This is a genomic window from Mycolicibacterium stellerae (assembly GCF_003719305.1).
Taxonomy (GTDB): domain Bacteria; phylum Actinomycetota; class Actinomycetes; order Mycobacteriales; family Mycobacteriaceae; genus Mycobacterium; species Mycobacterium stellerae.
Genome location: NZ_RARC01000005.1, coordinates 1 through 56,965, shown reverse-complemented (window position 1 = coordinate 56,965; position 56,965 = coordinate 1). Strand labels below are relative to the sequence as shown.

Here is a 56,965-nt window from a genome sequence, read left to right as displayed (position 1 = left end):
ATCGCGCACCGCGCCGTTGATTATCAGCCCCACCCAACCGTTCTCGACGCCGAGACCCGCGATGATGTCGCCGACCAGGGCCGAGTGCAGCGACCCGTCGCCGTCGATCACCAGCACCCCGCCGTTACCGGGTTCGCAGAGAACCGATTTCAGCAGCGCGTTGTCCTCGAAGCACTTGACCGTGGTGATCGGCCCCGCGAACTCCGACCGGCCGCCGAACTGGCGCAGTTGCAGATCGCAGCTGCGGACGCCGGGTCCGATCTCGTCGACGAGGTCAGCGGTGGGGCGCGGTTGGATGCTCACGCCTCGATGCTAACGATGGGCCTAGGAATTGAGGCTTTCGACGACGACGTCGTGCACGAACTGCGCCAGGCCGGGCTCGACATCGTCGTAGTACCGGGTGAACCGCTCGTCGGCCAGATACATCTCGACCAGACACCGGTGCATCTCGTCGCCGCACTCGTAGAACTGCTCGATCGACGCCCGGTGCCGTGCCGCTAGCTCCTTGGCTCGCGGCGAACCGGGCGCGACACCCCCGCGCTTGGCCTCGGCCAGCGCGGCGAGCAGGGCATCACCGTCAGCCTTGACACGAAGCCAGTCGTCCTTGCCGAAGCGGGCCGTCCGCTGCTGCGACTGCTTCCATGCGTCGGTGTCGCCCCACCGCTGTTCGGCCTCGCGGGCGTACTCCTCGCTGAAAGCGGTGGTGCCGAAGATGTCGACCTGCTCCCTGGCCGACAGCTGGATGCCCCTGCGGTGCGCGTTCATCAGTTCCTCCACGGCTTTGATGGTGTCGTTGAGCCGGTCGGCCTGCCCGACCAGCAGCGCGTGCTGGTGCTGCAGATGGCCGACGACATCGGCGTCCGCGTTGTCGAGCAGCGTGCGGATCTCCTCGAGCGGCAGCCCGACGGACCGGTACACCAGTACCAGATGCAGCCGCTCGATGTCTGCGTCGGTGTAGGCGCGGTACCCGGCAGAGGTGCGGAGGCTCGGCACCACGAGACCGATGTGGTCGTAGTGGTGCAGGGTGCGGACGGAGACACCGGTAAGGGTGGCTACGGCACCGACTGTCTTGGCGTCCATGCCGCCATCATCGACCCTGACGTGGCGTGAGGGTCAACCGATTTGTCAGTCGTCGCCGTGTCGACGCGCCACGATCACCAGCAGGATGGCCAGGACGCCGGCCGCGATCGCCGCAGCGATCGGTATCCGTGATGGCTCGGGTCCCACCAGCGGCACCGTGCCCTGGCTCGAGACGGGGTTGACCGCCGCTGCCACGGTCGACTTCGCTTGTGCCGCTGTTTGTTTGGCTGCATCGGCGATGTTGCGGTCACCGTTGGTGTCGGCCAGCTTCGGTGCGACCGGTGGCGCAACCTTCGGCGGTGCCTTCTTTGCCGTGGCCTTCTTCGCCGGCTTCTTGGCGGGTGCGGCTTTCTTCGCGGCCTTCGCAGGGGTCTTCTTGGCCGCTTTCTTGCCCGGTGCCTTCTTCTGCGCAGGAGCAGGCGGTGGTGCTGCGGGCGGCGTCGCGTCCGGCGGGGGGCTCGCCGACTCGGGCGCGGGCGGTGGCGCGGGTGGCGGTGGCGCAGGCGGTGCGACGTCAGGCTTTTCGTCGGGTCGATCCTGCTGGTCGGCCATCAGGCTGCTCCTTTGCAGTGTCTCGTCCTCAATCATTCAACCCTAACCGGTAACCGACAGTGCAGCGGCCATGGTCAGCGTCACCGCCATGATTGCCAGCTCGGTCGCCGATCGCGATCGCGATACGTAAGCGGTAACGCGATGTGCCTTCGCCGCAGGCAACCAGCGGGCGCGATTGCGCCAGGCCAACGCCATCAACACAACGGTAAGGGCGATCTTGATCAGCAGAATTCGCCCGTAGCCGGTGGCGAACAACTGCGATACCGAATCAACCACCACGACAGCACCTATCACGCCGCCGGTCAGCAATGCGATCACGCACCAGAGCGACAGCTCGGAGAACCGCGGCAGCACCCGTGCCCACTGGCCACGGTGGTGGACGGTCAACACCAGCGCCGCCAAGGTCCCGCACCACGTCGCGGCGGCGAGTACATGAATCGCGATGGCGATGGCGCCGGGTGCGCTGGCGGACATGTGCCCGCCGATCGTGCGCGCGACCAACCCGACCGCGGTGATCCCCGCTGCGGCGACCGCCGCGGGCGGCGTCCTCGGCGCGCCGAGCGCGATCGCCAACACCAGCCCGGCCGCCGCGACACTGAGCAGGCCGGACCGCCCGGCCGACGTCACCGTCGCGAACTCCGCCGTCGTCGTAAGACCCACCCGGGCCAGCGGCACCGCCGCAGCCGCCGCTGCGCCCACCACGACGCGACAGAGCTCGGCGAACAGCCACGCGCCCGCGGCAAGGGCAAGTGGCCCGCCTGCCCGCAGGTTCAGCTCCTCCCGGTACCGCCCGGTGTCCAGCATCGGCACCACCGCCAGGCCGAGCGTGGTGACGCCCGCGCAGTCGGCGAGTGCGCGCACCGCGGTGGCGGCGATCATGTCTTTCGTCGTGTCGCCCAGAGGATTCCGCCGCCGATGATCAACGCGCCAACTGCCAGGAACGGCCACACCGGGATCGCGCCGTCGCCGCCGGAGCCGGCCGGTCTGGCTGCCGACGGGCCGGGCGTGCCTGCCGCGGCCACCGTCAGCCGGAACGACCACGAACCCGACACCGGATGGCCGTCGGCCGACGTCACCCGGTAATTCACGGTGTAGGTCCCCGCGGGGCCGAGTGGGCGCACCTCGACAGCGATCACCGCCCCCTGCACCTGTGGGTCGCCGGTGGACCACAGATTCCCGTCGGGTCCGACAACGGTCATCGCGGCGAACTCCGGCTGCAACTGCTCGTTGAACGTCGCGCTGACCCGCTGCGGACCCTGGCCCAGCGATGCACCGTCGGCGGGATCGGCGGCGATGCGGGCGGCGTGCGCGGCCGCGACGGGCGCCCCGGCCAGCGCCATCGCCGCCACCAGGGCGGCGATGAACGCGAGCCGGAACAACCGGATCAAGTGCGCCTCCGTGCGATCAGCGCCGCGGCAACGCCCACCGCGGCCAATGTGATGGCACCGCCTGCGAGCCAGCGCGCGGCATTGTCGGCGGTCGGCGCGGCCTGCGCCGTCATCTCATGGTGGTCCGTCCCGGCCGACGCGGCACCGGTCAAGCTCACTTCTGGCGCCGGGTACTCGGGTTCACCGCCACCGGCCAGTGGCGGCTGGTCCCAGCGCACCACCGTGCCGTCGGAATACGTCTGCGTGACGGGAAACGTCACGCTGTCGCCGTCTGGCAGCTTGACCGACACCCGGAACAGTGCGAATTGGTCGGACGAGATGCCCACCTTGGGGTCAGCGGTCCAGGTCACCGAGCGAACGGTACCCGCGGCCTTGTCCCTGTCGAGGGTGGCGGTCCAGCCCGGCATGACTTCCGTTCTTGCGGACGCGACGTCGGGCAGATCGACGCTCAATTTCGTTGTCAGGGAGCCATTTTCGGATTCTCCGGGAACCCGGAAGGTCACCACAGCGGTGGCGCCGGGCGCGGGATTGTCGGCGTCGGCATGGACATGGGCCAACGCGGGCCCCGCACCGGAAGCCAGTCCGATGCCAAGTGCGACTCCGGTGCCCGCCACGGTGATGAGGGCGCGCTTGGGCGCCCCGAATGGGGAATGCATTCGATTGTCACTTTCTGTGTTGATGGGGTTTCGGTCGGTCAGCGCACTTGGCGGACCGGCGGACCCCGATGTGACACAGACGCGGCGAGGAGCAGGGCCGAACGCAGCGGCTGATCGGCGCCGACGACGACGGCCTGCCTGCTCGGAATCGGCGTGACGACGGCACGCGCGGCCACCGTCGCGACCCGTGACACCGCACGGCAGAGGCGGTCACCCGCGGCAATCAACAGCGCACCGACGATTACCGCCAGTGCGTGCCCGGCGAGCATGGCCGGAGTAATCGACTCGGGCTCGCCATGGCTGTGGCCTGCGGTGGCGAGCAGCAGGTGCCCGATGAGCTGACCCGACGCGAGCAGGCCGAGGAGCACGCGCACATCGGCGGTGCGGGAGATGGTGGCGGCCAGCCCGCCCATCGTCGCGGCGAGCACCGCCAGCAGCACGACGGCCGTGCCGGACGGCGCGGCGCCGTCCCCGGCGCCGTGCGCGGCCACCGCGAGCGCTGCCGTCAGCAGCCCGGAGGCGATGCCCCGCAGACGGGCTGCTGTGGTCGCCGGCAAGGCAGGCACCGGCGCGTCAGACCACGCCGAGGCGAGCCATCAGATCGGCGTCGATGCCGTCGAGCTGCTGGCTGACCGAGTTGTGGGCGGTCCGGCGGTTCGCCGTCGGCATGTGCTCGGCGGCCGTGACCGCCGCCGACAGGTCGGTGAGCCGATCGGTCATGGCGGCCACGAACTGTTTGGTCTCGGCGTCCTTTGGCTTCTTCTCGGCAACCTGTCGCAATGTCTGCTCGGCACTCGCGATGCGTGCCGACAGCTGCGCGCCGTACCCGGAGAACTGGCCGAGCTGACTGAGCGGAACTCCCAGCCGGTCGGCTCGCCGCTGATCGAGGAATCCGCGCGCGGCCATCGCGGCCCGATAGGCGAGTGGCACCAAGATCGGAGCCAGCAGCCGGGCAACCGTGAGCGACCGGCGAATGCGAGCCGGAGACAACAGCTTGCCTTCGCGGACCGCCTTGAGCTCTGTCTCAGCAACCTTGAGCGCGGTCTTGTCGCTCTCCCGTTGCGCCCGGAGTTGCGCCTTCAGCGCCTTGGTCTCGGCCTTGTGCGCGGCCTTCATGCGACGGTTCTCGTTCTTCGCCGCGAGCTTGGCTTCCAGCTTCGCCTTTGCCTTGATGGCACGGGCCTCAGCTCGCCGAGTAGCGCGGCTTTTCCGCGGCGTGAACAGGCCCATCCCGGCCGCCTTCCGGTCATCTCGTCACATTCGAAGACATTCGTATCTGAGATCGCGCAGCACAACACTATCGCCCGGGGCAGCGACCGCCGGTGGCGTGCCCCGGTATGCGCGCAGATCAATCCACTAGCAAACGCGCACAACAGACTGTGCGACAATCGTCGCAACCGTAAAACGTGTTCTGACGACGTAATGACAGGTGGTGACCGTGTGGCTTTTCGTGTGCGCGCCGCCGCGTCGGCATGCGTCGTCGCGTCTGGCCTGTTCATGGCTGGTGCCGGAGGCGCGATAGCGCTTGCCGATCCCGGACATGGCTCCGGCGGTGCGGACCGCTCGGACGACGGCAAGGGTGACGGCTCGATCGGCGATATCGTCCGCGGCGCGTTCGGCCTTGGCGACGGCACCGATGAGAAGGCGTCCGGACCGGGACAGCAAGGGCCGCAGACCCGCTGGGGCAACGGCAGGCAGGGCCGGCATCCGGGCGGGACGCAACCGCCGAAGACCGAGACGCCGCCGACGAAGACGGAGACACCGCCGACGAAGACGGAGACGCCGCCGACGAAAACCCCGTGTCCCGAACCAACCGAGACCACCGAACCAACCGAACCAACCCCGCCACCCGGAAGCCCCCCACCGAATCCGCCGCAAAGCCCTGGATCTGGAGGTGGCGGCGCGATTCCCCCGCCACCGCCGCGTTACCGGCCGCCGTCGCCCCCTGGCATGCAGCTGCCCAACGAACAGCTGCCAGGCCAGCCCGGTGCGGCAGGCGGATCCGATGTCCTTGACGCAGGCGCGGGAATCGCGGCGGCCGCAGTACCTGCCGGTGTCGCGGCGCCCATCGCATTGCCGGTGATCGTCGTGCCGCCCATCGCTCTTCCTGGAGTCGCGGCAGGCGCGGGGCTGGGCGGCGGCGCGTCGGCGGGCGCTCCTCCCGCCGTTCCGCGTGCAGTCACCGCGCAACCCCCTGCGGGGCGCGTCCCACCACCTGCGAACGTGGGCAGCAACGTCGCCGCACCGAATTCGTCTTATCGGATCGGCTACACCGAGTATCTGCGGTCAGCTGGCCTGCCGCAGGTTGCGGCGTTGGCTGTGCCGGGGCTCGTCGGCATAATGGTGCTCACCGGTGCCGGGGGACTACTGGGGTATCGGCAGGCAAAAGCGGGCCACGCCGTGCATGTCAGTGGCTCAGCGCGTTACATCAGGTAGTACTACAAACTGCCCCCTCAACCGGAGCGGGCAGCGCATAGTGGATCTGTTCGAAGGGGGTCATATGCCAGCGAGTCGTCGCGTTACGCGCGCGGTCAGTGACGTGCTGGATCTTGCCCCGCGACGCGGTGAAATCTCGTTGCCCCGCCTGGTCGACGCCGTCAGCGAGGATCGTCAACGACCCATTGAGCTCAAGATGTCCGACCTGCCCCCTGGGGTGTGCGGACAGTGGCGCCAATACGCCGACCGAGACGTCTTCTTGATCCAGAAGGGTCTACCCGCGTGGGACCGGACGCTGGCCCACGAGCTCGGTCACCTGGTCCTCGGCCATGAGGGTATTCCCGTCGTCCAAGCCGCGCGGGCGGAGACGGAATTCGTCAGTTCTGACCTGATCGGATACATGCTCAACCAGCGCACCGGTTGCATGGGTCCCAGCGGTGAAGACGCCGAGCAGGAAGCCGAGGATTTCGCGGCGCTGCTCATCTACCGGCTTGGCCGGCTGCCCTCCGACCGCTCCTCGATCGTTCAGGTTCGGCTCGGAGAGGCGTTTGGTTGATCATCTGGGTGATCGCCGGTCTTCTCGGACTTGCGACCGGCCTGCGAATCGGCTGGGCCTTGGTCAACAAGCAGTCCCTGGTCAGTACCGCCATGATCCTGGCGCTCGGCAGTCTGGGCTTGGTCGCCGCGCTGAATTGGCAACCGCTTACCCTTCTGCTGGACACCCTGCTGCATTGGCCCAACATCTCGATGGGTCTGAGTCAGGTGGCGTTGGTCGCCTGTGCAGCGGGCAGCTGCGTGATGATCACGACGGTCTCGTCGCCGCGTAAGCCAGCCATCCTTCGACGAATCGCGATGTGGCAGTACGGCGTCGCGGTGGTGATCGCCGTCGCGACTATGGTGGCGTTCTTCGCGGCAGGCAGGCAGGAGGAGATGTCGCCAGGGGAGTACCTGAGGCGCAACCTCGGCTCAAACGGCATGGCGTTGTCGTGGCTGCTACCACTGCTGTACGTGCTGCTGGCGCTGACGCTGGTGTCATGGGCAGGTATGCGGCACTCGAATCGCACCAGGCGCGGCAGAGCCCTTTTCGTATTCACCATCGGCATCGTGCTGATCGTGCTCGCCAGCGCCTTCTTCTTCCTGCGTGCGGTCGGCACCACCCAGTTCGTCGGCGTCGGTGCGGCGGCGACGCTGCTGGGCTGCGCGATGCTGGTGGTGGCCGCCGGCTCGCTGCTCCCGAGCGTCGAGGACTGGTTCGGTGCGCGACGAGAGCTGCGGATCATCGCGCCGCTGCTCGACGAACTCGGCCACCGGCATCCCGACGTCGGCATCGGAGTGCGTCCGCGCGGCCCTCTGGTGTTCAGGGTGGCCGAGCGGATGTCGCTGATCTCCGACGCGTTGTTCATCGAGGCGACGACGGCAGACGCCGCGTTACGCCATCCGGTTGACGCCGCAGGCGCATCGGCGGATCAGGATCTGGAGCACGGGATAGGCGAGCTGTCGAACTTCGACACACCCAACGTGCCGCCCGAGGAACAGGCGCGTGCCGTTGCGGAGTGGATCTATTCAGGGCGTGGCGAAACAGACGTGGAAACCAAACGAGCCCTGTTTCCCGGTCTGGGGTGGCTGCGCCAACCGGCGACATACTCCGACCGGGAGTGGATTCTCGCCATCGCCAAGCAGTACCGGCAGCTCGACAGGGCGGGTGTCGCAGCCGCCTCCTGATGGAGGATGGCGATTACTTCGCCGGGTGCCGCGATGCGGCTGCCCGCGGGCTAATCGTCGAGATGTTCCTGGCGACGCAACTCGTCGACTTTTTGGACGATGTCCTGCTGTGCCTCTACAGACAGGCCGACCGTCCTCGCCGCAATACGGCGGACGCCCTCGTCACGCATATTGGCGAGCCAGGTCAATTCCTTGTCCAGCTTCTCGTAGTACTCGTCGTCGGTGAAGTAAGCCGGCTTGATACGGAAGAAGTTGGCAAGGGCCGCCATGGTCGCTGCCGAGGGATTCGTACGGTTGCCTGAACGCAGCTGAGACAGGTACGGAGCCGACATGGTGATGCCCTCAGCCTTGAGGGCGGCGATCACCTCGGCCGAGGTGTGCGGGCCACGCCCCGGCGGGTAGACCGTGTCGAACAGGCGGTTAAGGCGGGCGGAGAACGTCTTGCTCATCGATTTGACCTCCACATGGTGGCAGAGCGGTTTATTTAGGCGGCGTATTTGCTGATCATCGTAGCGAGAGTTGTGCCAACAACCAAGTGCAAACCGCGTAAAAGTTAACCTGGCTTTTTCTGCAGGGTGCCTGATACCGCAGTAAGCAGCACATTTAGACCATATCCCACGGATGTCTCATGATGTGGTCAGGCAAATTTTGACGGATACGTTGCTGGTCCTTAGCTCAGGGCCCTCCCGGCATTGCCTATTGGCAAGCCGGCGTGTCTGCGGGCAACTGGTTAGACGACCGCTGGAGCGGATCTCGGCGTTTGCTGAAAATGCGCTCTCGCGGATCCCCTCCCGACGAAGCGCGGGTCGGCCCCAAGACGCGGAATTGCCAGCCGACGGTCAGGTCTTCTGGGGCCACGATTCCCGCGGCGCGGCCGCCGAATCCGCCCTCGCTCAGGCGGCGAGGAGCATGGCAAGGATGGCCGTATCGGGGTCGCTGATCGGATCGATGCCGACGCGGCTGACCATCGAGGTGACCGTTCCGTCGGCCTCGGCCTCCACCCACGCGGCGCGGTGTTCGAGGCCAAGGTGGGGAAGACCGGGCAGCAACACACAGCCCGATGCGGCACCGGAGCACTCAGGCAGTGACGGGGTGGTCTCCGACGGGGGATGCAGCATGAGAAGCGCAGGAGGCTGATGGTCGGCGAAATGTCCTGGCGGCACGGCATTCTCACCGACGACGGTGCCCTCGGCGACGACCAATCCGACGGTACCGGGTTCGGGAGAATCCGGCAGCTCCTCACGGGCGCCGAAAATCGTTGTGGTGGAGAGTAATCCAGGGAAGGAAGCGACTCGAACGGCGACTCGCAAGACCTGCGCCCACTCCTTGGTGGAGTCCGGCCAGCGCCCGGACACCACAAATCCCCTCAGCGTTCCCCGTGAATGGAAGGGGGCGATTTCGATCGCCCGGCCGGACCCCGTCTCCATGCCGCCTCCGCAACTTCGTGTTCGGACGCACCGGTCGAGCCCGGCATCAAATCTTGCCCGACACGCCACTGGGTCGATCCGCTCAGCATGGGCCAGCAACGCCTGGCGCGCAAGGCGACACGGGTGCTAACGGCCGACTTTCGCCTTGGCCGTAAACACGACACGGTAGGAACCGGCCGCAGAGATCCACCCGAACTCGTGGGAGTCGGCCGCGCCAGCCGCCCTTGGGTTGTCCGAACGGGCTTCGAAAATCGTGTCGCGTCCCGAGCCGTACACGTCGCCGACGCGTTTGACGAGCCAGCGGGTCGACTTTCGCGGATCGGGGAACACCCGCAGCTGGCCGCGCCGTACGCGTCCGCCGCGCAACGCGACGAGCCCGTCACCCGGGCCGAGTGTTGGCCGCATGGAGTCCTCGGCGACCCGGAAGATTTTCAATGGCCACAAACGATGCGGATGGTTATCGCGCATCCGCTGAGGGTAGGTTAAAACCATGCTTGATCGACTTTTCTCCAACGCCACCGAAGCCCATGCCCACTGCGACCTGTACTGCGGTGTCTACGATCCGGCTCAGGCCAAGATCGAGGCGCTGTCGTGCCTGAAGACGCTCAAGAAGTTCCACGACTCCGACGACGACCATTTCCGCACCCGCGCCATCATCATCAAGGAGCAGCGCGCCGAGGAGGTCAAGCATCACCTGATGGTGCTGTGGGCCGACTTCTTCACCAAGGACCACTTCGAGCAGTTCCCCAACCTGCACCAGCTGTTCTGGGACGGCGTGCACGGCGCGGGCGACGTGAAGAAATCGACCGATGTCGCGGTAGCCGAGAAGCTTCTCAAGACGATCGACGAGATCTCTGACATCTTCTGGCAGACCGACAAGGCCAAGGACATGGGCGTTTACCCGCCCAAGTAAGCAGATCCGGAATCAAAAAGCCGCCGGTCTCCGGCGGCTTTTTCGTTCCGGTCAGAACAAAACGATGAGGGCGAGGATGCCAAGCAGGACGAGCGCGATCAGGCCGGCGCGCACACAGGCCATCAGCTGACCGCGCGTGTAGACGCGTGCCGACGACTGCCACTCCGGCGCAGCCGGGGATCCGGTTCCGTATGGATGTGACGTCATCTATCGCCCCTGACCTGCACGTTCAATTATCCACCCCAGTGAGATCTGTCACAGCTGCTGCTGTGACGCCGATCATAGCCCCTAGACCGGCGTTGCAAAAATCGGCCCAACCTCAGCAAAGGTTAGAGCGCCAATGGATTTCGCTCGGGACCGGTTGGCCTGTTGATCACTGTTCGATAACGGCGGCAGGTTATCCACAGGACCTCCAAGGAATCGCACAGGTTGCAGTGCTCAGGCGGGGTTTGTGCCGATGGCGGCCTGTGGATGAACCTGTGGAAACTGTGGATAGCTTCACATTGCTGCTTGACGTGTGTCGATAAAAGCCGCCTCGTAGCATGAGGGCATGGGCGTCCAGCAAGTAGCCGTGTCCGACGTTCCGACGATGTTCGACGAGTCGGTCGTGCTTCTCGACGTTCGGGAGGACGACGAGTGGCAGCGTGGCCACGCCGCCGGGGCGCAGCACATCCCGATGGGCGATGTGCCCGCGCGGATCGCGGAGATCGATCCCGGCGCGACGTTGTTCGTCGTCTGCCATCTCGGCGGTCGGTCCATGCGGGTGGCCCAGTATCTGGCGCAGAACGGCTATGAGCCGATCAACGTCAGCGGCGGCATGCAGGCATGGGCCGACTCGGGCAGGCCCGTTGTGACCGACTCCGGCGGTGTCGGCACCGTCTGATCAACCGTCGCTAGGCTGGTCGGATGATCCAGGTGTGTTCCCGCTGCGGCACGCGGTGGAACGTGCGCGACCGCCAGCGTGTCTGGTGCCCGCGGTGCAACGGCACCCTGCTTGCGCCGTCGGCCGCGCCGGCACCGCCCGCACCTCCCGCGCCGTCGCAATGGAGCGCACGTCCGACCGCACCCGCTGTGCGTCCGACCGGGCAAGGCGCACAGAACGGCCTACCGCGGCTGCCCGCGGGTTACCGCTGGATCGCGGTTCGGCCCGGTGCGGCCCCGCCCGCCCGTCGTCGCCAACGGAATCTCGGCCCGACCCCGCGCTACGTGGCGATACCGCGCTGGGGGCTGGTCGAGCGATTCGACGCCCCCGAGTTGGACCAGCAGGTACAGCCGCGCAGCGGTCCGTCGATCACCGCGCTGCGCGCCACCCTGATCGCGACGATCGCAGCGCTCGGCCTTGCCGCGCTCGTTCACATCGCCCGATACGCGCTGCTCATCATCAACCGCAGCGTGCTGCTGAATCCGGTGGTGGCGTGGTCGGCGACCTGGTTCGGAATCCTGGTCAGCGTCGCCGCCCTGTTCCTGCTGTTCGCCACCTTCGTCCTGCTGACGAACTGGCTCATCGCCCGGCGCTCGGTGGCGTTCAAACACGTTGGGCGCCAAGAACACCGACCGCTGTGGGCACTGCGTGCCGGATGCTTGGTGCCGATCGTGAACTTGGCGTGGGCACCGGTCTTCGTTTTGGAACTGGCCAGCGTCGAGGGGATTCTCGCCCGCCTTCGCAGGCCGATCGCGGTGTGGTGGACGGTGTGGGTGCTATCCACCGTGGTGTCGTTGTTCGCCATTGCGACCAGCTTCACCAGCGATGCCCAGGGCATCGCCGATAACACGGTGACGACGATCGTCGGCTATCTGATCGCGACCGCGACGATGGTCCTTGTGGGCAAGGTGCTGATGGGCTTCGAGCGCAGGCCGGTCGAGAAACCCGCCAAGCGTTGGGTGATCGTCGCCGATGAATCTTGCGCTGATTCCGGCATTCGGGTTGAGGCCGAAGGTCAGAACCCGGCAGCATAGCCCTATGAACTCGGGCGACGCCGGAGCCGGCGAAGGGTTCGGCCTCGGTCATCCGTTCGTGGTGGCCCACCGGGGCGCGTCGGCGGATCGCCCTGAGCACACGCTGGCCGCCTACGAGCTCGCACTGCAGGAGGGCGCCGACGGTGTGGAGTGCGACGTCCGGCTCACAAGGGACGGCCACCTGGTGTGTGTGCACGACCGTCGGGTGGACCGCACGTCCAACGGCACCGGGCTGGTCAGCGAGATGTCACTGGCAGAACTGAGAGCCTTGGATTACGGCTCCTGGCACTCCAGCCGGCGCGCCGACGGCACGCAGGGCGAGACCGGTCTGCTGACCCTCGACGACCTGGTGTCGCTGGTGCTGGACTGGCACCGGCCGGTGAAGATCTTCATCGAGACCAAGCATCCGGTGCGCTACGGGGCGCTGGTGGAAAGCAAGGTGTTGGCGCTGCTGCACCGCTACGGCATCGCATCACCCGCGTCGGCGGCGCTGTCGCGAGCCGTGGTGATGTCGTTCTCGGCGGCCGCGGTATGGCGGATCCGGCGCGCGGCGCCGATGCTGCCCACTGTCCTGCTCGGCGAGACGTCCCGGTTCCTCGGCGGCAGCGCCGCCACCACCGTCGGCGCCACCGCCGTCGGACCGTCGATCGCGACGCTGCGCGAGCATCCCGAACTCGTCGACCGCGCGGCCGCCCAGGGCCGTGCGCTGTATTGCTGGACCGTTGACCACTACGAAGACGTCCGGTACTGCCGCGAGCTCGAGGTGGCCTGGGTGGCCACCAATCATCCAGGGCGGACCAAGGATTGGCTGCAGAACGGACTGACCGGAGCGGGCCGCGACTAGCGGATGGCGTCCGCGTCGAGCACACCCTGGGGGACGGGCGTGTCCGATCGCAGCGCCGCGAACAACTGGTCGGCGATGTCGGAGTTCCAGACCACGACCGAACCCGAATCGCTTCCGGTGAATTCGCCGATCGGCACCGTGGTGGTGGTGATGTCACCGCGCAGCGCCCACGCCAACCGGGCCAGGTCCCATACGTGGGCGGCCGAGTCGACCGTCAGCGAGTCGGCCGCCGCGTTGGCCATCGGATACCAGCGAAGCGGGTTCAGCCAGACGGTCGGGCTGGCGGCACGGTGCATCAGGGTCGACATGAACTGACGCTGGTTGACCATCCGGTCGAGGTCGGCCCGCGGTGTGGCGCGGGTACGCACATAGCCCAGTGCGTTGCGGCCGTCCAGCTTCTGACAGCCCGCAGGAAGGTCGATACCCGCAAGCGGGTCGGAGATCGGCTCGGTCGGACACATCGTCACCCCGCCGACGGCGTCGACGAGCCTTGCGAATCCGTCGAACTCGACCTCTGCGTAGTGATCGAGGCGTACTCCCGTTGCCTGCTCGACGGTCTGGGCCAGCAGCGGGGCGCCGCCGAACGCGAACGATGCGTTGATCTTGTCGGTGCCGTAGTCGGGGATCTCCACATACGAGTCCCTGGGGATCGAGACCATCGTGGTCGGGGTGTCCGACCAGGGGGCAGGCAGGTGCACCAGCATGATCGTGTCGGTGTGGCCGTTGCCGATGTCGCCGCCGGTGCCGAGTTCGGCCTGCTGCTCCGGGGTGAGTCCCTGCCTGCTGTCGGAGCCGACGAGCAGCCAGGTGGTGCCCTTGCCCTCGGCGGGCCGGTCGGCGTAATCGGCCAGCGCAGGGATGCGGTGCAGCTTGGTGTCGATCCAGAACGCCGTGCCGACCACGCCGGCGAGGGCAAGCACCATCACCGCGAACAGAGTAAGGACGACGCGACGCAGGCGCCGCTTGGGTTTGCCCTGTGGTGGCGGCGGTGGTTGGCGCACAACAGGATTCGGCGGCCGGTACGACGCGGGCGGTGGTGGTGGCGGCCGCCTCGGCGGGGTCGGTGGATTGGGCGGCCATGGCGGCGGTGGTCGGTTCGGGTCGCGCCTGATCACCTGCGAGGGCTCGCGCCGCCGAGGGGGCGGAGGCCGCCGTTCGCCATTCACAAAAGAAATGTAGCTGGCTGGTTACTTGAGCCAGCCGAGATGGCTCGCCAACAGGATGTATCCGACGAACGCGACCGTGTCGATCACGCCGTGCGCGATGACCAGCGGCCACAATCGCCCGGTGCGCTGCCACGCGTAGCCGAACACGAGGCCCATCGCGGCGTTGCCGAGGCCCGCACCCCAGCCCTGGTAGAGGTGATACGCGCCGCGCAGCAGGCTGGCGGCGACCAGCGCGACGACCGGGTTCACCCGCAGCTGCTGCAACCGGGTGAGGAGAAACCCGACGACGATGACCTCTTCCGCCCAGCCGTTGGCGAAGGCGATCAGGATCAGCACCGGGATGTGCCACCACGAGTTGTCGTGCGCCGACGGCACCACCGACACGCTCATGCCCAGTGCGCGCGCCGCGACATACAGCCCGAGACCGGGCAGGCCGATCAGTGCGGCGAGGCCGAGCCCGCCGAGCACATCGGGACGAAGGCGGATCCGGCCGAGCCCGATCTTCGACAGTCCGATTCCGCTGCGCCACAGCAGGTATACGCCGAGTGCGCCCCACGCCACCAGCTGCGCGACCCGGGCCAGGTTCAGCCCGAGGTTGATCAGGTCGAACGGGGAGAGCCGTGGGTTGAGCGCAACGGTCTGCTTGGAGAGGTTGAGAAGGATGGCCTCGACGAGATCGAGTATCGACGTGTAGGCGCTGAGCCCGAAGGTCACCGCGAGCACGACGGCGATCTCGATTCGCAGTGCGCGTCGGTCGGCGTCGGGCAGCTCCTCGGGCGCGGTCACCGGAGCTAGGCTAGCGGGCGCCTCGCTCGAAGCCCGTTCAGGAACGGGCAGCCCATCAGGATTCGGATCGCTTGGCTTAGCCCGGTGACGTCGTCGACGGGTTTGGCGAACGCCAACCGGACGTCGTGATCGCCTTCGTCGTCCTCCACCCGCAGCCGCACGCCGTACCGGTCGAGCCCGAGAGGACGGACGCGTCCCCGCCGCAGCGTCTTCGGCAGTCGATCGGCCAGCCGCTCGATGACGTCGCGATGGGCGATCTCGAGGTGCTGCAGCCAGCAGGACTCCATCCCGCAGAACGGGTCGGGGCGCGCCTGTAGCAGCGCGCTGACACCGACTGCCTCCGCTCCTGTCGAGTCGGCGACGACGACGGACTCGACCTCGAGGCGCACCAGAGTGAGTTGGGCGTCGCCGTCGGATCCGTCGGCGCTATTGACCTGCAGCAGTGCGGGATTGGGGTCATCGGCGGCGATCAGATCGAGAAGTTCGGGGATCTCCGCTTCGGGCACGGCGTGCACCCGGCCCCGGATCCACACCAGCGATCGCACCGGCTCCCGCAGCGGGAGCGGGGAGTAGTCGGTCATCTCCAGCACGGCGGGCACGCCCGCGGCGATGACCACGGCTGACACCGGGCCGCCGACGGGGACGGTGACGGCGAACGAGCCGTCGTCGAGAAGGTGGTGCACCGCGCTGGCGGTCGGTTCGACGCCCTCGATTGCGAGCATCGCCCCGCCCGCCCGTACACAGGTGCTGCGGATCCGCTCGGCTGTCGTCGGTGCCGTCGTCGTCTCCGGTGCGGCCATCGCATCGCCTTTCGTAGATTAGGTCACCCTAACTTAGCGAAGCCTAACTTGGTGGACAAGACGCATCCAACAACGTCGGGAGGCAGCCCACGGCGAACCGATAGGGTTGGATCGTGCCGCGCATCGCCTACCTGGGACCCGAGGGGACTTTCACGGAGGCGGCGCTGCTGCGCATCACCGAAAGCGGCATGGTCCCTGGTGGCGGCCCGTCCGATGAGTTCACGCCGGTAGCCGAGGACAGCACCAGCGCGGCGCTGGCCGCCGTCCGGTCCGGCGATGCCCACTACGCATGTGTGCCGATCGAGAACTCGATCGAGGGATCTGTGCTGCCAACGCTGGACAGCCTTGCGACCGGTTCGGAGCTGCAGGTCTTTGCCGAGCTGACGCTGGACGTGGCGTTCACGATCGTGGTGCGCTCGGGCACGACCGCGGCAGACGTGGGTTCGGTCGCGGCGTTCCCCGTCGCCAGCGCGCAGGTGCGCAACTGGCTGGCCGCCAACGTGCCGAAGGCCCGGCTGGTGCCGGCCCATTCCAACGCCGCGGCGGCCAACGACGTCGCCGAGGGTCGCGCCGACGCGGGCGTGAGCACCGCGCTGGCGGCGCAGCGGTACGGATTGACCGCGCTGGCATCCGACGTCGTCGACGAACCCAATGCCAGGACCCGCTTCGTGCTGGTGGGTCCCCCTGGGCCGCCGCCGCCGAGAACCGGCGCCGACCGGACGTCGGTGGTGTTGAGACTCGAGAACGTGCCCGGCGCCCTGGTGTCGGCGATGACCGAGTTCGCGATCCGCGACATCGACCTGACCCGGATCGAATCGCGGCCCACCCGAAGAGAGTTGGGCACCTACATCTTCTTCCTCGACTGCGTCGGGCACATCGAGGATGACGCCGTCGCCGAGGCACTCAAGGCGCTGCACCGTCGTTGTACCGATGTGCGATATCTAGGATCATGGCCGACCGAATCGGCCGCGGGAGCGTCGCCTCCGCAACTCGACGAGGCGACAAGCTGGTTGAGCCGGCTACGGGACGGCAACCGATGAGCGGGCGGCTGGTGCTGGTCCGTCACGGCCAGTCAGTGAGCAACGTCGAAAGACGGCTCGATACCCGCCCGCCCGGTCGGGAGCTCACCGACCTCGGCCGGGAACAGGCGCGCACCTTCGCCAGGCAGTGGCCACACGAGATCGGGCTCGTCGCCCACTCGGTCGCGGTGCGGGCCTCGCAGACCGCCGCCGAGATCGGCGGCGAACTGAAGGTGGGCCTGCACGAACTCGACGGCATCCACGAGGTTCAGGTCGGCGAGTTGGAGGACCGCAACGACGACGCGGCGATCGAGGAGTTCAACACCATCTACCAGCGCTGGCACGAGGGTGAGCTGCACTTGCAGATGCCAGAAGGCGAATCAGCCACGCAGGTGCTCGACCGGTACGTGCCGGTGATCACGCAACTGCGGATGCGCTACCTCGACGACGACGCGTGGCATCGCGACATCGTCGTCGTCAGCCATGGCGCCGCGATCCGGCTGGTGGCCGCCACGCTGGCGGGTGTGGATGGAAGTTTCGCCCTTGACCATCACCTGCCCAACACCGAATCCGTTGTGCTGACGCCGATCACCGATGGGCGATGGAGCTGTCTGCATTGGGGCGCCAAGAGCCCGCCGTTCTATCCCGAGCCCGATGTTCACCCGGTCGAGGACGCCCTGTCGTCGGCCGATCCCATGGGCTGAGCGCAGGCGCAGCCGATCGCCTCGCAGTCGATGACGAACGCGTGCACGACCTCGGGCATGGCGCAGCCGTCTTCGGTGCATTCCACCCACTGCATCCCGTGATGGATGACGGTGCCGTGGCAGTGGTCGAGTTCGGCTCGACACCCCCGGCAGTCGCGGTCCATGGCCCGTTCATAGCACCATCGGCGGACAATCGACGGTTGGCGCGCTGACACTGCCTTGGGTTACGCCCAGCCGAGTTCGTGCAGGCGGTCGTCGTCGATGCCGAAATGGTGGGCGACCTCGTGGATGACGGTGATGGCGACCTCGTCGACGACCTCGTCCTCGGTGTCGCAGACATCAAGAAGGGCATCGCGATAGATCGTGATCGTGTCGGGTAGCGAACCGGCATACCAGGAGTCGCGGTCGGTCAGCGCGATTCCGTGATAGAGCCCCAACAAGTCGGGTTCCTCCTCGTTGCGGCCTTCGACCAGCACGACGACGTTGTCGATCGCCGCGGCCAGGTCGGGCGGGATCAGATCGAGTGCGTCCGATACCAGCTCCTCAAACCGTTGCGGGCTCATCCGCACGGTCACCGGGCTACGCCCCGGGCGGTGGCAGGATCACAGGCTCGGCTGGCGGCGGGCCCGGTGCAGGCCCCGGTGCGGGTCCCGGCGCGGGGGGCGGTGCCAGCGGATCCACGGGCGGAGCCGGTTCTCCCGGCGGCGGTGCAGGCGCCTCCGCGGGCGGCGGGGGCGGCGGGCCGTTGAGGAAGGTGTTGCCGTCGGCGGGGGGTGGCTGCGCGGCAGACGTCGAGGGCGTCTGGGTCGCGGTGCCCGCAGGCTGCTGGCCGTGCTGGTTGGACTGCGTCTGCTGGGTCGACTGGCTGGACTGGCTGGAGCCGCTCTGGTCGTAGCCGCTGCTGCTCTGGCTCGACGACGACGTGTCGGGCATCGGGATCGGCGGGAAGTTCAGCCGCTCCTCGGGGATGTCCGGCGGCGGGATCGGCGGCTGCCCGTTGATCTGCAGCGGACCCCTGGCGCTGTTGAGCAGGGTCGACCAGCCGCCGTTGCCGAGCGTGGCGCCGATGCTGCACGACACCTGGTGGCTGCCGGCCGACCAGCTGGGCAGCGAGATGGTGCTGTAGATCAGCGTGAGCGTCGTGCTTCGCAACTGGATGGGGGCGAGGTAGGCGTCGGTCATCCGGGTGCACGCGTCCTTGATGAACGCATCCTGTTCCGGTTCGGGCGGCAAACCGGCGGGGAACTTCTCGGCGACGTTGACCGCGCCGGTCACCTCCATGGCGTGCGGTCCCGCGCAGTCGACCGGGATGTCGGTGGGCTGGTTGGTGGACGGGTCGATGCCAAGACACGTGCCTGCGGGCCAGACCTTGGACTGGTCGATTTCAGCGACCTTGCCCTGGAACGCGAGTTGGGAGTTGTTGACGCCGGGCAGTTGCAGGCCGCACAGCATGCGGCGCTCACCGGACTGGCGCCAGGCCTTGTCGCCCGCCCACATCATGCTGACGGTGAAGCGGCTGTTGGGATCGAACCGCTCGCCGAGATAGCGGCGCACCGCCACCTGGCACTGCTCCTGGCTGATCTGCTGGATGCGCGACGGCGACGGCGGGGCGGCGTCCGGGCCGTACTCGCTGCCGGGGAAGGTCCGCATGTCGACCGACTCGGCGACCTCGAAACGGTGCTCGCCCTTGCAGTCGACCACCTCGGCGGCATCCGGGTTGCGTTCCGGCCAGTTAAGGCAGTCGCCGCCCTTGGACTTGCTGAACGTCTCCGCTCCGCGCATGCCAAGGGTGATCGCGCCTGGGGTAATCGGGCCATCGCCACGCGGCAGCGCGGTCAGCACGCCTGCGATCAGGAGCCCGCCGAGTGCGGTCAGCAACAACGCGCGACGGGTGGATGTGGCGTGCAGACTGCTCCACCAGGCCACCTTCGGAGTGGGGTGTTCTGCCTCGTCAGCGGTCAATCCGACCCGCTCGGGTGCATCCAACATCCGCTCCATTGTGACAGGCGTGGCGGGGGCTGTGACAAGTGAGGCAGATGTAACGTTATGGGGCTGTGCCCGCGGCGGTAGGGTTGCCGCCGTGATCGACCTCAAACTGCTGCGCGAAAACCCGGATGCGGTGCGTGCGTCACAGCGCGCCCGTGGTGAGGATCCCGGCCTCGTCGACGCCCTGTTGCAGGCCGACACCACCCGTCGAGCCGCGGTGTCGGCCGCCGACAATCTGCGTGCCGACCAGAAGGCGGCAAGTAGGAAGGTGGGCTCCGCTTCCAAGGAGGACCGGCCTGCGGTGCTGGCACAGGCGAAGGAACTCGCCGAGAAGGTCAAGGCCGCCGAAGCCGAGCAGTCGGACGCCGAGAAGGCATTGAGTGCGGCGCACATGGCGATATCGAATGTGATCATCGACGGCGTCCCGTCCGGTGGCGAAGACGACTTCGTCGTGCTCGACACCGTCGGCGAACCCCCTGCCATCGTCGATCCGAAAGACCATGTGGCACTGGGCGAATCGCTCGGACTGTTCGACCTGGAGCGCGGCGCGAAGGTTTCTGGGGCGCGGTTCTACTTCCTGACCGGCTACGGCGCGCTTCTGCAGCTCGGCCTCATGCAGCTCGCGGTTCGGCTTGCCGCCGACAACGGCTTCACCCTCGTCATCCCGCCGGTGCTGGTGCGGCCGGAGATCATGGAGGGCACCGGCTTCCTCGGCGCGCACAGCGAGGAGGTGTACCGGCTCGAGGCCGACGACCTCTACCTCGTCGGCACCTCTGAGGTACCGCTGGCCGGCTATCACTCCGACGAGATCCTGGACCTCTCGGCGGGCCCGCTGCGTTATGCCGGCTGGTCGTCGTGCTTCCGGCGCGAAGCAGGCAGCCACGGCAAGGACACCCGCGGGATCATCCGTGTGCACCAGTTCGACAAGGTCGAGGGCTTCGTCTACTGCAAGCCCGAGGATGCGGCGGCCGAACATGGCCGCCTGCTGGGCTGGGAACGCCAGATGCTCGCGAACATCGAAGTGCCCTACCGCGTGATCGACATCGCCGCAGGCGACTTGGGGGCATCCGCCGCGCGCAAATATGACTGCGAGGCGTGGATACCGACCCAGCAGACCTACCGTGAGCTGACGTCGACATCGAACTGCACGACGTTCCAGGCCCGTCGGCTCGCGACCCGCTACCGCGACGAGAACGGCAAGCCGCAGACCGCCGCGACGTTGAACGGAACGTTGGCGACCACCCGCTGGTTGGTGGCGATCCTGGAGAACCACCAGCTGCCCGACGGCAGTGTGCGGGTGCCCGCCGCGCTGGTGCCCTACGTCGGCGTCGAAGTGCTCGAGCCTCGTTAGCCGGATTCCAAGATCTGGTCGGAGCCCAGCAACAGCGACACGGCGTCGTGGAGCACCTCCTCGCGCCCACGGTCGCCGTGGGTGACCGCGAGGAACGGCTGCCCGACGAACAGCGCCATCGTCAGCAGGCAGCGAGCCTCTGCGTCCGCCACCGGGTCGGCGGCGTCCTTGCACACCTCCACGAACAGCACGCGTAGGAAGTCCATCCGCCGCTCGTCCACCCGGGCCAGCCGGGCCGCGACCTGCGGCTCGCGTCGCGCCCAGTCGCGGACCGCGAGCTCGACGGCGAGCAGGTGCGGCGAGGAGCCGGCGTACCCGAAGAGGGTTCGCAGCCGGTCGCGGGCGTCGCCGCCGCGGTCCTCGACGACCTCGATCGCGCGGTCCACCAGCTGCGACTCCCACCGCGCCAGCATCGCGGCCAGCAGCGCGCGGCGGTCGGCGAAGTGGTGGTAGAAGCCGCCCTTGGTGACGCCGAGCGCCGCTGCGACCGACTCGACCCGCACGTGTTCAGGACCGCCAACGGCCAGTGCGCTCAGGCCGGCGTCGACCCAGGCGTCGTGGGAGGTCTGCACTGGTGCTGGCACGAACCATACGCTACCGTATCCATACGCCACCGTATATATGGAGGATCGATGTCTCACCCGCTGCCTCCGGGCCAGGTCGAGGTCGCCAGGTTCCCACGTTTCGGCGCCCATCTGCGGCAACCACCGCCCCCGCTGCCCGCGAACCCCGTCGTACGCCTCGGCGGCCCGCTCGTCCCCGAACCGGCAGTACTCGGCCAGGCCGACCTCGCCGGCCTGCCCCGCCACCAGGTGTCGGCGGACTTTCACTGCGTCGCCGGCTGGTCGGCCACCGGCCTGCAGTGGGGCGGCTTCCGCTTCGCCGAGGCGTACAACGCGCTGATCGCGCCCCACTTGGCACCCGGGGCCACCCCGGCGTACGTCACGGCACTGGGCCTCGACGGGTGGCGGGCGACCATCTATCTGGAAGACCTACTGGCCGAGGACGTGCTGCTCGCCGACGAACTCGACGGCAGGCCGCTGCAGCCCGAGCACGGCGGCCCGCTGCGGCTGGTCAGCCCGGCGCAGTACGGGTTCATGAGCGTCAAGCACCTGTCCCGGCTAGACGTGCACGAGACGGACCCGGGATGGCCGCGGCGGGTGCGCGTGGTGAGCCCGCACCCGCGCGCGCGGGTGGCGCGGGAGGAGCGGCGGGCCGACCTGCCCGGCCTCGTCTCCCGGGCAATTTATCGGCCGCTGCTTGGGACCTTCTTACGCGTGGCCGGTGCGGGCGAAGACGGCCGACCGGTGGGCGCAGGACGCTAGCCGGATGCGAGTAGTTCGTCGAGCATGGCGAGGAACTCCTTGGGCCGCTGCGGGGTGAACGCCGGCTTCGGTCGCGCGCCTTCCACGTCGAGCGTCACCAACGTCGACTTGATTGGGCGCCACACGTCCAGCGGCAGCCAGCGGCGCAGATCCGAGCTGCCCCAGATGCGGAACCGCTGAGTGAGCATGCCGAGCGGTTCGGCCTTGTAGCCGCGGATCGCTCGCAGCGGAATGATCTTCGATGTACCCGACGGAAAGTGATACCGCCGCAGCGTGAGCGCCTGCCGGTCGAGTTGGACCAGACCGTCGTCGTAGTACTGCCGCGGCGCGGCGCTCACAGCCGCTCGCTGCGCAACTCGTGGCCCTTGGACGTCAGGCATCGGCCGGTGTCCAGATTCCATTGCCAGCCATGCAGATTGCACGTCAGCGCCGACCCTTCCACCACGCCGAACTTGGACAGGTCGGCCTTGAGGTGCGGGCAGCGGCGCTGTATCCGGTAACCGTCCAGCTCGATCGAGGACGAGTCGTCGTGCGCCTCGGCGAACCAGCCGTCCGCATAGGCGATGCGTTCGTCGGTCAGGCACTTGAAGAACGTGTACAGATACTCGTTGTAGCCGCCGACCCGCCACGCTGCGAAGCGGGTGGACAAGAAGATCGTGTTGACCCAGTCGGGTTCGTTGTCGCGCAGCACCGTTCGCACCAGCTCCGGTGCGATGGCGAAACCGTAGCGGAACTTCTCGTCCTGAATCGGTTCGCGCACAGCGCGTTTCGGGAAATCCAAGACTATGGTCTCTGCGCCGAGGCGTAGCTCGACCGGATAGCCGATGCCGTCGCAGATCTGGTCGCTCTGGCTCATGATCGGCTCGAACCTCGCACGCAACGGCTCGAGCAGAGACTCACCCTCTGCGGGTGCCCAGCGGGCCTTCTCGGCCGCCAGCACGGGCGCCATTCGGTCGGCGTAATCGGCGATGTAGTCCGCCTTGCCGGTGGTGAAGATCGCCTCGACCTCGTCATCGGGCAGCGGATGTGTCACCGAGTTGCACTGTGAGCCAGTGAAATCGGCGGTCGAGCCGGGAATCAGCAGCAGTCCACCGTCATGCCCGTGGCGTCGCATCTGGTCGAGGAACACGATCTGGTCGGGGAAGATGTTGGCCGGGTCGTCGTGGTCGTCGTTGAGGTCGCGCAGTTCCGGGTCCAGAAAGCACGGCGGGCCGGCCGACGGGATCACCCAGGTGGCGCCGACCTGAGCGATGTACTGGCGAGAGCGGTCCATCTGCCGCTGCCGCTTCTGCGTGCCGAACGCTTCCTTGGCTCGCCCAGGCATGTCGTAGACCATCGGATACCAGATCGCACCCGAGTACTGCAGCATGTGCACGTCCACCTGGCCGAAATCCGCATGCACCACGTCGAGGTCGACGGGCCGCGCGTCGTTCATGTTGAACGCCACCGTTTCTCCGTCGTCGACAACAAGACCGGAGTCGCCGATCGGCCCATCGGCGGGCGCGCGCAGCGCGATGATCATCACGTCGAGATCGCCCTTCGGCCCGCTGACCGTGTGCTTGATGGAATCGGTGGTCTCGAAGAAGCGGTGAAAGCCAAGCTTTTCCAGCTCGCGACGCAGATCGGGCACCGGGAAGTCGGGCAGCAGCACGACCGCGTCCTTGCTGACGTGCGCACGCAGGTTCTCCGGATCGAAATGGTCCTTGTGCAGGTGCGACACGTAGAGGTAGTCACAGTCGCCGAGGGCATCCCAGTCCAGCCCGCTGTTGTCGGGGAACGGGAACCACGACGCGAAGTACGCCGGGTTCACCCATGGATCGCACAGAATGCTCCCGGCCTGCGTGTCGATCCGGAAACCGGCGTGCCCGACGCTCGTGACCTGCACCAATGGCCTTTCTCTGGGATATGTCGTTCAGGCCGATTCTAGTGGGACGAGACGTCGCCGCGTTCCACGACAGCGCTAGCGTCGCAACGGCCAGGTCGGCACTGGTTCGCCGGGAACGTCACGACGCTAGGCTGCCAGGTGTGGAACCCGTCTACGGCACCGTCATCCAACTCGCCCGCCTGGCCTGGCGGCTGCAGGGGTTGACGTTCAAGATCACGGGGGTGGAGAACCTGCCGCTGACCGGCGGCGCCGTCGTGGCGATCAACCACACCAGCTACTTCGACTTCACCTTCGCCGGGCTGCCTGCCTACAAGCAGAAGCGCGGACGCAAGGTGCGGTTCATGGCCAAGAAAGAGGTCTTCGACCACAAGATCACCGGCCCGATCATGCGCAGCCTGCGGCACATCGAGGTGGATCGCGACAGCGGCGCGGAATCGTTCTCGCAGGCCTGCCTGAAGCTCAAGGAAGGCGAGCTGGTCGGCGTGTACCCGGAGGCCACCATCAGCCGCAGCTTCGAGATCAAGCAGTTCAAGTCCGGCGCGGCCAGGATGGCGATCGCCGCCGATGTGCCGATCGTGCCGCACATCGTCTGGGGCGCACAGCGGATCTGGACCAAGGGGCATCCGAAGAACATGTGGCGGCCCAAAGTTCCGATCTCGGTGGCCGTCGGGGAACCGATCCCGCCGACCCTGCCCGCGACCGAGCTGACCGCCCTTCTGCATACGCGCATGCAACACCTGCTGGAACAGGTGCAGGACGACTACGGGCCGTACCCGCCCGGCGCGTTCTGGGTGCCCCACCGGCTCGGTGGCGGAGCGCCGACGCTGGCCGAGGCGAACCAGATGGATGCCGACGAGGCCGCTGAAAAGACCGCGCGCCGCGAAGAGCGAGGGCAAGCGGGAAGCTCGGAGTAGTGCCGATGGAACCGGTTTTCCGCACGTTGGAGATCGCCTGCTCGACCGGTGTGGCCGTCTCCGGAAGTCGCATCACCTATCTCGGTCTGGAGAACATCCCGGACCGCGGCGGCGCCGTCATCGCGATCAACCACACCAGCTACATCGACTGGATGCCAGCCGCGCTGGCGGCATACAAGAGGGGTCGGCGGCTGCGATTCATGATCAAACAGGAGATGACGGAAGTGAAGATCGTCAACTTTCTGATCAAACACACGGGGACGATCCCGGTAGACAGGACGGCGGGTGCGGGCGCATACGGTGTGGCGGTGGAGCGGTTGCGTGCGGGCGAACTCGTCGCCGTGTATCCGGAGGCCACCATCAGCCGCAGCTTCGAGCTCAAGGAGTTCAAGTCGGGTGCGGCGCGCATGGCGGTCGAGGCGCAGGTGCCGATCATCCCGCTGATCGTCTGGGGTGCCCACCGGCGCTGGACCAAGGACCATCCACGCAAGCTCGGCCGCGCGAAGATCCCGATGATCGTCAAGGTCGGCGAACCCGTGCCGCCCGCAGAAACCGTCCAACAGACCGACGCGGCGATGCGGGACGCGATGACCACCGTTTTGCACGGCGTTCAGCAGACCTACGAGCATCCCGAAGGGGTGTACTGGGTACCTCGGCGGCTGGGTGGTTCGGCGCCGACGATGGCCGAGGCGAAATTGCTCGATGAGATCGAGCTGGCTGAGCGCGCCCGTAAACAAGCAGAGCGACAGAGTAAGTGACCCTGCCCGCGCTGATCGCCAGCGATGTGGACGGCACGCTGATCGGCGACGACGAGAAGATCAGCCCGCGTACCCGCAGCGCCGTGCGCGCCGCGGTGGATGCGGGCACGCAGTTCGTGTTGGCGACCGGCCGTCCGCCGCGGTGGGTGCATCCTGTGGTCGATGCGCTGGGTTTCGCACCGATGGCGGTGTGTGCGAACGGCGCGGTGATCTACGACCCGGCCACCGACCGGATCCTGTCCGCGCGAACTCTGTCGGCCGACCAGCTGGCTGAGCTCGCCGAGATCGCCACCCGCGTCATCCCCGGCGCGGGCCTCGCGGTGGAGCGGGTGGGCAGCAGCGCGCACGACGCGGCCACCCCGCAGTTCGTCAGCTCGCCCGGCTACGAACACGCCTGGCTCAACCCGGACAACACCGAGGTGTCTGTGGAAGACCTGCTCGCTGCGCCTGCGGTCAAGCTGCTGATCCGCAAGGCCGGCGCGCTTAGCTCCGACATGGCTGCCGAGCTCGTCAAACATGTTGGGCTGCAGGGGGATATCACCTACTCGACGAACAACGGCCTCATCGAGGTGGTGCCGCTTGGCATCAGCAAGGCCACCGGTGTCGAAGAGGTGGCCCGGCCATACGAGATCACCGCGCAGGACGTGGTGGCGTTCGGCGACATGCCCAACGACATCCCACTGCTGCGCTGGGCAGGTCTCGGTGTGGCGATGGGCAATGCCCACCCCGAGGCGGTTGACGCCGCCGACGAGGTCACGGCGTCCAACACCGACGACGGTATTGCCCGCGTGCTGGAACGCTGGTGGCTTTAGCCCTTAGCTCGGATCGATCGGTTTGATCCGCTCGAGCTGCACGGGCGGCCCGTCGACCGACGGCGGCGGCAGCTCTTCGGGCACACCGTCGATAACCCTTGTCACGGTGCCGTTTTCGCGATCGAAGTTCAAGGTGCCGTGCTGGAAGTTCTGCACGATCCACTGCGGTTCGGCAATTTCACCGCTGGTGGGCAGGCCGAGCGCGCCGCGTTCGTACCCGAGTGACGCCCACGCCTCGTAGATCGCTCCGGTGAGGGGTTCTGCTCCGCTCTGCGGCGACCAGTAGACCGCGCCCTTGTCGAACGTGACGTAGCGGGCGCTGCCCTCACCGGCCGCCTCTGGTGATCGGGGTGCGCCGAGCGGGCTGTTCTCCTTGCCCATCGACTCCCACTTGGCCAGGATCGCCCCACCGCGAAGCTGGTCGGTGAGGCTCGGGGGCGGCAGGGGTTCGTTGAAACGCGCCGCGATGTCGCGGATCTGGTCCATCACCGCGTATGCGGCGTTGCCTGGACAGTCGGTGTTGCCGACGTCGCGGTGGGTGAAGATCGACGGCAGGGTCGGGGTGGCACCGCGTGGGAAGTGGGTGAACGAGCCGCCCTCGGAGGTGAGTACGACCGTGCCCCTCGGATCGACGTGATCGATCCCCAACCGCCAGCCGAGCAGTCGTCCGACGGTGCGTATCTGGATCGGTGTCGGCGGCACGACGTCGAAATTGCCGAGCATCGCCACCGCCCAGGTGTTCTTGTTGAAGCCACCGGTGTGGGCGCCCTCTACCGGTTTGTCCATGCCGCCTGCGCGGCCCTCGAATACCTGTCCGTACTTGTCGACCAACGCGTTGTAGGCGATGTCGCACCAGCCCAATGTTCGGGTGTGGTACGCGTAGATGGACCGGACGATCGCCGCGGAGTCCTGCGGTCCGTAGTCGTTGCTTCCCGCGGTGTGATGGACGATGCCCGCGCGTACACCGTTGTCGTACACCGTGTTCGGGCACTTCATCGACTCGTCGGCACCCCACTGCGCGCGGGTGATGATGGTGGGCGGCTGGCCCGGCGGCGTCACCGCGTTGGGCAGCGGCAGGTCACCCATCGGGGTCTGCGGCGGGCTGATCAGTACGGCGTTCACGTTCTGCCCGAACGGCTGATTGGTGTTGGCGGGGATATAGCCCAGGTCCGGCTTGGCCGGTTCGGTCTCCACCTGCTTCTGCGGGGTCGACGCCGTCGCGCCGCCGGGTCGGGTGACCGAGATCTGCACCGTGGTGGTGAGCCCGACGAAGACGGGCTCTGTGCCGCGTGGCGCGGTGGACCCGTCGCCGACGCCGTCGAGGTTCTCCGCCTCGTACCACGGGCCCCATGAGCCGTCGGACTTCTTCGCCCGTATCCGTGCCGAGGTACCGCTGAGGTCGGCCGCGGTCAGTGCGACGAGGGAGAACGGCGTGTCCTGGTGGACTTCGCGGACGGTCTCGCCGCCGCCGAGGCCGGTCAACGGCTGCTGAGCCAGCTGGGTCTGCTCGGCCAGCGGCCGCCGGTCCTCATCGAACGGTGTGCTAGGAAGCGCCCACGGAAGGATCACCACTGTGCCCGCGATCGCGGTGAACAGCATCGGGTGGTGGCGACGGGACCGCACGGACCGATGTTACGTATGAGTCAGTTGTTACCAGTGTTTCGACACGGTCGAACTGCGTGCTTACTTAGTCGAACTGCGTGCTTACTTATTTGTGTCTAAGTCCTGCTGTGTGTGTACGTCCTGCAACGGCGCCGCAGAACCCGCCACTTGGCTCTGCGGCGCCGTTTGGGGACAGGACTATCCGGCGGGTGCCGGTGCGGGGACCGGGGCTGCCGCCGCGGCGGGCTTCATCGCCGAGGTGATCATCGGCATCACCACCCCCTTGAGAAGGTCGATCGCCTGGCCGGCACCCAATTGCTGTGCCGCGTTGCTGAGTTCGCCGAAGATGCCGCCGCCGCCGGTGCTCGCCGCGGGCATGGCGCCCAAGCCGAGCCCGGGGTCGCCGCCGAGGATCGGGTAGGTACCCGCAGCGGGATCGAGCCCGATCGGCGCGGAGATCGGCACCTCGCCCGGCGCGGGCAGGCCCGCGGCGTTGCTGATCGGCGTCGTGGCCAGCGCCGAGTCGAGACCGGTGACCGGAGGCGTCGTCAGACCGCCGGGCAGCGCCCCGGTCGGGCTGGTCAGCGCGGGATTGAGGGCCGGGTTGGCCGCTGTCGCCGCATCGGCCGCCAGCCCAGGCATGCCCGCGGGACCTCCCGGAGTCGGAAGCGCCGGGTTGGTCAACGCGGGGTTGGTCAATGCCGGGTCGGCCAGTGCCGCCGCCGGGTCGGTGCCGAGCGCAGGCGTGGTCAGCCCCGGGGTCAGCGCCGGGCTGGTGAGGCCGGGCGTGAGGGCAGGCGACGTCAGACCCGGCGACGCGAGGGAGCCGGGGGCGGTCAAGGTCGTCGGCATCGCCGCGTCTGCGCCTGCCAGACCGGTGGGCATGGAAGGCAAGTTGATACCGAACTGCGACAGACCTTGGGACAGCGCCGACATAAGCTCGTTGGGCAAGTCGGTGACCATGGCGGCAGAGCGGAACTCACGGGGTTGTGGCGCGGGCTCGGTCATCTCGGAAATGGCGGAAATGGCGAATGGACTCACGACGGCCAGGGCGGCGACCGCACTCGTGGCTGTCGAGAGCCTGCGTCGACGTCGGTTAGGCACGGGAAGTCTCCTCAATATGTGGACTACGTAGCACTGGGTGGTACGTGAACGATGGTACGGATGTGACTGCTGTGACTAAAGTGACGAGACGCAATTGTGAGCGAATGGAGACCTTGAGCCGCTGTTGGATTCGGGCTGGGGCAGCCCGGTCCGATACCCTGGCTGCCGATGACCGCTCGTTTTGACCTCTTTGTCGTCGGTTCCGGTTTCTTCGGTCTGACGATTGCCGAACGTGTGGCGACCCAGCTGGACAAGCGCGTCCTGGTGCTGGACCGGCGCCCACATATCGGCGGCAACGCCTATTCCGAACCGGAGCCGCAGACCGGTATCGAGGTGCACCGCTACGGTGCGCACCTATTTCACACCTCCAACAAAAAGGTGTGGGACTACGTGCGGCAGTTCACTGACTTCACCGACTACCAGCACCGGGTCTTCGCCATGCACAACGGGCAGGCCTACCAATTCCCGATGGGCCTTGGCCTGGTGGCGCAGTTCTTCGGCAAGTACTTCACGCCGGACGAGGCCAGGCAGCTGATCAAGGAGCAGTCCGCCGAGATCGACACCGCCGAAGCGCAGAACCTCGAGGAGAAGGCCATCTCGCTGATCGGCCGCCCACTGTATGAGGCGTTCGTCAAGGGTTATACGGCCAAGCAGTGGCAGACCGATCCCAAGGAGCTGCCCGCCGCCAATATCGCCCGGCTGCCGGTGCGCTACAACTTCAACAACCGCTACTTCAACGACACCTACGAGGGCCTGCCGGTCGACGGCTACACCGCGTGGCTGAAGAACATGGCCGCCGACGACCGCATCGAGGTGCGGCTGGACACCGACTGGTTCGACGTGCGTGACGCGCTGCGTGCTGAAAGCCCGGACGCCCCGGTCGTCTACACCGGTCCGCTGGACCGCTACTTCGACTATGCCGAGGGTCGACTCGGCTGGCGCACACTGGATTTCGAACTCGAAGTGCTGCCAACCGGCGACTTCCAGGGCACCCCGGTGATGAACTACAACGACCTGGACGTGGCCTACACCCGCATCCACGAGTTCCGGCATTTCCACCCGGAACGGGACTACCCGACCGACAAGACCGTGATCATGCGGGAGTACTCGAGATTCGCCGACGACGAAGACGAGCCCTACTACCCGATCAACACCGAAAGCGATCGCGCGCTGCTGACCGCCTACCGCGCCAGGGCCAAGGCCGAAACCACCGGTGCCGGAGTGTTGTTCGGCGGCCGGCTGGGCACCTACCAGTACCTCGACATGCACATGGCGATCGCCAGCGCGCTGAACATGTACGACAACGTCCTCGCTCCGCACCTGCGCGACGGTGCGCCCCTGCACGAAAGCGATCCGGAATGACAGGCACGAGCGCGGTCAGCCTGCTTTCCCGCATCATCCTGCCGCGCCCCGGCGAACCGCTCGACGTCCGCAAGCTCTACATCGAAGAGTCGAACACCAACGCCCGCCGCGCGCACTCCGCCACCAGGACAACGCTGCAGATCGGTGCCGAATCGGAGGTGTCGTTCTCCACCTACTTCAACGCGTTCCCGGCGAGCTACTGGCGGCGCTGGTCCATCCTGCAGTCGGTGGTGTTGCGCGCGGAGGTGACCGGGACTGGTCGCGTCGACGTGTACCGAAGCAAAGCCACCGGCGCTCGGATCTTCGTGGAGGGCAGACCGTTTCACCATGACGGGGGAGAGCCTGCGGGGGTCGAATTCGAAATCGGCCTCGAGCCGTTCGAAGACGGCGGCTGGATCTGGTTCGACATCACCAGCGACAGCCCGGTCACCCTGCATGACGCGGGCTGGTACGCACCGCAGCCCGCCCCGGGCACGGCGAACATCGCGGTCGGCATGCCGACGTTCAACCGGCCAGACGACTGTGTCAACACCCTGCGTGCGTTGACGTCAGACCCGTTGGTGGACAAGGTGATCGGCGCTGTCATCGTGCCTGACCAGGGTCGCGACAAGCTGCGCGACCACCCGGAGTTCACCGAGGCCGCCGCGCCGTTGGGAAATCGGCTGTCGATCCACAACCAACCCAATCTCGGTGGTTCGGGCGGCTACAGCCGGGTCATGTACGAGGCGCTGAAGAACACCGACTGTCAGCAGATCCTGTTCATGGACGACGACATCCGCGTCGAGCCGGATTCGATCCTGCGGGCGTTGGCGATGAACAGGTTCGCCAAGACGCCGATGCTCGTCGGCGGCCAGATGCTCAACCTTCAGGACCCGGCACATCTGCACGTGATGGGCGAGGTGGTCGGCCGCGGCGACTTCATGTGGACCAACGCGCCACATACCAAGTACGACCACGATTTCGCGCGATACCCGTTGAATGACCGGTACTCCGACTCCAAGCTGCTGCACCGCCGCATCGACGTCGACTACAACGGTTGGTGGATGTGCATGATCCCGCGTGCGGTCGCCGACGAGCTGGGTCAGCCATTGCCGCTTTTCATCAAGTGGGACGACGCCGATTACGGGCTGCGCGCCGCCGAGCACGGCTACCCCACCGTCACCATGCCTGGCACCGCGATCTGGCACATGGCCTGGAGTGACAAGGACGACGCCATCGACTGGCAGGCCTATTTTCACCTACGCAACCGGTTGGTGGTCGCGGCGCTGCACTGGGACGGCGACGTGCGGGGCCTGGTTCGCAGCCACCTGAAGGCCACGCTGAAACACCTCTTGTGCCTTGAGTATTCGACGGTGGCCATCCAGAACAAGGCGATGGACGACTTCCTCGCCGGACCTGAGCACATCTTCTCCATCCTGGAGTCGGCCCTTCCCGAGGTACACCGGCTTCGCCGGGAATACCCGGACGCGGTGATCCTGCCTTCGGCCACCCAGTTGGCACCTCCTTCGGGGTTGGTGGGCCGCGTCGGGGAGCCGAAAACCCCGCCAGGCAAAGCGATTCGGCTCATCCGCGGGATTCTGCACAACTTCACCAAGGCGGATTCCGCGCACCACGAGCGGCCGCAGTTGAACGTGCCGACCCAGGACTCGCGTTGGTTTCTGCTGTGCACCGTGGACGGGGTGACGGTCACCACCGCCGACAGCCGTGGCGTGGTGTACCGCCAGCGCGATCGAGCCAAAATGTTCGCGTTGCTGCGGGCGTCACTTCTGCGCCAGCGCAAGCTGCTTCGTCGGTTCGACGACATGCGCAAGGCGTATCGCGACGCGCTCCCGACGCTGTCCGGTGTCCAGCAGTGGGAGGCCGTCTTCCTGGAAGCACCCGCCGATGGCTGATAGCCCGCGCGGCGAGGACGCCGCGTTGGTGGCCGTTCAGTCGGCACTCGCAGATCGGCCGGGCGTGCTCGTGGGCGCGCGTGCCCTCTCGCACTTCGGCGAGCACAGCATCGGCTGGCTTGCCGTCTCGGCGCTCGGCGCGCTGCTTGCGCCACGGAAGCGACGGGAGTGGCTGGCCGTTGGGTTCGGGGCGTTCGCCGCGCACGCCACCGCTGTTGTCATCAAGCGAGTGGTGCGACGGGAGCGCCCGCATCATCCGAGCATCGTCGTCAACGTCGGCACCCCGAGCAGGCTCAGCTTTCCGTCCGCGCACGCCACCTCGACGGCCGCGGCCTCGATACTGATGGCCCGGGTAACGGGATTGCCGCTGCCCCTGTTGCTGGTACCGCCAATGGCGTTGTCCCGGCTGGTTCTCGGCGTGCACTACCCCAGTGATGTGATTACCGGCGTCGCGGTCGGCGCAGTCGTAGCGAAGACGGTAGCGGTTGCGGCGGACCGGGCCGAAGGAGACTGATGAGCATCTCACGTGAAAGCAGTGCAGGCAGCGCGGCGGAGCGCAGCGATGAACCGGCACCGGTGAAGGGTCCCCCGAGCAATGTCGTCACCGGCCTGATCAAGGCGGCCAGACCACGCCAGTGGGTGAAGAACCTACTTGTGCTCATCGCGCCCGTAGCCGCACTCGGAAGCGACGTGAACTACGACTGGCGCGAGGTCGCGGCCAAGGTATCCATCGCGTTCGTGGCGTTCTCGCTTGCCGCGTCGTCGATCTACCTGGTCAACGACGCCCGCGACGTCGAGGCGGACCGCGCCCATCCGACCAAACGGTTCCGGCCCATCGCGGCGGGCGTCGTCCCGGCGTGGCTGGCCTACTGCACGGCCGCGGTGCTTGCGACGGCCTCGCTGGCCGTTTCGTTTTTCCTCGCGACGCCGAACCTGGCAGGCGTGATCGGCGTCTACATCGCCATGCAGCTGGCCTACTGTTTCGGCCTCAAGCATCAAGCAGTGCTCGATATCTGCATCGTGTCCTCGGCCTATCTGATCAGGGCGATCGCAGGTGGTGTCGCAGCGAACATCCCGCTGTCGCAATGGTTCCTGTTGGTGATGACCTTCGGATCGCTGTTCATGGTGGCGGGTAAGCGCTACGCCGAACTGCAGCTCTCGGAGAAGACCGGGGCGAAGATCCGCAAGTCGCTGGAGAGCTATACGTCGACCTACCTTCGGTTCGTCTGGACGCTGTCGGCCACCGCGATGGTGGTCTGCTACGGCCTGTGGGCCTTCGAGCGTGACGGCGCCAACGCATCCTGGTATGCGGTCACCATGATCCCTTTCACGATCGCGATCCTTCGCTATGCCGTCGACGTCGACAGCGGGTTGGCCGGCGAACCGGAGGACATCGCGTTGAAGGACCGGGTACTTCAGCTTCTGGCGGTCGCGTGGATCGGAACCATCGGTGCCGCTGTTCTCTTGGGCTAAGCGCGGGCCTGCGTTTCCCTACGACATCACCACACGCGTCAGCCTGTGGCTGAGCGTGCTCGTCACCGCCGCGCTGTTCAGCTACGGGGCGTGGCAGCGGCGCTGGATCGCCGACGACGGCCTGATCGTATTGCGCACCGTGCGAAACCTGTTGGCGGGCAACGGGCCCGTTTTCAATCAGGGCGAGCGGGTCGAATCGAACACATCAACGTTGTGGACATACCTGAACTACCTGGGCGCTGTGATCGGCGGCCCGACACAGCTCGAATACGTGACGCTGTGGCTGGCGCTGGTGCTCAGCGTCGCAGGCGTCATCTTCCTCATGCTCGGCACCGGGCGGCTGTACGCGCCCAGCCTGCTGGGTCGTCGGGCGCTGCTGCTGCCCGCGGGCGTGCTGGTTTACATCGCGGTGCCGCCGGCCCGCGACTTCGCCACGTCGGGCCTCGAAAACGGTTTGGTGCTGGCCTATCTCGGCCTGCTGTGGTGGCTGATGGTCTGTTGGTCGCAAGCATTGCGCGGCCACCAGGACCCTTCGCAGCGCAATGCGGCCAGCTGGCTCTTCGACGCCGCGGTGGCATTCCTGGCCGGCCTGTCAGTCCTGGTTCGCCCCGAACTCGCCCTCATCGGCGGGCTGGCCCTTGTCATGATGCTGGTCGCCGCGCGCGGATGGCGTCGCCGGATGGTGATCGTCGCCGCGGGCGGACTGCTTCCGGTCGCCTATCAGATCTTCCGGATGGGGTACTACGGATTGCTCTTTCCCCAAACGGCTTTGGCGAAAGACGCCTCGGGCGACAAGTGGACGCAGGGCTGGGTGTACCTCACCAACTTCGACGAGCCCTACCTGCTGTGGGTGCCCGCGCTGCTACTCGCGCTGCTGGCGCTGATCCTGATGATCACCCGCAGTCGCGCATGGTGGATCCGGCGGGCGGCGCCGTACGGCTACAGCAGGCTGGCGCGCATGGTGCAGAGCCCGCCCGCCGTGGTGATGTTCATCGTCTTCAGCGGTCTGCTGCAGGCCGTCTACTGGATTCGGCAGGGCGGCGACTTCATGCACGGCAGGGTCCTGCTGACGCCGATGTTCTGCCTGCTCGCACCCGTAGCGGTGATTCCGGTGTTGCTACCGGACGGCGAGAAGTTCAGCCGGGGTGTCGGATACCAGCTCGCGGGCGTCACCTCGGTGTTGTGGCTCGCCGTGGTCGGCTGGTCGTTGTGGGCGGCCAATTCGCCGGGGATGGGTTCGGACGCCACCCGCGTGACGTATACCGGCATCGTCGACGAACGACGGTTCTACTCGCAGGCCACCGGCCACGCGCACCCACTGACCGCAGCGGACTATCTGGACTACCCGCGGATGCGCGCCGTGGTGGCCGCGCTCGAGAACACCCCCGATGGGGCGCTGCTGCTGCCGTCGGGCAACTACGACCAGTGGGATGTCGTGCCCGCGATACCCCCGCCGCCCGACATGCCCGCGGATCAGCGGAAGGCCTACGTCGGGCCGCACACCGTGTTCTTCACCAACCTCGGGATGCTCGGCATGAACGTCGGCCTCGACGTTCGGGTGATCGATCAGATCGGCCTCGCCAACCCGTTGGCCGCCCACACCGCGCGCCTGCAGGACGGCCGCATCGGCCACGACAAGAACCTCTTCCCCGATTGGGCTGTCGCGGAGGGGCCGTTCCTGAAGACCCCGCCCTACATTCCGCCGTATCTCGACCGCGATTGGATCGCCCAAGCCGAGGCGGCACTGGACTGCCCGGCCACCGAATCGATGCTGACGTCGATCCGTGCGCCGCTTGGTCCGCGGCGGTTCCTGTCGAACGTGCTGCACGCGTATGAGTTCACCTCCTACCGGATCGATCGGGTGCCGATGTACGACCTGATCCGGTGCGGGCTTGAAATACCGCCGCCGTCGGTCCCCGCCTACACCGGACTGCCTGCAACCGGTCCCTGACCTAGGCGATTTGTCACCCGGCTGCGTCTTCTGCTTTGGTAACGCGTCGCCTCGTCGGGGCGATATCCAGTCGACAACCGCCGAAACATGTCCGGCGATGAACCATGAACGGACGGTCAGACCACCAGATGCGCCGCATGCTTGTCGCGCTTGCCGCGATGCTGACGCTTTCGGGCCTGACCGCTGTGATCGGCCCACCCGCTGCCCAGGCGTTCTCCCGTGCCGGGCTGCCGGTGGAGTATCTCGACGTGTACTCATCGGCGATGGGCCGCAGCGTCCGCGTGGAGTTCCAGGCCGGCGGAGGCGCGACGGCGCCGACATCGGGCGGCGGGTCGAAATCGGTCTATCTTCTCGACGGTCTGCGTGCCCAGGACGACTACAGCGGCTGGGACATCAACACCGCGGCATTCGAGTGGTTCAACGGCTCGGGCATCTCGGTCGTGATGCCCGTCGGCGGGCAGTCCAGCTTCTATACGGACTGGTATTCGCCGTCGAGCTTCAACAACCAGACCTATACATATAAGTGGGAGACGTTCCTGACCCAGGAGCTGCCCGCGTGGCTGTCGACCAACAAGGCGGTCAGCCCGACGGGCAACGGCGTGGTCGGGTTGTCGATGTCGGGGGGCGCGGCGCTGATCCTGTCGGCCTACCACCCCGCACAGTTCAGCTACGCCGCCTCGCTTTCGGGTTTCCTGAACCCGTCGGCCGTCTTCATGCAGCAGGCGATTCGGGTCGCGATGCTCGACGCGGGCGGCTTCAACGTCGACAACATGTGGGGCCCGCCGTGGGATCCGTCATGGAAGCGTAATGACCCGCTGCGGCAGGTTTCCCGCATCGTGGCCAACGGCACCCGGCTGTGGATCTACTGCGCGCCCGGCGGCGGCACGGAACTCGATGCAGGCGCAGATCCCAGCCAGGCGCTCAATGCCGACGGCTTGGAGGGGATCGCCCTCAAGAGCAACAAGGACTTCCAATCCGCCTACATAAGGGCAGGTGGCAGCAACGCGACGTTCCAGTTCCCCGCGGCGGGCAACCACGCCTGGCCGTACTGGGCCGGGCAGTTGCAGGCCCTCAAACCAGACCTGATCACAACCCTCAACGGCTGAGGGCGGCGACCAGGGAGGACAGAAGCTGAAGAGAGATATCACATCAAGGTGTGGTTGACTACACGGGCACACGTCACGAGTGGGTCTCGGATTTCGGGTGCGGCATACGACAGATGGGATAGAAGAAGCATGAAGTTCGTTGGGAAGAAGCGCGGCGCCTGGGCGCGCCGGCTCACGGTCGCGGCTCTGGCAGCCGCCGTGCTGCCCGGCCTGGTCAGCGCCGTCGGAGGCTCGGCGACTGCGGGGGCTTTCTCTAGGGCGGGACTACCGGTCGAGTACCTGATGGTGCCGTCCGCGGGAATGGGACGCGACATCAAGGTTCAGTTCCAAAACGGTGGCCCCAATGCGCCGGGCGTCTACCTGCTTGACGGCCTGCGCGCACAGGACGACTTCAACGGCTGGGACATCAACACCCCGGCGTTCGAGTGGTACGTCGACTCCGGTCTCGCCACGATCATGCCGGTCGGCGGCCAGTCCAGCTTCTACAGCGACTGGTATGCGCCTGCCTGCGGCAAGGCGGGTTGCTCCACGTACAAGTGGGAGACCTTCATTACCCAGGAGCTGCCTGCCTACCTGGCGGCCAACAAGGGTGTGAACCCGAACCGCAACGCCGCGGTCGGCCTTTCGATGGCCGGTTCGGCCGCGCTGACGCTGTCGATCTATTACCCGCAGCAGTTCCAGTACGCGGCTTCGCTGTCCGGCTTCCTCAACCTCTCCGAAGGCTGGTGGCCGATGCTGGTCAACACGTCGATGGGTGACGCGGGCGGCTACAAGTCGAAGGACATGTGGGGTCCTTCGAGTGACCCGGCATGGAAGCGCAACGACCCGATGGTCAACATCGCCACGCTGGTGGCCAACGGCACCCGCGTCTGGGTGTACTGCGGTAACGGCAAGCCCGGCGACGTCAACGGCGAGATCGCAGGCGACAACTTCAACGCGAAGTTCCTCGAGGGCTTCACCCTGCGGACGAACAAGACGTTCCAGGAGCAGTACATCGCCGCGGGCGGTAAGAACGGTGTGTTCAACTTCCCGTCCGCCGGTACTCACAGCTGGGAGTACTGGGGCGCGCAGCTGCAGCAGATGAAGCCCGACATCCAGCGCGTGCTGGGTGCGACCCCGCAGCCGTCCAATCCGACACCTGAGCAGGCAGCGGCGACGGCGGCGACCACCGAAACGGCTTCGGCCAGCACAGGCGGCTAAGCGGCTCGGTGTAACAGATGTGTTCGTCTGGCGGCGGTGATCCTTCGGGGTTGCCGCCGTCAGTCGTTTCCGCACCGCGTGGTGATGTGGTTCACTGCATGCGCGGGGACAGCTGAAGGTGAGGGTTGGCAGATGCGCGGGATGATTCGAGCGGTTTTGTCGATGGCGCTGGCGGCGGGCCTGTGGTCCGCGGTGGCGCCGATCGCCAGGGCCGACGGTGTCGAGATGCTGATGGTGCCGTCGGCGGCCATGGGGCGCGACATTCCCGTCGCCTTCCAAGGCGGCGGCCCGCACACGGTCGTACTGCTCGACGCGTTCAACGCAGGCCCTGATGTCAGCAATTGGGTGGGTGCGGGCGCGTTCAACACGCTGGCAGGCAAGGGCATCTCGGTGGCCGCCCCGGCTGGCGGCGCCTGGAGCATGTACACCAACTGGGAGCAGGACGGCAGTAAGCAGTGGGAGACCTTCCTCGCCGACGAGCTGCCTGACTGGCTGGCCGCCAACAAGGGCCTTGCGCCGAACGGACACGGCGTCGTCGGAGCCGCGCAGGGCGGCACGGCTGCGATGACTTTGGCGGCGTTTCACCCCGACCGGTACCGCTACGCCGGCTCGCTGTCGGGTTTCCTGACGCCGTCGAACACGTTCATGAACGGCGCCATCACCGCGGGTCTGGCCCAGTACGGCGGCGTCGATATCCGCAACATGTGGGGTTTGCCACAATTGGGCCGATGGAAGTGGCACGACCCCGATGTGCACATCCAGCTGCTGGCCGACAACAACACCCGGTTATGGGTGTTCAGCCCGACGACCCTCGGATGCGCCGATCCAGCGGCCATGATCGGGTACTGCGATCAGGCCCAGGGCAGCAACCGGACGTTCTATCAGCACTACCGCAGCGTCGGTGGCCACAACGGGCATTTCGACTTCCCGCCGAGCGGCGAGCACGACTGGGGCACGTGGGGCCCGCAGCTGTCCGCGATGTCCGGCGAACTCGTCACGACGATCAAGTGACTCTGTAGCGCCGGTACGTTGGAAGGGTGCAGCACACGGTTCGGCGTTGGCCGAGGTGGTCAGTCGGCGTAGCCGTAGCTACGTCCCTGGTCGCCCCTGTCGTGGGCTGCACGTCGGGCGACGGCATGCTGCCGACGATGTCGGTGCAGCCGCCGTCGACCGTGCAGTCCCGCGCGGAAGCCAAGGGCACCGACCCGCAGATTCCCGATGAGGGTGCGGAGCCGGGCACGCTCACCGTGACCCCGCGGCAGCGGGCTTATCTGGACGCGCTCAAGGCCGCCGGCCTTCGGCCGTCGACGGATCTGCTTGCGCTGAGCATCGGGTCGTATGTTTGCCAGGCGCGCGCGGCCAAGCAATCCGAGGCGGCCGTCCGCGACTACGTGACCCCGTTGGTGCGCGGCGATGTGCACAGCACCCAACTCAATGCGGTTGCGCCGCCTGCGTCCGAGGTGGACGCGGCGACCGCCGACTACATTCGGATCGCTACCGAACGACTCTGCTAGATAAACGACTCTGCTAGATAAAAGGTGAACCCGCGCACGCGAGGAGCAGGAACAACTTTGGCCACCAATAGCCGGCGGAAACGCCACCGAATTCTCGCGCTCATCGCAGCGGCGGCAGTGGCGCTCGTCGTTGGGCTGACGGTCTTCGTGGTGTGGGTCATGATCCGTCAGCCGGACAAGTCGACCACGGCCGTCCCGCCGACGGCGGTGCCCCCGAGCGCTGTGCCGCCGACCGGAAAGCCCCGCCCCGATTTCCAGGACGCCAGCTGTCCGGACGTGCAGCTGATGTCGATTCCGGGAACATGGGAGTCGTCTCCGCAACTCGACCCGTTCAACCCGACGCAGTTCCCCATCGCGTTGCTGCTGAATGTGACAAACCCGATCCGGGAGCAGTTCGGCACCGACCGGATGGAGATCTACACCGTTCCCTACACGGCGCAGTTCCACAATCCGTTGTCGGCCGACCAGCAGATGTCCTACAACGACAGCCGCGCCGAGGGCACCCAGAACGCGCTGAAGGCGATCACCGACATGAACAACCGCTGCCCGCTGACCAGTTACGTGCTCGTGGGCTTCTCGCAGGGCGCGGTGATCGCAGGCGACATCGCCAGCGACATCGGGAACGGTCGCGGGCCGGTGGACGCGGACCTGGTGCTCGGCGTGACGTTGATCGCCGACGGCCGCAGGCAGCCCGGCGTCGGCCTGGACATCGGACCGAATCCGCCCGGTCAGGGTGCCGAGATCACCTTGCACGAGGTGCCGATGCTCGGTGAGATGGGCCTGACGATGACCGGCCCCCGCCCGGGTGGTTTCGGCGTGCTCAACGACCGCACCAATGAGATCTGCGCGACGGGTGACCTGATCTGCTCGGCGCCGGACGAGGCGTTCTCGATCAGCAACCTGCCAAGGACGATGGAGATTCTCGGCGGCGGCGCGGGCCAGCCGGTGCACGCCATGTACGCCACGACGCAGTTCTGGAATCTCGGCGGTCAACCGGCCACTGTGTGGACACTGGATTGGGCACAGAAGGTCGTCGATGCCGCTCCGCATCCAAAACATGGCTGATACGTGACCGTGGCAGATTTGGCCAGCGACAGGTGCCTCGCCTAACATTAAGAAATAACTAAGACCAATGATCGAAGTCTGGGCGGAAAGACCTGGTCACAGGGCGTGGCAGAGCGTGCTAGCCGACCGCATACTTGTGGCCCTACAGCGGGTGTCGACGCCCCGGTACCATCTTGCGGGGCTTCGGGTCCGCGTGGACAACGGAGTCCTGCAAGACACCCGCGGCGGCTCGGATGCTCGCGAGACTTGCGTCGCGGTGAATGTGTTTTGACAGGAGAGTGCGATGGGGTTCCACAACCCGTTCGTCAAGGACGGACAGATCAGGTTTCCGGACAGCGGCAGCCTGGTTCTTCACGTCGAACGATGGACCAAGGTGCGTGGAGACAAACTCGCATACCGGTTCCTGGACTTCTCCACCGAGCGCGACGGCGTCGCGCGGGATTTGAACTGGGCCGACTTCGGCAGGCGTAATCGTGCGATCGGTGCCCGGCTGCAGCAGGTGACCGAGCCCGGTGACCGTGTCGCGATCCTCTGCCCGCAGAACCTCGAGTACCTCATCGCGTTCTTCGGCACTCTCTACTCCGGCCGAATCGCGGTGCCGCTGTTCGACCCGAGCGAGCCGGGCCACGTAGGCCGGTTGCACGCCGTCATCGACGACTGCCACCCGTCAGCCATCCTCACCACGACCGAGTCGGCCGAGGGCGTCCGCAAGTTCTTCCGCAGCAGGCCCGCCAAGGAACGCCCCCGCGTGATCGCCGTCGACGCGGTGCCCGATGATGTCGGTGCCACGTGGCAGCCGGTCGAAGTCGAACACGACACCATCGCCTATCTGCAGTACACGTCCGGCTCGACGCGCATCCCCACCGGCGTGCAGATCACCCACCTGAACCTCGCCACCAACGTGGTGCAGGTGATCGAGGCGCTCGAGGGTGAGGAGGGCGACCGAGGGGTGTCCTGGCTGCCGTTCTTCCACGACATGGGTCTGATCACCGCGATGATCTCGCCGATGATCGGTCACTACGTGGAGTTCATGACACCGGCTGCGTTCGTCCGCCGACCGCACCGGTGGATCCGGGCAATGTCGCGTCAGCCCGATGACACCGGTGGCGTGATCTCCGTGGCGCCGAACTTCGCCTTCGACCACGCCGCGGCACGGGGACTGCCCAAGGAGGGCGACCCTGAGCTGGATCTCAGCGTGGTGAAGTGCATCCTCAACGGCAGCGAGCCGATTTCGGCGGCCACCGTGCGCCGGTTCAACGAGGCCTTCAGCCCGTACGGTTTCCAGCCGCAGGCCATCAAGCCCTCCTACGGCCTCGCCGAGGCGACGCTGTTCGTGTCGACGACGCCGATCGGCGAGCACCCCAAGATCGTCTACGTCGACCGCGAAGCGATGAACACGGGCACGTTCGTCGAGGTGCCAGAGGATTCGCCAAGCGCGGTGGCTCAGGCGGGCGCGGGCAAGGTCGGCATCGCGGAATGGGCCACCATTGTCGACGCCGAGACCGCTACCGAACTGCCCGACGGCCAGATCGGCGAGGTCTGGATCAGTGGCCAGAACATGGGCACCGGGTACTGGGGCAAGAAGGAAGAGACCGTCGCGACTTTCCAAAACATCCTGAAGTCGCGCACCAGCCCGTCGCACGCCGAGGGCGCGACCGACGACGCCACCTGGGTACGCACCGGCGACTACGGCGCCTACCACGACGGCGAGCTCTACATCACCGGCCGCGTCAAGGATCTCGTGATCATCGATGGCCGTAACCACTACCCGCAGGACATCGAGTACTCGGCGCAGGAGTCCACGAAGGCGTTGCGCACCGGATTCGTTGCGGCGTTCTCGGTGCCTGCCAACCAACTCCCCGACGAGGTGTTCGAGAACGCGCACGCCGGCCTGAAGCGCGACCCCGACGACACCTCCGAGCAGTTGGTCATCGTCGGCGAGCGCGCCCCAGGTGCGCACAAAATGGAGCTGACACCGATCATCGACGCCATCCGCGCCGCGATCGCCGTGCGTCACGGTGTCACGGTGCGCGACGTACTGCTCACCCCCGCCGGTGCGATCCCGCGCACCTCCAGTGGCAAGATCGGCCGCCGCGCCTGCCGCGCCGCCTACCTCGACGGCAGCTTGCGCAGCGGGAAGGTGGCCAACGCCTTCCCCGACGAAACTGACTGAATTGCAGGCTGATACTGAAAATGGCTGACATAGAACCGGATTCGCAGAACAGTTCGCCCGACGTCGGAGCCGCGACGGCGGCGACATCGGACGTCGGAGCCGCACCGGCGGCGACATCGGACGTCGGAGCCGCACCGGCGGCGGCGACATCGGACGCCGAAGCCGAGGGCTTCAGGCTGGCGCCCGAGCGCCCCGTCGCGCCCGCACGCACGGACATGACCGTCGCGGAGATGCGTGAGTGGCTCCGCAACTGGATCGCCAACGCCACCGGGCAGTCGGCTGACGTGATCGACGACTCCGCCGCGATGGTCGAGCTCGGTCTGTCCTCGCGCGACGCGGTGGCGATGGCCAGCGATATCGAAGACCTCACCGGCGTGACGTTGACGGCGACCGTCGCGTTCCGACATCCGACCATCGAGTCGCTGGCCACCGTGATCGTCGAGGGCGAGCCGGAACTCGACGAGGCCGTCGACGACATCGACTGGTCACGCGAACACGAGCTGGACGACATCGCGATCGTCGGGCTGGCCACCCGGTTCCCCGGTGATATGAACACGCCGGCGGAGACGTGGCAGGCGCTGCTGGAGGGACGCAGCGGCATCACCGATCTGCCAGAAGGCCGCTGGGAGGAGTTCCTCGACGAGCCGCGGATCGCCGAACGTGTCGCCAAGGCCCGCACCCGCGGTGGATACCTATCCGACATCAAAGGTTTCGACGCGGAGTTCTTCGCGCTGTCGAAGATGGAAGCCGACAACGTCGACCCGCAGCAGCGGATGGCGCTGGAGCTGACCTGGGAAGCGCTGGAGAATGCGCGCATTCCGGCGTCGTCGCTGCGTGGCCAGAGCGTCGGTGTGTATGTCGGCAGCTCCACCAACGACTACAGCATGCTGGCGATGTCCGATCCCTCGGTCGCGCACCCGTACGCGATCACCGGCACGGCCAGCTCGATCATCGCCAACCGGGTGTCGTACTTCTACGACTTCCGCGGACCGTCGATTGCGGTGGACACGGCGTGTTCGAGTTCTCTGGTCGCCGCACACCAGGGTGTGCAGTCGCTGCGGTCGGGCGAGTCCGACGTCGCGATCGTCGGCGGCGTCAACGCGTTGATCACCCCGCTGGTCACGGTCGGCTTCGACGAAGTCGGCGGCGTGCTTGCGCCCGACGGCCTTATCAAGTCGTTCTCCCAGGATGCGGACGGCTACGCGCGGTCCGAGGGCGGCGGCATGCTGGTGCTCAAACGGGTCGCCGACGCCCGTCGCGACGGCGACGAGATCCTCGCGGTCATCGCGGGCAGCGCGATCAACCACGACGGCCGGTCCAACGGGCTGCTTGCGCCCAATCCCGACGCGCAGGCCGAGGTGCTGCGCAAGGCATACAAGAACGCGGGCATCGATCCGCGCACGGTCGACTACATCGAGGCGCACGGCACCGGCACCATCCTCGGTGACCCGATCGAGGCCGACGCCCTTGGCCGCGTGGTCGGAAGAGGCCGTCCCGTCGAAAAGCCTGCCCTGCTCGGCGCGGTGAAATCCAATGTGGGCCATCTGGAGTCGGCAGCGGGGGCGGCCAGCCTGGCCAAGATGACGCTGGCGCTCAAGAACGACAAGCTGCCCCCGTCGATCAACTACACCGGGCCCAACCCCTACATCGACTTCGAGGGCGTGCGCCTCAAGGTCGCCGACACCGTGACCGACTGGCCCCGCTACAGCGGCCATGCCATCGCAGGCGTTTCGGGCTTCGGGTTCGGCGGCGCCAACGCGCACCTGGTGCTGCGGGAGGTGCTGCCGTCGGATCTGGTTGAGCCAGAACCGGAATCCGACGACGTCTCCGAGGGCAAGCACGCCGCTCCCGACGCCGACGCCGTGTTCGTCGGCGGGATCCGGATGGACGAGTACGGCGAGTTCATCCACGACGACGAGAACGAAGGCTCCGAGTTCTTCGGCCAACATGCCTACGACACCGACGATCGCGAACCCGAAATGCCGGGCCTCACCGACGAGGCAAAGCGGCTACTGGAGGTCGCGCGCGAGGAGATGGAGGCCGAGGAAGCCGCGAACCCCACGAAAAGGGTTGTGCCGCTGGCTGTTTCGGCATTCCTGACGTCGCGCAAGAGGTCGGCGGCCGCCGACCTCGCCGACTGGATGGACAGCCCGGAGGGCCGGGCCTCCTCGCTGGAGTCGATCGGCCGCTCGCTGTCGCGGCGCAACCACGGCCGGTCGCGAGCCGTGGTGATGGCGCACGACCACGACGAGGCGATCAAGGCGCTGCGCGCGCTCGCCGACGGCAAGCAGAGCCCGAACGTCTTTCACGCCGACGGCCCCGTCACCAACGGGCCGGTGTGGGTGCTGGCCGGTTTCGGTGCGCAGCACCGCAAGATGGCCAAGAGCCTGTACCTGCGCGACGAGGTCTTCGCGGAGTGGATCAACAACGTTGACGCGTTGGTCCAGGACGAGCTGGGGTACTCGGTCGTCGAGTTGATCCTCGACGACTCGCAGGACTACGGTATCGAGACCACCCAGGTCACCATCTTCGCAATCCAGATCGCGCTGGGCGAGCTGCTCAAGGCGCACGGCGCGAAACCCGGTGCGGTGGTTGGCCAGTCGCTCGGCGAGGCCGCTGCGGCCTACTTCGCGGGCGGCTTGTCGCTGGCCGACGCCACCCGCACCATCTGTTCGCGCTCACACCTGATGGGTGAGGGCGAGGCGATGCTGTTCGGCGAGTACATCCGGCTGATGGCGCTCGTCGAGTACTCCGCAGAAGAGATCAAGACGGTGTTCTCCGACTACCCCGATCTCGAGGTGTGCGTGTACGCCGCGCCGACGCAGACGGTGATCGGCGGACCGCCCGACCAGGTTGACGCGATCATCGAGCGAGCCGAGAAAGAGGGCAAGTTCGCCCGCAAGTTCCAGACCAAGGGCGCCAGCCACACCCAGCAGATGGACCCCCTGCTCGGTGAGCTGGCGGCCGAGTTGCAGGGCATCGAGCCGCATCCACTCACCACGGGCTACTTCTCGACCGTTCACGAGGGCAGCTTCATCCGGCCCGGCGGCGAGCCGATCCACGACGTGGACTACTGGAAGAAGGGCCTGCGGCACAGCGTGTACTTCACGCACGGCATTCGCAACGCCGTCGACAACGGTCACACCACGTTCCTCGAGCTGGCGCCGAATCCCGTTGCGCTCATGCAGGTTGGGCTGACCACGGCGAGCGCGGGGCTGCACGATGCGCAGCTGATCGCGACGCTGGCACGCAAGCAGGACGAGGTCGACGCGATGACGGCCGCGATGGCGCAGCTTTTCGTGCACGGCCACGACCTGGACTTCCGGACCCTGTTTTCCCGAGGTGAGTACGCGAACATCCCGCCGACCAGGTTCCGTCGCAAGCCGCACTGGCTGGAGGCCCACTTCACCGGTGACAGCTCGACTTTGATGCCGGGCAATCACGTGGCGACGCCCGACGGCAGGCACGTGTGGGAGTACAACCCGAGGACCCCGACGAATCTCGGCGCGTTGGTGAAAGCGGCAGCATCCCAAGTGCTTCCGGATGCCACGCTGACGGCATCCGAACAGCGCGCGATCCCCGATGACCGCGCGCGGTTGGTGACCACGCTGACCCGCCACCCCGGCGGTGCAAGTGTGCAGGTTCACTCGCGCATCGACGAGTCGTTCACCCTTGTGTACGACGCCGTCGTCAGTCGCGCAGGCCAGGCGGCCGCGCTGCCCAGTGCCATCGCGACCGGAACCGCTGTGGCCGAGCAGGTTTCGAGCGCACCCGTCGTCGAGGAAGAGGACGACGCGGCGATCCTTTCCGATCACCTCACCCAGGGCGCGAATCTCGGCGCGGGCTTCGAGAAGTGGGCACCGGACACGGGCGAGACCATCGGCGCGCGCCTCGGCGCCATCGTTGGTGGCGCGATGGGATATGAGCCCGAGGACCTCCCGTGGGAGGTGCCGCTGATCGAGCTGGGTCTCGACTCGCTGATGGCGGTGCGGATCAAGAACCGCGTCGAGTACGACTTCGACCTTCCGCCAATCCAGTTGACGGCCGTGCGCGACGCGAACCTGTACGCCGTCGAGAAACTCATCGAGTATGCGATCGAACACCGCGACGAGGTCGAAGAGCTCGCGGAGCACCAGAAGACACAGACTCCGGAGGAGATTGCGGCCGCGCAGGCCGAGCTGATGGGCGGCGCGACCACGGTCGCCGAGCTCGAAGAGAAGCTGGCCGAAGCTGGTGCTGCGCCACCAACCGAAACGCCGATCCCGCCGCCACCGACCAACCCGGCAGGCCCGGCGGCGCCGGACAAACCGAGTGCGGCCGCGCTGGCGGCTCAGGTGCTGACCCAGGAGGCCGTCACCGAGGCGCTCGGCTCCGACGTGCCGCCGCGCGAAGCGGCTGAGCGAGTCACGTTCGCGACGTGGGCCATCGTCACCGGCAAGTCACCCGGCGGCATCTTCAACGCACTGCCCGAGCTCGACGACGAGACCGCCGAGAAGATGGCCGCACGGCTGACCGAACGCGCCGAGGGAACCATCACCGTCGAGGATGTGAAGAACTCGCCGACGATCGAAGCGCTGGCGAGCATCGTGCGTGAGCACCTCGAATCAGGCGAGCTCGATGGGTTCGTGCGAACACTGCGCGCGCCCAAGGAGGGCTCGAGGGCCGTCCCCGTCTTCGTGTTCCACCCGGCGGGCGGTTCGACCGTGGTCTACGAACCGCTGCTGAAGCGGCTGCCCGCCGACACCCCGGTGTACGGCATCGAGCGGGTCGAGGGCTCCGTCGAGGAGCGCGCCGCGGAGTATGTGCCGAAGCTGCTCGAGATGCATGACGGCCCGTTCATCCTGGCCGGCTGGTCGCTCGGCGGCGTGCTGGCGTACGCCTGCGCGATCGGGCTCAAGCAGGCGGGCGCCGACGTCCGCTTCGTCGGGCTGATCGATGCGGTGCGTGCCGGTGAAGAGGTGCCGCAGACCAAGGAGGAGGTCCGCGCCCGCTGGGACCGCTACGCGCGGTTCGCCGAGCGCACCTTCAACGTCGCGGTCCCCGCGATCCCTTACGAGCAGCTCGAGGATCTCGACGACGAGGGTCAGGTCAGTTTCGTCCTCGACGCGGTCAAGGCAAGCGGTGTGCAGATCCCGGGCGGGGTGATCGAGCATCAGCGCACGTCGTATCTGGACAACCGGGTCATCGACACCGCGGAGATCCGGCCCTACGACGGACACGTCACGCTCTACATGGCCGATCGCTACCACGACGACGCGATCTTCTTCGAGCCGCGTTACGCCACCCGCAAGCCGGACGGCGGCTGGGGCGAATACGTCTCCGAGCTGGAGGTGGTGCCGATCGGGGGCGAGCACATCCAGGCGATCGACGAGCCGTACATTGCCAAGGTCGGCGCGCACATGAGCGAGGCGATCAATCGCATCGAAGCTGAGGAGAAGCTGGCGAAGTGACCAACAAGACCACTGCGGAACTGCTGTCCGACCTTCGCGAAAAGCTGGAGCTGGCAAAGGAACCCGGTGGCGAGAAGGCCATCGCCAAACGGGAGAGGAAGGGCATCCCCAGCGCCCGCGCCCGTATCCATTCGCTCGTCGACCCGGGCAGCTTCCTGGAGATCGGTGCGCTGTGCAAGACACCGGGTGACCCGAACGCGTTGTACGGCGACGGCGTGGTCACCGGCCACGGCACCATCAACGGCAGGCCCGTCGCTGTGTTCAGCCACGACCAGACGGTGTTCCAGGGCTCGGTCGGTGAGATGTTCGGCCGCAAGGTGGCCAAGCTGATGGAGTGGGTGGCGATGGTCGGCTGCCCGATCATCGGTATCAACGACTCGGCGGGGGCGCGGATTCAGGATGCGGTGACGTCACTGGCCTGGTACGCGGAGTTGGGCCGGCGCCACGAGATGTTGCGGGGTCTGGTGCCCGAGATCTCGTTGATCTTCGGTGCATGTGCTGGTGGAGCGGTGTATTCGCCGATCCAGACGGACCTCGTGGTGGCGGTGCGCAACCAGGGCTACATGTTCATCACCGGACCCGATGTGATCAAGGACGTCACCGGCGAGGACGTGACGCTCGACGAACTCGGTGGCGCCGACAACCAAGCCAAATACGGCAATATCCACCAGGTGGTGGACAGCGAGGCGGAGGCGTTCCAATACGCCCGCGATTACCTGAGTTTCTTGCCCGCCAACACCTTTGACGATCCACCGATCGTCAACCCGGGCCTCGAGCCGGAGATCACACCGCACGACCTGGAACTCGACTCGATCGTCCCGGACGCCGACAACACCGCCTATGACATGCACGAGATCCTGATGCGGATTTTCGACGACGGCGACGTGTTCGAGGTCGGTGCACAGCGTGGGCAGGCGATGATCACCGCTTTTGCGCGCGTCGACGGGCGCCCGGTCGGGGTGATCGCCAACCAGCCGATGTATCTGTCGGGTGCCATCGACAACGAGGCCTCCGACAAGGCGACCGCGTTCATCCGATTCTGCGATTCCTACAACACCCCTTTGGTTTTCGTGGTGGACACCCCTGGTGCGATGCCGGGGGTCGAGCAGGAAAAGGGCGGGATCATCAAGCGCGGCGGACGGTTTTTCAACGCGCTGGTGGAGGCCGACGTCCCCAAGGTGACGATCATCGTCCGCAAGGCCTACGGCGGCGGATATGCGGTGATGGGGTCCAAGCAGTTGGCCGCCGACCTGAACTTCGCGTGGCCGACCGCGCGCATCGCCGTGATCGGCGCGGAGGGCGCGGCCCAGCTGCTGGTGAAGCGGTTCCCGGATCCGACGGCCCCGGAGGTGCAAAAGATCCGCGCCGACTTCATCGAGGGCTACAACCTCAATTTGGCCACCCCGTGGATCGCCGCCGAGCGAGGCTACATCGACGGGGTCATCCAGCCGCACGAGACCCGGTTGCTGCTGCGTAAGTCGCTCCATTTGTTGCGGGACAAGCAGCTTCACGGGCGTGTGTACCGGAAGCACGGCCTGACCCCGATCTAGCCGACTACATTTCTGGCGGGCATCTCCGCAGGCATTGACAGCAACTTCCCGATATTTTCCCAGGAAGCGCGGCAATCGCTCCGCCAAGTCGTTAGCCTCGGCAGTAACTCGTGCGCGAGGGGGGGTCGGCCATATCTGCCACGACTGTGAGCCGACCCGCGGAATCGCAGGCGGTGACCGAATTCCTCGATTCTGTGGCTGCAGAGCCAGCGGCATTACTGCTGGAGGGCGAGCCCGGCATGGGCAAGACGACGCTGTGGCTGTCGGCCCTGGACCACGCACGTGAACGCGGGTTTCTTGTGTTGTCGGCGCGTGGATCCGCGGCGGAATCGGTGCTTGCCTACGCGGGACTCGGCGACCTGGTTTCCCGACTTGACGCGGATGCGTTGGCGGAACTTCCTGGTCCACAGCGACTGGCCTTGGACCGGGTCTTGTACCAGGCCGACGCTGCTGACGTTGCTATCGATCAGCGCGCGGTAGCGGCGGCATTGCTTTCGCTCGTCGAGACCATTGCAGACAACACACCGCTGCTCGTGGCGATAGATGACCTGCAGTGGCTTGATCCCTCGAGCGTCCGTGTCCTGGCGTTCGCGGCGCGCCGCCTAACGGGCCGGGTTGGAGTGCTTGCCACCGTTCGCAGCGACCCGCAAAGCTTACACGCAGTGTCCTGGCTGCAGATGCCAACGCCTGACGGCGTCCATCGAATCACCTTGCATCCGTTGAGTATCGGAGCCCTGCACATCGTAGTCTCCGAGCGGCTGAAGCGGTCGTTCTCGCGGCCGACAATGGTCCGGATCCACGAAGTGTCGGGTGGTAATCCGTTCTATGCCATAGAGCTGGCACGGCCGATCGACGGCTACACGCCGAACCTGCAGGTGCAATTGCCGAACACGCTTGCCGAACTTGTGCATGTCCGCCTGGGACGCCTCGAGAACGAGATCCAAGATGTGCTGCTGGCCGCCGCCTGCCTTGCCAGGCCCACCGTCGACCTTGTCGCCCTCGCCACCCACACTGACATCAAGGACGTTGTCGGGCTCCTTGAGGAGGCCGAGAAAAAGGGAATCATCAGCATCGATGGCAATCGCCTCAAGTTCGCACACCCACTCCTGGCGACGGGTGTACTCAGCGACGCCCCGGGCGCGAGGCGACGGGCGATGCATCGGCGGCTGGCCGAGATAGTCGATCAACCGGAGCTGGAGGCCAGACACCTGGCCTTGGCTGCGACGAGCGCCGAGCCGCTGACTCTGAAATCGCTCGACGCGGCGGCTGAGAGCGCGCGGCTGCGCGGAGCGCCGGAAGCGGCCGCGGAGTTTCTCGACCTTGCCGTCGGGCTCGGCGGCGACACGCCGGAGCGCCGAATACGGGCGGCGATCCATCACTTCAACGCCGGGGACACCGGCCGGGCCAAAACGATGCTTGAGCAGACGATCAAACAGCTGACCGCTGGACCTGTTCGGGCAGAGGCGCTCGCCTCGCTCACTGCGGTCCGCCTGCTCGACGGTGGCTTCAGTGAGGCGGCCGGATTGCTCGAGCAGGCGCTTGACGAAATCGGCGATCGGTTGGCTCCGACTGTTCAAATGCTCGTCACCCTGTCATTCGCTCTGCTCAATGCTGGTCGACTGGATGCGGCCGCGGAGACAATCGAGAAGGCGGTCAAGAACGCCGAGCAGCTCGGCAATCAACACTTGTTGAGTCAGGCCCTGAGCATGCGTGTCGTCGTACGCTTTCAACGCGGCCGCGGGCTCGATGAGCTGGCGCTGCGGCGGGCGCTGGAGTTGGAAGACCGCGACGCCGACACTCCGGTTGTGTTGCGGCCGAGCATGCAAAACGTCTTGCTGCTGGCCTGGACCGGGCGGCTGGCCGACGCCGCCGAGCGGGCCGGCATCATCCGGCGCCGTTGCATCGAGCGCGGCGAGGAGAGCGAGCTGATGTTTGTCGCGGTGCACAGTGTGCTCGTCGACATCTGGCGGGGAAACCTCGCCGACGCCGCGCTGCTCGCGGAGGACGCGATGCAACGGGCACTGCAACTCGGTGGGGACCTGCCACTGTCGGTTGCACTGATGATTCGCGCCGCGGTCGCCGCCTATTGCGGCGACGAGGAGGCGACGCGCCGCGATGCCGGCGACGCCCTCGCAGCAAGCCAGCGGTGCCGCTCAAATCTGTTGGCGGAGTGGCCGATTACGATAATCGGATTCCTCGAGGTGTCGCTCGGGAACCATGAAGCCGCACTCACCACACTCGAACCGATGCTCGCCAGCCTCGACCCGCCACCGAAGGGCACCGAGATATTCGTCGCCTCGTTCGTTCCGGACGCCATCGAGGCCATGATCCAACTACGCCGTCTCGACGAGGCGGAGCCGCTGATTGACATGCTTGAACGCAACGGGCGACGGGTGGACCGCGCCTGGATGCTGGCTGTCGGAGCCCGCTGCCGAAGCATGCTGCTGGCTGCCCGCGGAGAAGTCGAAGCGGCAACGGCCGAAGCACATCGCGCGATGGCCGAACATGACCGGTTGCCAATGCCTTTCGAGCGGGCACGCACGCACCTGGTGTTGGGTCGACTCCAGCGTCGTCAACGGCAGAAGGAGGCCGCGTCGAGCGCGTTGCACGAGGCATTGGCCACCTTCGAGGCCCTGAACACACCGTTGTGGGCCGCGCGGGTCCGCGCAGAACTCGAGCGGACCAATGTGGCCCCGACCGGTGAGGGCGGGCTCACTCCTTCCGAACGAAGGGTCGCCGAGCTGGCGGCCTCGGGCATGACCTACCGCGACGTTGCAGCGACGCTGTTTATCAGCCCCAAGACGGTCGAGGCGAACCTCACACGCATCTATCGCAAGCTTGGCATCCGCTCGCGAGCCGAGTTGGGCCGACTGATGGGCAACCCCGAAGGATAGGGACGCTGCGGTCCGGGGAATCCGTCCGTGGCTATGGCGCACCGAGATGCGGCTTGTAGACCCACCCCTGGCCACCTGGCGCATTGGAAACGGCGAGATGACACCAATCGTCATTGCATCCTGGGTCGATGATCTGAAGCAGGGTTCCGGGCGCCAGCAGCACGCCGACCTCATTGCCCTCTCCCAACGGGGCGTCATACACGTCCGTCGGCTCGGTGACTTTTACCGTTCCCGGTGGCGGAGCCTGTTCGTTGACATCGACATCCGGATCCTTTTTATCCGGGATCTGGCCTTGCTCCGCCGCTTCCGGTATGCACGTCAATTCTGTGATCGTGTCCCAGCTCGTGTTGTCTGGGCCGGCACCTTGGGCTCGAATGTCCTGACGTCCGCCGCGGGCTTGGCCATCGTCGTAAACCCTGCCGGTATATCGGGACCGGTGGCCGTTGTCCCAGTTGACGGTGAAATCGATCAACCTGGGCCCGGTGAGGCCGCCGACCACCGACCCGGTAATTTTTTCCTCTCCATTGCCGTCGGTGGCCTTCGCCGCTCCCTGCAGCTGTTGCCCGGATGCCGGCATCTCCACCGTCCAATGATCGCTCTGCTTCAGTACGAAACGCGAGGGAAGATCGTATCTTTCGCATTGGGGAGCGAGGGGGATCATCGGAAGCGCCTGAGCCGGAGTTGAGGCCATGACGAGTCCTGCGGCGCTTACGGCCGTGGCTGCGGCGAGTAACCGGGAACTGTGGTGGGCGGATATGTTCGACATGGGTACTCCCTGTTGCTGGTTGTGAGGTCAACGACCCCTTTGGGCCGACGCTAGAACCCGCGGCGGGGCCGAGGAATCGGGGATATCCCTATGAATAGATCTGGGCGCCGGTCCACTTGAGTCGGAAATACCGCCGAGTACCGCGCAAGCACGGTCTGCCCCCGATCTAGCCGACTACGATTCTGAAGTGGCCGACGGCGAGCAGTTGCTCAAGCACCCGGCCGTGACCGTCGCGGCCGGTGCGGCGGCCACCGCGGTGGCCGGTGTCGGTCAGCTCTATCTCGCCTCAGAGCGGCTTCCCGTGGTCGGATCCTGGCTGCGCAGGGGCAGAACGGATCTGTCGCGGCGCGGTGAACTCGTCATCGACCAGAGCATCGAGCCCGTGAAGGCGATCATCGCGGCCGTCGCGGCCCAGGTGGTCGAGCTGGTGCTCGACGAGATCGACCTGAACGACCTGATCCGTGAGCGCATCGACCTGATCGGGCTTGCCGACGAAGTGATCGACGGCGTCGACCTGCAGGCGATCATCCGGCAGTCGACGGCGACCGTCACCGAGAACGTGATGTCCGACGTCCGAAGCCAGGGTGAGCGCGCCGATGACATGGTGTCCGGCTTCGTCGACCGCCTTCTCGGCCGCGCACGTGAGGAGCAAGACGGTATGCGCCAACCGACCCAGACATGACCGGGCCCGATGGCCCCGAGACCGCGGGCATTGTCAGCAGAGGCGTCGCGGCGGTCATCGATCTGGTCGTCGTTGGGGCCGTCATCGGTCTGCTCTATCTCGGTCTGGTGCTCAGCCGGCTTCTGTTCAATCCGACCGGGTTTGCGCTGCCCGCCCTCGACGCGCTCTTCTCGACGGCGGCGGTTCTCGTCGTGTCCGCGCTTTACCTCGCGGCGGCGTGGGCGGTGTCGGGATGCACCGTTGGCGCGGTGGTGATGGGCCTGCGCGTTGTCGGCCGCCGATCCGAGCGGGTTCCTCTTTTGGTGGCGACCTTGCGCGCCATCGCGTGCGTGTTGTTTCCCGTCGGACTGCTGTCGGTCGCCGTGGACCGTCGGCGGCGGTCGGTCCAGGATTTCCTGCTCGGCACCCGCGTCGTCTACGTGCGGCGCTGAAGCCGAAAACACGACACCCCGCGAGCCTTTCGGACTCGCGGGGTGTCGCGTTTGATGCTTACTTCTCCAGGTCGAACCGGTCGTTGTTCATGACCTTGACCCACGCCGCGACGAAGTCCTCGACGAACTTCTCCTTGCTGTCGTCCTGGGCGTAGACCTCGGCCAGCGCGCGCAGCACCGAGTTCGAGCCGAACACCAGGTCGTTGGCGGTCGCCGTCCACTTGGTCTGGCCCGTCGTGCGGTCCACACCTTCGTAGACGTTCTCTCCCGATGATGCCGACTTCCACTCCGTGTCCATGTCGAGCAGGTTGACGAAGAAGTCGTTGGTCAGCACACCGGGCTTGTCGGTGAACACACCGTGCTTGCTGCCGCCGTGGTTGGCGCCGAGCGCACGCAGGCCGCCGATCAGGACGGTCAACTCAGGCGCGGTGACATCCAGGAGGTAGGCCCGCTCCAGCAGGTGCTTCTCCAGTTGCTCCTTCTCGCCGGGGCGCACGTAGTTGCGGAAGCCGTCGGCCCGCGGTTCGAGCACCGCGAACGACTCCGCATCGGTGTTCTCCTGCGTGGCGTCGGTACGGCCGGGCGCAAAGTGCACCGCGATCTCGTAACCGCCGTCCTTGGCGGCCTTCTCGACCGCCGCTGATCCGGCCAGGACGATCAAGTCGGCCAGCGACACCTTCTTGCCGCCTGCGCTGTTGAAGTCCTGCTGGATCTGCTCGAGCACGGGCAGCACCTTCTGCAGCTCGGAGGGTTCGTTGACCTCCCAGTTCTTTTGCGGCTCAAGGCGAATCCGGGCACCGTTGGCGCCACCGCGCTTGTCGGTGCTGCGGAAGCTGCCCGCCGAGGACCACGCGGTCTTGACCAGCTGGGGCACCGAAAGCCCGGAGTCGAGCACCTTGGCCTTGAGCGCCGCGATGTCCGCCTCGTCGATCAACTCGCCCTCGACGGGGGGCACCGGGTCCTGCCACAGCTGCGGCTCGGCGATCCACGGCCCGAGGTAACGGGTGATCGGTCCCATGTCGCGGTGCAGAAGCTTGTACCAGGCCTTGGCGAACGCCTCGTTGAGCTCCTCGGGGTGGTCCAGCCAGCGCCGGGTGATGTCCGCGTAGATGGGAGAGACCCGCATCGAGACGTCGGTGACCAACATCGTCGGCTTGCGCGGCGGGCCACCGAACGGATCCGGAATGGTCGCCTCGGCATCCTTGGCCTCGAACTGCCATGCGCCGGTGGGGCTCTTGGTCAGCTCCCACTCATTGCCGTAGAGAATTTCGAGGTAGGCGTTACTCCACTGAGTCGGTGTTGGCGTCCACACGACCTCCAGACCGCTGGTGACCGTGTCGCCGGCCTTGCCGGAACCGAACGGGCACTTCCAGCCAAGGCCCTGCTGCTCGATGGGTGCACCCTCAGGTTCGGGGCCCATGCCATCGTCTGGGCCCGCGCCGTGGGTCTTGCCGAGCGTGTGGCCGCCGACGATCAGCGCGGCGGTCTCCTCGTCGTTCATCGCCATCCGGCCGAACGTTTCCCGGATGTCGATGGCGGCGGCCAGCGGATCCGGTTTGCCTTCTGGGCCTTCGGGATTGACGTAGATCAGGCCCATCGTGGTGGCGCCGTAACGTTCCTCGAGCTGCCGTGCGGAGGGATCGGCGCCCGCGTAGCGCTTGTCGGTGCCGAGCCACTCCTCTTCCTCACCGAAGATGACCTCCTCCGGCTGCCAGTAGTCTGGGCGCCCGAACGCGAAGCCGAATGTCTCGAAGCCGGCCGACTCAAGCGCGACGTTGCCCGCGAACACCAGCAGGTCCGCCCACGAGATCTTGCTGCCGTGCTTCTTCTTGACCGGCCACAGCAGGCGGCGGGCCTTGTCCAGGTTGGCGTTGTCGGGCCAGCTGTTGAGCGGGGCGAAGCGCTGCATGCCCTGTCCTGCGCCGCCGCGTCCGTCGAAAATACGATAGGTGCCTGCGGCGTGCCAGCTCATCCGGATGAACAGGCCTGCGTAGCTGCCGTAGTCGGCTGGCCACCAGTCCTGTGAGGTGGTGATGACCGAGAGCACGTCGGCCTTGAGCGCATCGACGTCGAGCTTGGCGAACTCCGTTGCGTAGTCGAAGTCCTCGCCGAGCGGGTTGCCCTGAGGCGTGTGCGAGTGCAGCACCGACACGTCGATCTGGTTGGGCCACCAGTCCTGGTTCTTGCGGGGTGCGCCTGGCTTGAGGGTGGGCGACGCGATCGCTGGGTTTTCGCTCTCGCTGTTACTCGCGGTCCCGGCTTCTGGGGTG

At 66.7% G+C, this 56,965-nt stretch carries 56 protein-coding genes (1 of these 56 cut by a window edge); 31 read left to right on the top strand and 25 right to left on the bottom strand.

Annotated features, from left to right (window positions below; all coding sequences use genetic code 11):
- The 8 genes in view from rraA to D6M19_RS08950 are tightly spaced (at most 45 nt apart) and all read right to left on the bottom strand, a layout consistent with a single transcriptional unit that may run on beyond the window.
- On the bottom strand, positions 1–303 hold the 5' portion of the coding sequence (rraA, locus tag D6M19_RS08985) for a ribonuclease E activity regulator RraA (RefSeq protein ID WP_123024860.1). 180 nt of this gene lie to the left of the window's left edge; only the first 303 of its 483 coding nucleotides appear in the window; the start codon lies at positions 301–303; its stop codon lies beyond the left edge, outside the window.
- Positions 304–324: 21 nt separating this feature from the next.
- Positions 325–1,080, bottom strand: coding sequence for a MerR family transcriptional regulator (locus D6M19_RS08980; protein WP_123024859.1), 756 nt, complete (start codon positions 1,078–1,080; stop codon positions 325–327).
- Between the two features lie 45 nt (positions 1,081–1,125).
- Entirely contained in the window at positions 1,126–1,632 is a 507-nt protein-coding gene (locus D6M19_RS08975) for a hypothetical protein (protein ID WP_123025032.1), read from the bottom strand.
- A gap of 42 nt (positions 1,633–1,674) precedes the next feature.
- On the bottom strand, positions 1,675–2,511 hold the full coding sequence (locus D6M19_RS08970; RefSeq protein ID WP_123024858.1) for a CopD family protein: 837 nt from the start codon (positions 2,509–2,511) through the stop codon (positions 1,675–1,677).
- On the bottom strand, positions 2,508–3,011 hold the full coding sequence (locus tag D6M19_RS08965; RefSeq protein WP_234834799.1) for a copper resistance CopC family protein: 504 nt from the start codon (positions 3,009–3,011) through the stop codon (positions 2,508–2,510). Before D6M19_RS08965 ends, D6M19_RS08970 begins: the two co-directional genes overlap by 4 nt.
- A gap of 5 nt (positions 3,012–3,016) precedes the next feature.
- On the bottom strand, positions 3,017–3,676 hold the full coding sequence (locus D6M19_RS08960; protein WP_123024857.1) for a YcnI family copper-binding membrane protein: 660 nt from the start codon (positions 3,674–3,676) through the stop codon (positions 3,017–3,019).
- 38 nt (positions 3,677–3,714) lie between these two features.
- Entirely contained in the window at positions 3,715–4,242 is a 528-nt protein-coding gene (locus D6M19_RS08955) for a hypothetical protein (RefSeq protein ID WP_206428485.1), read from the bottom strand.
- A gap of 7 nt (positions 4,243–4,249) precedes the next feature.
- Entirely contained in the window at positions 4,250–4,906 is a 657-nt protein-coding gene (locus tag D6M19_RS08950) for a DUF6474 family protein (RefSeq protein ID WP_123024856.1), read from the bottom strand.
- A 210-nt stretch (positions 4,907–5,116) separates the two neighbouring features.
- Here D6M19_RS08950 and D6M19_RS08945 point away from each other — a divergent pair, with 210 nt between their 5' ends.
- The 3 genes from D6M19_RS08945 (at position 5,117) to D6M19_RS08935 (ending at position 7,834) form a co-directional block, all read left to right on the top strand.
- The gene (locus D6M19_RS08945) at positions 5,117–6,112 is read left to right on the top strand and encodes a hypothetical protein (RefSeq protein WP_164478400.1); all 996 of its coding nucleotides are present in this window, start codon (positions 5,117–5,119) and stop codon (positions 6,110–6,112) included.
- Between the two features lie 64 nt (positions 6,113–6,176).
- Positions 6,177–6,668 carry an ImmA/IrrE family metallo-endopeptidase gene (locus D6M19_RS08940; protein WP_123024854.1) on the top strand — a complete coding sequence of 164 codons (492 nt, stop codon included), beginning with the start codon at positions 6,177–6,179 and terminating at the stop codon, positions 6,666–6,668.
- Positions 6,665–7,834, top strand: coding sequence for a hypothetical protein (locus D6M19_RS08935; RefSeq protein ID WP_123024853.1), 1,170 nt, complete (start codon positions 6,665–6,667; stop codon positions 7,832–7,834). The genes D6M19_RS08940 and D6M19_RS08935 overlap by 4 nt, the downstream gene beginning before the upstream one ends.
- Before the next feature lie 50 nt (positions 7,835–7,884).
- Here the strand turns inward: D6M19_RS08935 and D6M19_RS08930 are convergent, their stop codons facing one another.
- The 3 genes from D6M19_RS08930 to D6M19_RS08920 form a co-directional block, all read right to left on the bottom strand.
- The gene (locus D6M19_RS08930) at positions 7,885–8,283 is read right to left on the bottom strand and encodes a helix-turn-helix domain-containing protein (RefSeq protein ID WP_123025029.1); all 399 of its coding nucleotides are present in this window, start codon (positions 8,281–8,283) and stop codon (positions 7,885–7,887) included.
- A 444-nt stretch (positions 8,284–8,727) separates the two neighbouring features.
- On the bottom strand, positions 8,728–9,261 hold the full coding sequence (locus tag D6M19_RS08925) for a peptidase (protein ID WP_123024852.1): 534 nt from the start codon (positions 9,259–9,261) through the stop codon (positions 8,728–8,730).
- 126 nt (positions 9,262–9,387) lie between these two features.
- Complete coding sequence (locus D6M19_RS08920) at positions 9,388–9,729, bottom strand: S24/S26 family peptidase (RefSeq protein ID WP_206428484.1); 342 nt, start codon at positions 9,727–9,729, stop codon at positions 9,388–9,390.
- Positions 9,730–9,751: 22 nt separating this feature from the next.
- Between D6M19_RS08920 and sodN the strand changes: the two genes are divergently transcribed.
- The gene (sodN, locus tag D6M19_RS08915; RefSeq protein ID WP_123024851.1) at positions 9,752–10,174 is read left to right on the top strand and encodes a superoxide dismutase, Ni; all 423 of its coding nucleotides are present in this window, start codon (positions 9,752–9,754) and stop codon (positions 10,172–10,174) included.
- Positions 10,175–10,225: 51 nt separating this feature from the next.
- On the opposite strand, the gene D6M19_RS34180 is transcribed toward sodN, so the two are convergent.
- Complete coding sequence (locus D6M19_RS34180) at positions 10,226–10,381, bottom strand: hypothetical protein (RefSeq protein ID WP_164478399.1); 156 nt, start codon at positions 10,379–10,381, stop codon at positions 10,226–10,228.
- A 343-nt stretch (positions 10,382–10,724) separates the two neighbouring features.
- Here D6M19_RS34180 and D6M19_RS08910 point away from each other — a divergent pair, with 343 nt between their 5' ends.
- Genes D6M19_RS08910 through D6M19_RS08900 form a run of 3 tightly spaced genes read left to right on the top strand, consistent with a single transcriptional unit; the run spans position 10,725 to position 12,974 of the window.
- Positions 10,725–11,057, top strand: a complete 333-nt coding sequence (locus D6M19_RS08910) for a rhodanese-like domain-containing protein (protein WP_123024850.1) — start codon at positions 10,725–10,727, stop codon at positions 11,055–11,057.
- 23 nt (positions 11,058–11,080) lie between these two features.
- The gene (locus D6M19_RS08905) at positions 11,081–12,130 is read left to right on the top strand and encodes a DUF4328 domain-containing protein (RefSeq protein ID WP_123024849.1); all 1,050 of its coding nucleotides are present in this window, start codon (positions 11,081–11,083) and stop codon (positions 12,128–12,130) included.
- A gap of 4 nt (positions 12,131–12,134) precedes the next feature.
- Positions 12,135–12,974, top strand: coding sequence for a glycerophosphodiester phosphodiesterase (locus tag D6M19_RS08900; protein WP_123024848.1), 840 nt, complete (start codon positions 12,135–12,137; stop codon positions 12,972–12,974).
- Here the strand turns inward: D6M19_RS08900 and D6M19_RS08895 are convergent.
- Entirely contained in the window at positions 12,971–13,897 is a 927-nt protein-coding gene (locus D6M19_RS08895; protein WP_164478417.1) for an LCP family protein, read from the bottom strand. The genes D6M19_RS08900 and D6M19_RS08895 overlap by 4 nt on opposite strands.
- Before the next feature lie 65 nt (positions 13,898–13,962).
- Between D6M19_RS08895 and D6M19_RS35235 the strand changes: the two genes are divergently transcribed.
- The gene (locus D6M19_RS35235; protein WP_407665315.1) at positions 13,963–14,085 is read left to right on the top strand and encodes a hypothetical protein; all 123 of its coding nucleotides are present in this window, start codon (positions 13,963–13,965) and stop codon (positions 14,083–14,085) included.
- Positions 14,086–14,161: 76 nt separating this feature from the next.
- Here the strand turns inward: D6M19_RS35235 and D6M19_RS08890 are convergent, their stop codons facing one another.
- Together D6M19_RS08890 and D6M19_RS08885 are read right to left on the bottom strand one after the other, a co-directional pair.
- On the bottom strand, positions 14,162–14,926 hold the full coding sequence (locus tag D6M19_RS08890; RefSeq protein WP_123024846.1) for a CPBP family intramembrane glutamic endopeptidase: 765 nt from the start codon (positions 14,924–14,926) through the stop codon (positions 14,162–14,164).
- A gap of 5 nt (positions 14,927–14,931) precedes the next feature.
- Positions 14,932–15,726: a DUF2470 domain-containing protein gene (locus D6M19_RS08885; RefSeq protein ID WP_123024845.1), complete on the bottom strand. Its 795-nt coding sequence runs from the start codon at positions 15,724–15,726 to the stop codon at positions 14,932–14,934.
- Between the two features lie 113 nt (positions 15,727–15,839).
- On the opposite strand from D6M19_RS08885, the gene pheA reads away from it, so the two are divergent.
- Both pheA and D6M19_RS08875 read left to right on the top strand, forming a co-directional pair.
- A complete protein-coding gene (gene pheA / locus D6M19_RS08880) occupies positions 15,840–16,766 on the top strand; it encodes a prephenate dehydratase (protein WP_123024844.1) in 927 nt (308 codons plus the stop codon).
- Positions 16,763–17,449, top strand: coding sequence for a histidine phosphatase family protein (locus D6M19_RS08875; protein ID WP_123024843.1), 687 nt, complete (start codon positions 16,763–16,765; stop codon positions 17,447–17,449). Before pheA ends, D6M19_RS08875 begins: the two co-directional genes overlap by 4 nt.
- On the opposite strand, the gene D6M19_RS08870 is transcribed toward D6M19_RS08875, so the two are convergent.
- The 3 genes from D6M19_RS08870 to D6M19_RS08860 are packed head-to-tail and all read right to left on the bottom strand — an operon-like array spanning position 17,404 to position 19,447.
- Positions 17,404–17,613, bottom strand: a complete 210-nt coding sequence (locus D6M19_RS08870) for a hypothetical protein (protein WP_123024842.1) — start codon at positions 17,611–17,613, stop codon at positions 17,404–17,406. The genes D6M19_RS08875 and D6M19_RS08870 overlap by 46 nt on opposite strands.
- A gap of 60 nt (positions 17,614–17,673) precedes the next feature.
- On the bottom strand, positions 17,674–18,012 hold the full coding sequence (locus D6M19_RS08865) for a metallopeptidase family protein (protein ID WP_206428493.1): 339 nt from the start codon (positions 18,010–18,012) through the stop codon (positions 17,674–17,676).
- 16 nt (positions 18,013–18,028) lie between these two features.
- Entirely contained in the window at positions 18,029–19,447 is a 1,419-nt protein-coding gene (locus tag D6M19_RS08860; RefSeq protein ID WP_123024841.1) for a septum formation family protein, read from the bottom strand.
- An 82-nt stretch (positions 19,448–19,529) separates the two neighbouring features.
- Here D6M19_RS08860 and serS point away from each other — a divergent pair, with 82 nt between their 5' ends.
- Positions 19,530–20,786: a serine--tRNA ligase gene (gene serS, locus D6M19_RS08855; protein ID WP_123024840.1), complete on the top strand. Its 1,257-nt coding sequence runs from the start codon at positions 19,530–19,532 to the stop codon at positions 20,784–20,786.
- On the opposite strand, the gene D6M19_RS08850 is transcribed toward serS, so the two are convergent.
- Entirely contained in the window at positions 20,783–21,370 is a 588-nt protein-coding gene (locus tag D6M19_RS08850) for a TetR/AcrR family transcriptional regulator (protein ID WP_234834782.1), read from the bottom strand. The two genes, serS and D6M19_RS08850, sit on opposite strands and share 4 nt — an antisense overlap.
- A 48-nt stretch (positions 21,371–21,418) precedes the next feature.
- Between D6M19_RS08850 and D6M19_RS08845 the strand changes: the two genes are divergently transcribed.
- Entirely contained in the window at positions 21,419–22,111 is a 693-nt protein-coding gene (locus D6M19_RS08845) for a molybdopterin-dependent oxidoreductase (protein ID WP_123024838.1), read from the top strand.
- Here the strand turns inward: D6M19_RS08845 and D6M19_RS08840 are convergent.
- Both D6M19_RS08840 and D6M19_RS08835 read right to left on the bottom strand, forming a co-directional pair.
- Positions 22,108–22,449, bottom strand: coding sequence for a hypothetical protein (locus tag D6M19_RS08840; RefSeq protein ID WP_234834781.1), 342 nt, complete (start codon positions 22,447–22,449; stop codon positions 22,108–22,110). The two genes, D6M19_RS08845 and D6M19_RS08840, sit on opposite strands and share 4 nt — an antisense overlap.
- Positions 22,446–23,996 carry an MBL fold metallo-hydrolase gene (locus tag D6M19_RS08835; RefSeq protein WP_123024836.1) on the bottom strand — a complete coding sequence of 517 codons (1,551 nt, stop codon included), beginning with the start codon at positions 23,994–23,996 and terminating at the stop codon, positions 22,446–22,448. The genes D6M19_RS08840 and D6M19_RS08835 overlap by 4 nt, the downstream gene beginning before the upstream one ends.
- A gap of 140 nt (positions 23,997–24,136) precedes the next feature.
- On the opposite strand from D6M19_RS08835, the gene D6M19_RS08830 reads away from it, so the two are divergent.
- Genes D6M19_RS08830 through D6M19_RS08820 form a run of 3 tightly spaced genes read left to right on the top strand, consistent with a single transcriptional unit; the run spans position 24,137 to position 26,480 of the window.
- Positions 24,137–24,910: a lysophospholipid acyltransferase family protein gene (locus D6M19_RS08830; protein WP_123024835.1), complete on the top strand. Its 774-nt coding sequence runs from the start codon at positions 24,137–24,139 to the stop codon at positions 24,908–24,910.
- 5 nt (positions 24,911–24,915) lie between these two features.
- On the top strand, positions 24,916–25,668 hold the full coding sequence (locus D6M19_RS08825) for a lysophospholipid acyltransferase family protein (RefSeq protein ID WP_123025026.1): 753 nt from the start codon (positions 24,916–24,918) through the stop codon (positions 25,666–25,668).
- Positions 25,665–26,480 carry an HAD family hydrolase gene (locus D6M19_RS08820; protein WP_123024834.1) on the top strand — a complete coding sequence of 272 codons (816 nt, stop codon included), beginning with the start codon at positions 25,665–25,667 and terminating at the stop codon, positions 26,478–26,480. Before D6M19_RS08825 ends, D6M19_RS08820 begins: the two co-directional genes overlap by 4 nt.
- A 3-nt stretch (positions 26,481–26,483) precedes the next feature.
- Here the strand turns inward: D6M19_RS08820 and D6M19_RS08815 are convergent, their stop codons facing one another.
- Together D6M19_RS08815 and D6M19_RS08810 are read right to left on the bottom strand one after the other, a co-directional pair.
- Positions 26,484–28,103: an N-acetylmuramoyl-L-alanine amidase gene (locus D6M19_RS08815; protein ID WP_123024833.1), complete on the bottom strand. Its 1,620-nt coding sequence runs from the start codon at positions 28,101–28,103 to the stop codon at positions 26,484–26,486.
- A 177-nt stretch (positions 28,104–28,280) separates the two neighbouring features.
- Positions 28,281–29,186, bottom strand: coding sequence for a hypothetical protein (locus D6M19_RS08810; RefSeq protein ID WP_123024832.1), 906 nt, complete (start codon positions 29,184–29,186; stop codon positions 28,281–28,283).
- Between the two features lie 168 nt (positions 29,187–29,354).
- Between D6M19_RS08810 and glf the strand changes: the two genes are divergently transcribed.
- The 14 genes from glf (at position 29,355) to D6M19_RS08740 (ending at position 52,816) form a co-directional block, all read left to right on the top strand.
- Positions 29,355–30,548, top strand: coding sequence for a UDP-galactopyranose mutase (gene glf / locus D6M19_RS08805; RefSeq protein WP_123024831.1), 1,194 nt, complete (start codon positions 29,355–29,357; stop codon positions 30,546–30,548).
- Entirely contained in the window at positions 30,545–32,440 is a 1,896-nt protein-coding gene (locus tag D6M19_RS08800; protein WP_123024830.1) for a glycosyltransferase, read from the top strand. Before glf ends, D6M19_RS08800 begins: the two co-directional genes overlap by 4 nt.
- A complete protein-coding gene (locus tag D6M19_RS08795; RefSeq protein WP_123024829.1) occupies positions 32,433–32,954 on the top strand; it encodes a phosphatase PAP2 family protein in 522 nt (173 codons plus the stop codon). Before D6M19_RS08800 ends, D6M19_RS08795 begins: the two co-directional genes overlap by 8 nt.
- A complete protein-coding gene (locus D6M19_RS08790) occupies positions 32,954–33,913 on the top strand; it encodes a decaprenyl-phosphate phosphoribosyltransferase (RefSeq protein WP_123024828.1) in 960 nt (319 codons plus the stop codon). The genes D6M19_RS08795 and D6M19_RS08790 overlap by 1 nt, the downstream gene beginning before the upstream one ends.
- Positions 33,891–35,864, top strand: coding sequence for a terminal beta-(1->2)-arabinofuranosyltransferase (gene zomB, locus D6M19_RS08785; RefSeq protein ID WP_234834780.1), 1,974 nt, complete (start codon positions 33,891–33,893; stop codon positions 35,862–35,864). Before D6M19_RS08790 ends, zomB begins: the two co-directional genes overlap by 23 nt.
- A 104-nt stretch (positions 35,865–35,968) precedes the next feature.
- The gene (locus D6M19_RS08780) at positions 35,969–36,970 is read left to right on the top strand and encodes an alpha/beta hydrolase (RefSeq protein ID WP_123024827.1); all 1,002 of its coding nucleotides are present in this window, start codon (positions 35,969–35,971) and stop codon (positions 36,968–36,970) included.
- Positions 36,971–37,099: 129 nt separating this feature from the next.
- Entirely contained in the window at positions 37,100–38,170 is a 1,071-nt protein-coding gene (locus tag D6M19_RS08775) for an esterase family protein (protein WP_123024826.1), read from the top strand.
- 132 nt (positions 38,171–38,302) lie between these two features.
- A complete protein-coding gene (locus tag D6M19_RS08770; protein WP_123024825.1) occupies positions 38,303–39,181 on the top strand; it encodes an alpha/beta hydrolase-fold protein in 879 nt (292 codons plus the stop codon).
- Positions 39,182–39,207: 26 nt separating this feature from the next.
- Positions 39,208–39,684 carry a DUF732 domain-containing protein gene (locus D6M19_RS08765; RefSeq protein WP_123024824.1) on the top strand — a complete coding sequence of 159 codons (477 nt, stop codon included), beginning with the start codon at positions 39,208–39,210 and terminating at the stop codon, positions 39,682–39,684.
- Between the two features lie 57 nt (positions 39,685–39,741).
- A complete protein-coding gene (gene culp6 / locus D6M19_RS08760; protein WP_123024823.1) occupies positions 39,742–40,749 on the top strand; it encodes a carboxylesterase Culp6 in 1,008 nt (335 codons plus the stop codon).
- A gap of 283 nt (positions 40,750–41,032) precedes the next feature.
- Positions 41,033–42,922: a long-chain-fatty-acid--AMP ligase FadD32 gene (gene fadD32 / locus D6M19_RS08755; RefSeq protein ID WP_123024822.1), complete on the top strand. Its 1,890-nt coding sequence runs from the start codon at positions 41,033–41,035 to the stop codon at positions 42,920–42,922.
- Positions 42,923–43,137: 215 nt separating this feature from the next.
- Positions 43,138–48,372: a polyketide synthase Pks13 gene (gene pks13, locus D6M19_RS08750; protein WP_123025024.1), complete on the top strand. Its 5,235-nt coding sequence runs from the start codon at positions 43,138–43,140 to the stop codon at positions 48,370–48,372.
- Positions 48,369–49,922, top strand: coding sequence for an acyl-CoA carboxylase subunit beta (locus D6M19_RS08745; protein ID WP_123024821.1), 1,554 nt, complete (start codon positions 48,369–48,371; stop codon positions 49,920–49,922). The genes pks13 and D6M19_RS08745 overlap by 4 nt, the downstream gene beginning before the upstream one ends.
- 110 nt (positions 49,923–50,032) lie before the next feature.
- On the top strand, positions 50,033–52,816 hold the full coding sequence (locus tag D6M19_RS08740; RefSeq protein ID WP_327389784.1) for a helix-turn-helix transcriptional regulator: 2,784 nt from the start codon (positions 50,033–50,035) through the stop codon (positions 52,814–52,816).
- Between the two features lie 31 nt (positions 52,817–52,847).
- Here the strand turns inward: D6M19_RS08740 and D6M19_RS08735 are convergent, their stop codons facing one another.
- Positions 52,848–53,507, bottom strand: a complete 660-nt coding sequence (locus D6M19_RS08735) for an SH3 domain-containing protein (RefSeq protein WP_164478397.1) — start codon at positions 53,505–53,507, stop codon at positions 52,848–52,850.
- Between the two features lie 262 nt (positions 53,508–53,769).
- Here D6M19_RS08735 and D6M19_RS08730 point away from each other — a divergent pair, with 262 nt between their 5' ends.
- Together D6M19_RS08730 and D6M19_RS08725 are read left to right on the top strand one after the other, a co-directional pair.
- Positions 53,770–54,264 (top strand): hypothetical protein, encoded by a 495-nt coding sequence (locus tag D6M19_RS08730; protein ID WP_234834778.1) that lies wholly within the window; start codon positions 53,770–53,772, stop codon positions 54,262–54,264.
- The gene (locus D6M19_RS08725; RefSeq protein WP_123024819.1) at positions 54,261–54,695 is read left to right on the top strand and encodes an RDD family protein; all 435 of its coding nucleotides are present in this window, start codon (positions 54,261–54,263) and stop codon (positions 54,693–54,695) included. Before D6M19_RS08730 ends, D6M19_RS08725 begins: the two co-directional genes overlap by 4 nt.
- 58 nt (positions 54,696–54,753) lie before the next feature.
- On the opposite strand, the gene katG is transcribed toward D6M19_RS08725, so the two are convergent.
- A partial coding sequence (gene katG / locus D6M19_RS08720; RefSeq protein WP_123024818.1) for a catalase/peroxidase HPI occupies positions 54,754–56,965 on the bottom strand: 2,212 nt, incomplete at its 5' end.

Bases quoted from the DNA above. Each gene is read 5' to 3' on its own strand.
- D6M19_RS08870 (WP_123024842.1), bottom strand. From the start codon at position 17,613: ATGGACCGCGACTGCCGGGGGTGTCGAGCCGAACTCGACCACTGCCAC.
- D6M19_RS08875 (WP_123024843.1), top strand. From the start codon at position 16,763: ATGAGCGGGCGGCTGGTGCTGGTCCGTCACGGCCAGTCAGTGAGCAAC.
- sodN (WP_123024851.1), top strand. From the start codon at position 9,752: ATGCTTGATCGACTTTTCTCCAACGCCACCGAAGCCCATGCCCACTGC.
- D6M19_RS08770 (WP_123024825.1), top strand. From the start codon at position 38,303: ATGCGCGGGATGATTCGAGCGGTTTTGTCGATGGCGCTGGCGGCGGGC.
- D6M19_RS08780 (WP_123024827.1), top strand. From the start codon at position 35,969: ATGAACGGACGGTCAGACCACCAGATGCGCCGCATGCTTGTCGCGCTT.
- D6M19_RS08895 (WP_164478417.1), bottom strand. From the start codon at position 13,897: ATGGTGCTTGCCCTCGCCGGCGTGGTCGGCACGGCGTTCTGGATCGAC.
- fadD32 (WP_123024822.1), top strand. From the start codon at position 41,033: ATGGGGTTCCACAACCCGTTCGTCAAGGACGGACAGATCAGGTTTCCG.
- D6M19_RS08900 (WP_123024848.1), top strand. From the start codon at position 12,135: ATGAACTCGGGCGACGCCGGAGCCGGCGAAGGGTTCGGCCTCGGTCAT.
- D6M19_RS08865 (WP_206428493.1), bottom strand. From the start codon at position 18,012: ATGAGCCCGCAACGGTTTGAGGAGCTGGTATCGGACGCACTCGATCTG.
- D6M19_RS08980 (WP_123024859.1), bottom strand. From the start codon at position 1,080: ATGGACGCCAAGACAGTCGGTGCCGTAGCCACCCTTACCGGTGTCTCC.
- D6M19_RS08970 (WP_123024858.1), bottom strand. From the start codon at position 2,511: ATGATCGCCGCCACCGCGGTGCGCGCACTCGCCGACTGCGCGGGCGTC.
- D6M19_RS08975 (WP_123025032.1), bottom strand. From the start codon at position 1,632: ATGGCCGACCAGCAGGATCGACCCGACGAAAAGCCTGACGTCGCACCG.
- D6M19_RS08775 (WP_123024826.1), top strand. From the start codon at position 37,100: ATGAAGTTCGTTGGGAAGAAGCGCGGCGCCTGGGCGCGCCGGCTCACG.
- D6M19_RS08860 (WP_123024841.1), bottom strand. From the start codon at position 19,447: ATGGAGCGGATGTTGGATGCACCCGAGCGGGTCGGATTGACCGCTGAC.
- glf (WP_123024831.1), top strand. From the start codon at position 29,355: ATGACCGCTCGTTTTGACCTCTTTGTCGTCGGTTCCGGTTTCTTCGGT.
- pks13 (WP_123025024.1), top strand. From the start codon at position 43,138: ATGACCGTCGCGGAGATGCGTGAGTGGCTCCGCAACTGGATCGCCAAC.
- D6M19_RS08885 (WP_123024845.1), bottom strand. From the start codon at position 15,726: ATGGCCGCACCGGAGACGACGACGGCACCGACGACAGCCGAGCGGATC.
- D6M19_RS08940 (WP_123024854.1), top strand. From the start codon at position 6,177: ATGCCAGCGAGTCGTCGCGTTACGCGCGCGGTCAGTGACGTGCTGGAT.
- D6M19_RS08800 (WP_123024830.1), top strand. From the start codon at position 30,545: ATGACAGGCACGAGCGCGGTCAGCCTGCTTTCCCGCATCATCCTGCCG.
- D6M19_RS34180 (WP_164478399.1), bottom strand. From the start codon at position 10,381: ATGACGTCACATCCATACGGAACCGGATCCCCGGCTGCGCCGGAGTGG.
- D6M19_RS08735 (WP_164478397.1), bottom strand. From the start codon at position 53,507: ATGGCCTCAACTCCGGCTCAGGCGCTTCCGATGATCCCCCTCGCTCCC.
- D6M19_RS08960 (WP_123024857.1), bottom strand. From the start codon at position 3,676: ATGCATTCCCCATTCGGGGCGCCCAAGCGCGCCCTCATCACCGTGGCG.
- D6M19_RS08825 (WP_123025026.1), top strand. From the start codon at position 24,916: ATGGAACCGGTTTTCCGCACGTTGGAGATCGCCTGCTCGACCGGTGTG.
- D6M19_RS08910 (WP_123024850.1), top strand. From the start codon at position 10,725: ATGGGCGTCCAGCAAGTAGCCGTGTCCGACGTTCCGACGATGTTCGAC.
- D6M19_RS08920 (WP_206428484.1), bottom strand. From the start codon at position 9,729: ATGCGCGATAACCATCCGCATCGTTTGTGGCCATTGAAAATCTTCCGG.
- D6M19_RS08950 (WP_123024856.1), bottom strand. From the start codon at position 4,906: ATGGGCCTGTTCACGCCGCGGAAAAGCCGCGCTACTCGGCGAGCTGAG.
- D6M19_RS08790 (WP_123024828.1), top strand. From the start codon at position 32,954: ATGAGCATCTCACGTGAAAGCAGTGCAGGCAGCGCGGCGGAGCGCAGC.
- D6M19_RS08925 (WP_123024852.1), bottom strand. From the start codon at position 9,261: ATGGAGACGGGGTCCGGCCGGGCGATCGAAATCGCCCCCTTCCATTCA.
- D6M19_RS08845 (WP_123024838.1), top strand. From the start codon at position 21,419: ATGTCTCACCCGCTGCCTCCGGGCCAGGTCGAGGTCGCCAGGTTCCCA.
- D6M19_RS08795 (WP_123024829.1), top strand. From the start codon at position 32,433: ATGGCTGATAGCCCGCGCGGCGAGGACGCCGCGTTGGTGGCCGTTCAG.
- D6M19_RS08930 (WP_123025029.1), bottom strand. From the start codon at position 8,283: ATGAGCAAGACGTTCTCCGCCCGCCTTAACCGCCTGTTCGACACGGTC.
- D6M19_RS08725 (WP_123024819.1), top strand. From the start codon at position 54,261: ATGACCGGGCCCGATGGCCCCGAGACCGCGGGCATTGTCAGCAGAGGC.
- D6M19_RS08905 (WP_123024849.1), top strand. From the start codon at position 11,081: ATGATCCAGGTGTGTTCCCGCTGCGGCACGCGGTGGAACGTGCGCGAC.